Source organism: Pseudoclavibacter terrae (assembly GCF_008831075.1).
GTDB lineage: Bacteria > Actinomycetota > Actinomycetes > Actinomycetales > Microbacteriaceae > Pseudoclavibacter > Pseudoclavibacter terrae.
Genome location: NZ_WBJX01000003.1, coordinates 1 through 55,441 on the forward strand (window position 1 = coordinate 1; position 55,441 = coordinate 55,441).

The window sequence follows — 55,441 nt, forward strand, 5'->3', positions numbered from 1 at the left end:
TTCGGCGACAGCAAGGCCTACGGCCTCCAGGGCTTCCACTTCTACACCCGCGAGAAAGCCGTCACCAGCCGCTGGCTCGACCCCGCCAAGCACGGCGGCATCAACCTCGGCTTCCCCGAGAACGACTGAACAGCCCAGCACGACTGGGCCCCTCGCACGACGGGCCCGGACAGACCTCGGGGTTGTGCATCCGTTTCCAGCATTCCGGATGCGCAAGCCCGAGGTCTGCGACGCGGGCTCGCGCACCCCGGCCTGAGCCAAGGCGACTTCCGAGGCGGGCAGGCGAGGATGTGCCCGTGCGCATCCTCCTGAAACTCGAGCTCGACTGCCCAACCGAACTGCTCGCCGACGCACTTCAGCGCCCGGAAGCCTTCCGCGCAGTTGCGGGGCCCCTCGCCGAGGTGCGCTCGCTCGAACCTGGCGGCTTCCCCGAGCGCTGGTCACCCGACAGCCCGCACCGCGTCGAGATCCGCCTGCTCGGCGTGGTTCCGCTCGGCACGCAGGTCGTCGACGGCCAGTACCGTGATCTGGGAAGCGGGATGCACGAGCTCCGCGACCGCGGGCACCCGGAGTCGGGACTCATGGCCGTCATGACCACGTTCGAGCACCGGATGGTCGTCTCACCGCTGCCCGGCGGCCGCACCCTCTACCGCGATCAGCTGAAGATGGGCGCCGGCCTCCTGACCCCGTTCGTGTGGTTCGGGATGTGGGCCTTCTGGCAGAAGCGCGCCCTCAGCATGCGGCAGCTCGCGGCGAAGCTCCGCGACGAGCGCTGACGGCGCGCCACAGGCCGCCGGCCGAATCACGTCACAGCAGCCGCACCTCAGGCCTCGTCGAGGAGCCGCATCGCCGACCACACCTCGGCGCGCCCGGCGAAGGTCTGCAGGTCGATGCCGAGCAGCTGCTCTGCGGCCGTGACGCGGCTGCGCAGCGTGTGCCGGTGGATGCCAAGCGACTTCGCGACCGGGTCCCACGCACAGTTCCCCTCGGTCCACGCGGCGAGCGTGTCCAGGAGGAGACGGCCCTGCTCGCCGTGTTCGAGCAGGGGCTGCAGCACGCGGCGTGCCGTGACTCGGCCGTCGGCGGCCTCGAGCGCACCGAGCATGCCGGTTGTCGCGAGGTCCTCGAACCACACCGAGGGTCTGCTCGGGGTGCTGCGTTCCGCCGCCTTCCGCGCCTCCGCGAGCAGCCGGGGCAGCTCGGCCCAGTCGCCCGGCGCGGATGCTCCGGCCGAGAAGCCAGCGTCGGCGAGGGCCTCGACGAGGGTCGCCCCGCCGCCAGCGGGCACGATCGCGATGAGCTCCTGCTCCCTCGCCGCGAAGAACAGCGGTTCGCTGCCAGACCCGGCCAGTCGCTCGAGTCGGTCCAGCAGCGCCTGGCCGGGTTCCCCACCCCTCGCCTGCACGACGCGGACGGGAGCCGCAGGCAGCTCACCCCAGACCGTCTCCGCGGTGCGTCTCGCCACCTCCATCTCGCCGGCGAGCAGCAGCTCGAGCAGGCCGACGCGGAGGTGCCCGCGTGCCGCATCCAGTTCCCTGTTCTGCTCGAGCGCAATCGATGCGTGGCCTATGGCGCTCGCCACGAGATCGTTGCCGGCGAGGTCGAGCGGCGCTCGACCGCCGACGGCGAGCACCCCGCGCAGCTGGCCGTGCTGGCCGACCGTCTGCAGGGTCACGTCGCCGCCATCGCCGTGCAGACGCGCGCCCGAGCGACCGCCGCGAGCGAGGAGGCTCTGCACCATCCGCTCGACCTCAGGCGCCTCGCTCTCGGGCACGCGGATGCGCGTCGGCGCATCCACACGCAGCCCGGTCGAGTCGTAGAGCGCGACCCAGCTCTCGAGCTGCCGCTCGAGCTCGACAAGAATCGCGCCGAGCCCGCCCGGCCTGAGCGCCGCCCGCGCGAGCTTTCGCTGCGCCTGCAGGGACCACTCGAGACGAGCCCGCTGCTCCAGGGCTCGCTGGTCGGCGAGGTAGCGGATGATGCCGATGAACGGGGTCCGCTCGGTCACCTCAACCAGCGTCAGGCCGTGACGCCTGCACGCGGAGACGAGGTCGGCGGGCACCTCCGCGTGGATGACCTCCGTCGCGAAGCCGAGCGCAGCGACGTCGGCTGCCCGCAGCCTCGCCACGTAGGCATCGAAGACGCCCTCGCTCGCGAGCGACTGGAACCGCACGGTGGCAGTCGCCGACACGGGTGAACGCGAGACTGGTGAACGCGACCCCGCGGCGGGTGCATCCACCGCGGCGCCAGGCCCCGGGGCCTCGGCCATCTCGGGGGCTTCCGGCACGGCGAACTGCATTCCGTCGGTCAGGAGGAGCTGTCCAGCCTCGAGCCACGGAGTGGGGTCGACCAGGTCAGAGCTGTGCGCCCAGACGACCGCGCGCTCCAGGGCACTGTCGTCTGCAGCGTGCAGCACCCGCAGCTTGAACTCCGTCTCCTCGACGAGCTCACGCAGCGAGACACTCATGACAGCCCCCGCCCTGCCGGGCGAGTCTGACGGTTTTGTCGAGTCATGCCACCCATTCTCACCGATTTGTTCACCTGCTCGACGCATCCGCGGCCGCAGAGTTGACGCATGACCGCCCCAACCGTGAGCCGTGCCGCCAGCAACACCGACGTTCGTGACCGCGACCTCGCGTCCGTGTTCCACTCATGGTCGGCGCAGGGCAAGATCTCCCCGCTCCCCATCGCCCGGGGCGAGGGCGCCACGCTCTGGGATCACGACGGCAACGAATACCTCGACTTCTCGAGTCAGCTCGTGAACGTCACCATCGGCTACCAGCACCCGAAGGTCATCGCCGCCATCCAGGAGCAGGCCGCGCAGCTCATCACGATCGCCCCCGCGCACGCCAACGAGACCAGGGCAAGGGCCGCGGAGCTCATCCTGTCGCACGCCCCGGAAGGCTTCTCGAAGGTGTTCTTCACCAACGGTGGAGCGGATGCCATCGAGAACGCGATCCGCTTGGCCCGCCTCTCCACGGGACGCGACAAGGTCGTCTCCCTCTACCGCAGCTACCACGGCAACACGGGTGCGGCGATCGTCGCGACCGGCGACTGGCGACGCATCCCCAACGAGTATGCGACCGGGCACGTGCACGCCTTCGGGCCGTACCTGTACCGCTCGGAGTTCTGGGCTGAGACGCCCGAGCAGGAGAGCGAGCGCGCCCTCCACCACCTCGAACGCGTCATCCAGGCCGAGGGGCCCGCCTCGGTCGCCGCGATCCTGATCGAGAGCATCCCAGGCACTGCTGGCGTCCTCCTGCCGCCGCCCGGCTACCTGGCGGGTGTCCGCGAGATCGCCGACCGCTACGGCATGATGCTCATCCTCGACGAGGTCATGGCCGGCTTCGGCCGGACCGGCGAGTGGTTCGCATTCGACGCGTTCGATGTGCGCCCGGACCTCATCACCTTCGCGAAGGGCGTCAACTCCGGATACGTCCCCGTCGGCGGCGTCGTCATCTCCGAGGAGATCGCTGCGCGCTTCGACGATGACGTCTTCCCCGGCGGCCTCACCTACTCCGGGCACCCGCTCGCCGCCGCGTCGATCGTCGCGACGCTCGAGACCATGGCTGAGGAGGGCATCGTCGAGAATGCGGCCCGCCTCGGCCGGGACGTCATCGGCCCAGCGCTGCGCGAACTCGCCGCGCGCCACGACGTCGTCGGGGAAGTGCGCGGCAAGGGCGTCTTCTGGGCGATCGAGCTCGTGAGCGACCCAGTCACTCGCGCGCCGCTGGCCGCCGCCGACATGGCCACCATCAAGTCGCAGCTCGTCGCCCGCGGACTCCTGCCATTCATCGCAGACAACCGCATCCACGTCGTCCCACCCGCCGTCGTCGCCGACGCGGATGCACGCCGCGGCGTCGCGATCATCGACGAGGTGCTCGGCGGCTTCTAGGCAGCAACCGCGTGCGTTTCGGGTGCCTTCCGCGCACGCGGATGCGTTGCAAGCCATCTGCGTGCACGGAAGCCTTCCGGAAACTCGCGTCGGCAAGAGGTTCGCGCGCGTCGGCCGCGGGATCCGCGCTACTTGTCCTTGGGCGCTGGGATGAGCGCGAGGAGCGTCGTGATGCCGCCGATTGCAAGCCCGGTCTTGGTGTGCGCGGCAGTCACTCCTCGTTCGGCGCGGCGCTCGCCGAACTGGTAGATCCCACGCTCGGCGGCCGCGATTCCGGCGACGGTCGCGAGCGCACCGGCGACGCCGAGGGCGCTGAGGGCTGCCCGCCTGGCGGGCGTGAGAGAGAGCCAGAACGCGGAGAAGCTGTTCTCCTTCGAGCCGGTGCTGTCCTCATCACGAGATCCTTCGGCTGGGTGCGGCACGTCGTTCTCTTCGCGCGGACCACCGATGAGCTCACCGGGTGCCTGCGCTGCCGGCTGCACGAGCAGATCCGAGTCCGCGAGGGGTGTCTGCTTCGCGTCGCGGTACTCGAGAACCGCCAGCCCGGTCACGCCGAGCGTGATCGCGGTCTTCAGGACACCGCGGGCAGCCTTCGAGGGGATGAAGTCGGGGGTGGCGTAGTAGGCGGCGGTCAGCAGCCCCTGTCCGGTCGAGAGGATCGCGCGCTTGCCGAAGGCCTTGCTCTGGGAAGTCATGAGGAGCAGTCTCGCGAGTGCACCTGACCAGACCCTCCGCGCCGGCCGGTCGGCGCTGCATCCGCTGTGCATCCACTGACCGCGCAGGCGCCGATTCGGGATGGCGAAGTCACCTCGTTGCGGGAACTTTCCCGCAACGAGGTGACGTTGCCATCCCGAGTCGAGTGGGGCTAGCTTGCGCCGCCGCCGGCGGCCATACGCATGAGGTCGGAGTTGAGCTCGATGCCCAGCTCAGTTCCGCCCGCGCTGCCGAGCTCGTGCTGGTAGCCGCCCCAGTTGTCACCACGGATCGTCTGCTCGACGCCGGCTTCCATGAGGGCGAGCAGTTCGACGGATGCGCGCTCGATGCGGGACCCGAGGCCCGTGTCCTGCCAGTCCTCGGTGGAGGCGAACAGCGACGTCGGCACGGTCATGGTGCGCAGGTAGGCGAACATGGACCGCATCTGCTCGTCGACGACCAGCGCGTGGCGTGCGGTGCCCGCCGTGGCGGCGAGGACGACCGGCTTCGCGATGAGGAGGTCGTTGTCGAGCGTCTGGAAGAACGAGGTGAAGAGCCCACTGGGCCCGGCCTTGTAGACGGGGGCGGCGGCGATGATGCCGTCGGCGTCGCGGAGCGCGCTGATGGCGCGCTCGAACTGGGGGCCGAAGCTCTGCGAGCCGAGGGCGGCTGGGAGCTCGGGGAGGAGCATCCGCAGATCGATGTGCGTCGATGCGATGTCGCGCCCGCGGGTGGATGCGAGCTTCGCGACGCCGCGCTCGATGCGGTCGGCGAGGAGCTTCGTCGACGACGGGTCGCTGATACCCGCGTTGACGACGACGAGCCGGTAGGCGCCTTGTGCGTTGGTCATGAGAGTCCTTCCGAACGAGTTCGAGTCAAGTGGGTGCTGGGGCGGGCGGATGCGCGGGGCTGATGGGGCCGGCCCCGCGCATCCGCTCGACGGCAGCAGCTAGGCGACGAGTGCGGTGTCCTGGTAGGGCGAGGAGCCCGTGACGTTGTCGCCGCGGTTCTCGTTGGGGCGCGGCTGACGCGGGGCGGCGTCTCCGTACTTGGCGAGGACGAGCGACTCGTGGGTGGGGGCGTCCGGCACCTCGGCGGGGCGGAGCGCTTCGAGTTCGCGACGCAGCACGGGCACGACTTCGGCACCGAGCAGCTCGAGCTGGTCGAGCACCATGCCGAGGGGCAGGCCGGCGTGGTCCATGAGGAACAGCTGGCGCTGGTAGTCGCCGAAGTACTCGCGGAAGGTCAGGGTCTTGTCGATGACCTCCTGCGGGCTGCCGACGGAGAGCGGGGTCTGCTGCATGAAGTCCTCCATGCGCGGGCCGTGGCCGTAGACGGGGGCTTCGTTGAAGTAGGGGCGGAACTGGTCCTTCGCGTCCTGCGAGTTCTTGGCGATGAACGCCTGCCCGCCGAGGCCGACGATCGCCTGCGACGCCTTGCCGTGGCCGTAGTGCTCGTAGCGCTGGCGGTAGAAGTCGATGAGGCGCATGTAGTGCTCCTTCGGCCAGAAGATGTTGTTCGCGAAGAACCCGTCGCCGTAGAACGCGGCCTGCTCGGCGATCTCCGGTGTGCGGATGGAGCCGTGCCAGACGAAGGGCGCCACGTCGTCGAGGGGGCGGGGCGTCGAGGTGAACCCCTGCAGGGGTGTGCGGAACTTGCCTTCCCAGTCGACGACGTCTTCGCGCCAGAGGCGGTGGAGCAGGTTGTAGTTCTCGAGGGCCAGGGGCAGGCCGGAACGGATGTCCTTGCCGAACCACGGGTAGACGGGGGCGGTGTTGCCGCGGCCGAGCATGAGGTCCATGCGCCCCTTGGAGAGGTGCTGCAGCATCGCGTATTCCTCGGCGATGCGCACGGGGTCGTTGGTCGTGATGAGCGTCGTGGAGGTGGAGACGCGGAGCGTCTTCGTGAGGGCGGCGATGTGCGAGAGGAGCACGGCGGGTGATGAGGAGAAGAAGGGCGGGTTGTGGTGCTCGCCGATGGCGAAGACGTCGAGGCCGACTTCTTCGGTCTTCTGGGCGATCTTGACGATCGCGTCGATGCGCTCGGCCTCGCTCGGCGTCTCGCCGGTGACCGGGTTGCGTGTGATGTCGCTGACGGAGAAGATTCCGAACTGCATGATCAGCCCTTTCGTTGTGAATGCATGGTGCTGGTCGGTCCGGAAGGGGAAGGATCCTGAGTCCCAACTCCATGCATATGCATACAACGTAGCGCGGGCGGAACTATTCCCGCGTCTTCGAAACCGCCGGCAGCGCACCGTCAGCAGGCACCCCGACCACACTTCTCCCGCGCATCCCGGGCACGCGACCCTGGCTGGCGAGCACGCCGAGCACCACGATGAGCCCGCCGAGCGGCTGGTTCCAGTGCACCGATTCGCCGAGCACCACGACGCCGAGGACAACCCCGACAACCGGGGAGAGATAGGTCACGGTCGATGCGCGCGCCGGCCCCCAGTCGTGCAGGATGCGGTTGTACCAGATGTAGGCGACGCCGGTCCCGAGCACTCCGAGCCCGGCAACGGCCAGGAGGACCGGCACGTCGAGCGACACCTCGCCCCGTGCGGTGAACGGCGCGAGCAACCACACGATGATCGCGGCCAGGCCGATCTGCACGGTCGAGAGCGTGATCGTGTCGTAGCCCGAGTCGCTCAGGAAGCGGCGCAGGTAGAGGCCCGCGAAACCGTAGGAGGCGGTCGCCCCGAGGCAGGCGAGCTGGGCGGGCAGCAGTTCGGGAACCTGATCGACGCCGACGAGCCGCCAGGGAGCAGCAAGCACGACGACGCCGCCCAAGCCGACTCCGAGGCCGACGATCTGCGTGCGCGTGAGCCGCTGGCCGGCGAGCACGAGCGGCATGAGGAGCAGCGTCATGATGGGCGTCGTCGCGTTGTAGATGCTCGAGAGACTGCTCGGCAGGTACTGCCCGGCCCACGCGAAGAGCGAGTAGGGGATGACCGCGAGCGCGAGCGACACGACCAGCATGTGCATCCAGATCGCCCGCCCCCTCGGCCAGCGCCGGCGAGTGGCGACCATGATCGCGACGAGTGCCGCGGCCCCCAGCGTCAGACGCCCGAGCACGAGCTGGGCGGGGCTGAGCCCCTCGAGCCCCACCTTCATGAAGAGGAAGCTCGCACCCCACACGAGCGACAGGGCGACGAAGACGGCGACGGTGCCGCGGGTGTTGTCGGAAGGACTCATGGGGCTTATTGTTGGCCGGACCCCAGCATGAGGCAAATGCATTCGCTTCATCCCCACATGAGGAGTTCTCATGAGTGTCACCATCGCCCAGCTTCGGGCTCTTGTCACGGTCGTCGACCGTGCGTCCTTCACCGAGGCTGCTGTCGAACTCGGCGTCGGGCAGTCTGCGGTCTCACACTCGGTCACCGGCCTCGAGCGGGCCGTGGGCGGGCGCGTCCTCCGCCGTGACGGCGGGATCGCCCTCACGGCGCTCGGCAGCAGCGTCATCGAGCACGCACGCGCGGCGCTTGCCTCCGTCGCGGCTCTGGAGAGCGCCGTGCGCAGAGACGACACGCTGACCGGCACCGTCCGCCTCGGTGCCGTGGCGACCGTCTGCCAGGGGCTGGTGCCCGACCTGCTGGCCCTGTGGTCGGCGCGACTCCCCAACATCGCCGTGTCCATCTACGAGGGAGACGACGACGAGATGCCCGAGTGGCTCGAGGCGGGCCTTGTCGACGCCGCGGTGCTCGTCGAGCCGTCCGCCGCCCCGCCCGGTGCGCTGCTCGTCGCGACGGACGAGTTCGCGGCCCTCGTGCCCGCCGACCATCCGCTGGCGCAGCAGGAGTCCATCCCGCTCGACGAACTCGACGACGACGGGCTCATCGTCTCGACGGGAGGATGCGAGACCCACGTGAAGAGGATGCACGACGAGCTCGGGCTGCCCTATGTCTTCTCCCACCGCGTGCGGGAGATGAGCACGATGTTCCGCATGGTGCAGCAGGGCATGGGCGTGGCCGTCATCCCGTCGCTCGGTCGCGGCATGCTCCCGGACGATCTCGTGATGCGCCCGCTGACGGCCCGCCGGCCGCGGCGGCTGGTGCTGTCCGGGCCGAGCACGCGCCCCTGGCATCCGCTGGTGGACGCCCTCGTCGACGCGACGGGCGCCGACTTCGCGAGCACGGTGAAGGTCGAGCTCTAGCCGCCGACCGTCCCCGACGCGGTGGGTTCCGCACTCGCGAGGTAGTCGACGACCGCCTCCACGATCTCGGCCGGCGTGTCCGCGACGTCGACCACGACGCCCGCCTCCCAGGCGGCGAGCGGCTCGAGCACCTCGAACTGGCTGTCGAGGAGGGTCGTCGGCATGTACTCGTGCTGGCGGGTCGCGAGGCGGGAGGCCACGAGGTCTCGCTGGCCGGCGAGGTGGACGAACTGCAGCTCGGGCACGCTCGAGCGCAGCAGCTCCCGGTACCAGCGCTTGAGTGCCGAGCACGCGACGATCGTCGTGCGCCCCTCCGCCGCGTTGGCGGCGATGGTCGCACCGACGACCTTGAGCCACGGCACTCGGTCCTCGTCCTCGAGCGGGGTCCCGGCCGCCATCTTCGCCTTGTTGGCGATCGGGTGCAGGTCGTCGCTGTCGATGAAGGTCACGCCGAGCCGCTCCGCCAGCGCTGAGCCGATCGTCGTCTTGCCCGTGCCCTGCACGCCCATGACGATCATGGGCGGGTGGGTGAGGGCGGGATGCCCGGCTGCGGTCGCGCGCGCCCGCCGTTCGGCCTGGTCTGAGCTCACGAGGCGCCCCTTTCCTCTGGTGATCCATGGTCCTCGGGGTCGAAGGAGAGCAGCACCTTCGAAGATCGGGAGGCGTCGCCGGCGACGGCGAACGCGTCGAGTGCCTGCTCGACGGGGAACTCGTGGGTGAGCACGGCATCCACGACGAGCGATCGGTCGGCGAGCGCTTCGATGACGGCGTCGATCTCGTCGGCGAAGCGGAAGGAGCCGACCAGGGTCAGCTCTCGGGTGATCGCGAGGGAGAGGAGCGCCGGCACCTCGCCGCTGCGCTGCAGGCCGAGCATCACGACCCGCCCCCCGCGACCGGCGCCGCGGATGGCGCTCGCGAGTCCTGGCACGGTGCCGGACGATTCGATGACGACGTCGGCGTGCACTCCGGCGATCGCGTCGGGATCGCGCGCGTCGATGACGCGGCTGGCTCCGAGCTCGGTCGCGACGGCGAGCGGCAGCTCGTGGAGGTCGCTCGCGATGATCTCGCCCGCGCCGTGGTGCTTCAGCACGGCGACCACGAGCGCCCCGATGGGGCCGGCGCCGATGACCAGCACCCGTTTGCCGCGGACGTCGCCGGCCTGCCCGACGCCGTGCCACGCGACCGCGGCCGGCTCGGCGAGCGACGCCAGCTTGAGGTCGAGGCCCTCTGGCAGGACGCGCAGCATCCGCGACGGGAGGGCGACGCGGCGGGCGAAGGCCCCCTGCGTGTGCGGGATGCGCGCGGCCGAGCCGAGGTAGGTGCCGGCGGGCGAGAGGTTCGGTCGATCGTCCGGGAAGGGCGTCTCTCCGTCGTCGCCGGGCGTGGCCGGGTGGACCGCCACGCGCTGTCCGACGGAGGGGCCGCTGCCGTCGGCGGCGGCGAGGAGGACGGTGCCGACGATCTCGTGGCCGAGGACCAGCGGGTCGCGGAGGATGGACTCGCCGGCAGCCCCGTGCATCCAGTAGTGCAGGTCGGATCCGCAGACGCCGCCGTAGGCGATCGCGAGTACCGCCTCGTCAGCGGCCGGCGTGGGCTCGGGCAGCGCGTCGAGCCGCAGGTCGCCCTTGCCGTGGGCGACGACTGCGAGGTTCTCCTGGGTCACGAGCACCCTCCCTTGGTGTCGGGGCGCGCCTGGTTCACACGCACGGGGTGACGAGGGGCACGCCCGCGACGGTGATCTCGACGAGGTCGCCCGGCTCGGCGGGGAACGCCGACTTCGGGGCGCCCGTCATGATGATGTCGCCGGGGCCGAGTGGCACCCAGCTCGTGACGTAGGCGACGCACTCGGCAACACCGGCGGGCAGCTCGTGACTGCCGGTGAGCACCGTGCGCTCGCCGTTGATGCGGACCTCGAGCTCGGCGCCCGCAAGGTCGGCGCTCGTCTCGATCCACGGTCCGAGCGGCGTGTAGCCGACGCCGCCCTTGCCCTCGAAGTTGCGCGGGTCGACGCTGCCGCGCTCGGGGTTGGAGATGTCGTTGACCGCGGTGAGGCCGAGGATGACGGTGTGCGCGTCCTCGACGGGCACGTCGAGCGCGTCGCGCCCGATCACGACGCACACCTCCCCCTCGATGACGACCTTGCCGACGTTGCGGCGCAGCTCGACGGGGGTGCCGCTCGGCACGACCGTGCGGGGGCTCTTCAGCCAGGCCTGCACGGGTGAGGGATGCTCCGGCCCGTTCTGCGCGATGCCGACGACGATGCGCGGCTCAGCAGGTGCGAGCAGCGTCGCGTCGGCGATCGGCTCGCCCTGCCGCGTGGGCTCCTCCCCGTGCGCGAACGCCTCGTAGGGGTCACCGCACGGCACCCACGAGTCACCCTCGGCGAACGCGTGCGTGACCGTTCCGTCACTGGTCTGGATCCTGGAGATTCGCATCACACAACCGCCGTCATTCCGCCATCGACATAGATCGTCTGGCCGTTCACGAACGCCGAAGCGTCACTGGAGAGGAACACGAGCGTACCGACAAGCTCATCCACGTGACCCCAACGCCCGGCCGGGGTGCGCTGCGCGACCCAGGCCGAGAACTCGGCGTCGTCGACGAGGGCCTTGGTGAGCTCGGTGGCGAAGTAGCCCGGTGCGAGCGCGTTCACCGTGATCCCCGACGGGGCGAGGTCGGCGCAGAGCCCCTTCGTGAGCATCACGATGGCGCCCTTCGTCGCGCTGTACGGCGCTATGGAGGGGCGGGCGATCTGCGACTGCACGCTCCCGATGTTCACGATCTTGCCTGAGCCTCGAGCCTGCATGCCTCGAGCCACTCGCCGTGAGAGGAGGAACGCGCTTGTGAGGTTCGTGGCGAGCAGCTCGTGCCAGTCGGCGTCGGCGAACTCCGCGATCGGCGCGCGACGCTGGATGCCCGCGTTGTTGACGAGGATGTCGACCGTGCCGATGCTCGCCTCGAGTTCGCTGATGCCCGCATCCACCGCCGCCGCGTCGGTCACGTCGAAGGTCGAGACGATCGGCTCGGACGCCGTGCCCGCGAGGCCGAGGGTCTCGGCGATGGATGCGGCGGTGCGCTCGGCCTTCGCGCGGTCGCGTCCGTGCACCACCACCCGCGCGCCAGCCGCGGCGAGACCGCCCGCGAGCGCCCGGCCGATGCCCTGGCTCGACCCTGTGACGAGGGCCGTCCGCCCCGTGAGGTCGAAGCTCTTGAGCCCAACCGGCAGGCTCATCGCCCGCCCCCGGCCGCAACGGGCGCGGCCTCGTAGACATCCTGCAGATCGATCAAACCGGTGTCCTCTTCGTCGGTGGAGACGCGGATGGCGTCCTCCTTGCGGAGCAGGTCGCGCCCCTTCGTCTCTGGGACGAGGAACGTCGCTGCAGTGGTGATGGCGGCGAGCGTCGCGAGGTAGAGGCCCATGACCACCCAGTTGCCGCCGGTGAGCGTGAGCAGCCAGGTGCCGAGCACACCCGCGAGGCCGCCAGCGAGCACTGCAGAGATCTCTCGTGCCATCGCGACACCGAGGTAGCGGTGCTTGTTGCCGAACAGTTCGGGGAGCATGGCGCACTGCGGTCCGAGCATCGAGTTGACGGCGACGCCGATGCCGACTGCGATGACGGCGATCGTGAGCGGCCCGTTGCCGAGCGAGAGCATCCACCAGGCTGGGAAGGCGAAGAGCAGCATGAACACCGCTCCGAAGCGGTAGACGGCGCGGCGGCCGAACTTGTCGGAGAGGTGGCCGCTGAGCGGCACCGAGAAGATGCCGATGAGCGAGCCGATCGTGACACCCCACGTTGCGACGCCACGGTCGACGGGGTTCGCGATGAAGGTGCCTGCCACGAACGCGAGCGACACGTTCTGGAAGATGTACGAGCCGCCGTTCTCGGCCATGCGGAGGCCGATGCCGGTGATGACGCCTGGCATGCCGCGCGTGAAGATCTCGCGGATGGGGCGGTCGGAGACCTGGTCGCTCTTCTCGAGCTCGACGAACGTCGGCGTCTCGCGGAGGCGCATGCGGATGAAGAGCGCGACGAGGATGAGCAGGAATGACGCGAGGAACGGCACGCGCCAGCCCCACGCGAGGAAGGCCTCGTCCGGCATGAGGGTCAGGAGGCTGAAGACGACAGCGGCGAGGAGTGTGCCGGCCTGGATGCCCACGAAGGGCAGCGCGGAGAAGAAGCCGCGGCGCTTGACTGGAGCGTATTCAGCCATGAGCACGGTGGCGCCGGCCTGCTCGGCGCCGGCGCCGAAGCCCTGCGCCAGGCGAAGCAGCACGAGCAGCGCTGGAGCCCAGAGGCCGATGGTCTCGTAGGTGGGGAGGAGGCCGATGGCGGTTGAGGCGCCGCCCATGAGGAGGATCGTGATGACGAGCACGCCCTTGCGGCCGAGGCGGTCGCCCATGGTGCCGAAGAAGAGCCCTCCGAACGGGCGGGCGACGAAGCCGACGCCGTAGATCGCGAAGGCGCCGATGACGGCGACGGCCGGGTCGCTCTGGTCAAAGAACAGCTTGTTGAAGACGAGCGCTGTCATGAGCCCGTAGAGCGCGAAGTCGAAGTACTCGAGGGCGGAGCCGATGCTGGAGGCCAGCGTGGCTCGGCGCAGGTTGTCGGCGTACTCCGGGTCGTCGGACGGCACGGGGGGCCGGGGTGTCTCAGTCACGGAACATCTCCTTTGATGTGCGGTTGCCGCGGCGTGGGTGACCGAGGCGTCCGGTGGTGCATGCTTCTCACCCCAAGCTAACACTCCACTGGACGACGTTCAACACTTTGAACGCGACGGTTTCGCGAGACCTGGGGAACTACCTCCCGGCGAGCGGGTTCGTGAGCTCCTTGGCGGCCTCGATGAGCGCCTCGCCGACCCTCGCGACGTGCTCTTCACTCGCGAGCTCCGTCGGCAGCGCGGCCCCGAGCGCGAACGGAGGATCGCTCGGCGACCAGGACGCGAGCGGGACCGCGACCCCCGTCACCCCGCCGACGGAGCCGTTCGCGTCGATCGAGTAGCCGCGCTCACGCGCGACCGCGAGACAGTCGAGCAGCTCCCGCGTCGTGCCGATGCTCTGCGGCGTCAGCTTCGGGAAGGGTGCGGATGCGCCCACGAGGTCGACAACCTCCTCGTCGTCCAGGCGCATGAGCAATGCCCGGCCGGACGCGGTGAGAGCCGCTGGCAGGCGCGACCCGAGCGGCGTGCCCAGCTGATAGCGTCGCCGCCCCTCGTGCCGGGCGAGGTAGACCGTGTCAGGCCCGTCGAGCATGACCACCTGCACCAGCTCGCTGCGCAGCACAAGAGAAGCGTCGCACACCCCGAAGAACTCGCGGATCTGGTTGAACTGCTGCGCGTAGGCTCCGCCGAGCTCGGCCGTGCGCCTGCCGAGCTGGTACCCCTGCGGCACGCGCTGCAGCATCCGCCCCTCCTCGAGCACGGTCACGAGGTTCGCCGTCGAGGACTTCGCGATGCCGAGGGCTCTCGCGATATCGCTGAGCGTCATGGGCGCACCGTCCGCCTCGGCGAGCAGCGTCAGGATGCGCAGCGAGCGCGTGACCGCGGGCGCCAGGTCGCGCTCCGGTGCGTCCTGCGCGCCGGTCTTCGGTGATGCATCCGTTGCGTCTGGCACGGCGCCGCCCCTCGTGTCGAAACGTCCGGTGCTCGTCACGCTGCGACGAGCACCGGCCGTGGAATCAGTAGAACTCGACGATATCGACAACGTTCTTGAGCGGCTCGCCGTCGAGGAGCCTGCGCGCGTTCTCGGCGAAGAGCTTCGCGATGCGCGGCTCCTCGGCGCTCGAGAGAGCGGCCGTGTGCGGGCTGACGAGCACGTTCGGATGCGACCACAGCGGACTCTCGGCCGGCAACGGCTCGACCTCGAAGACGTCGAGCGCGGCGAAGCCGACTCTGCCGTCATCGAGCGCCTCGAGCAGCGCGGACTCGTCGATGACCGTGCCACGACCCACGTTCGAGACGATGACGCCTGGCTTCACGTTCGCGAGCACCTCCGCGCTGAGCAGACCGGTCGTGGCGTCGGTGCCGGGGAGGGTGACGACGATCGCGTCAGCTTCGGACACGGCGGAGGCCAGCTCATCGATGGGCACGAGCCGGTCGACGCCCTCGACGGCCTCGCCGCTGCGCGTCGTGCCGAGCACGGTTGCGCCGAGCGCCGAGAACTTCGCCGCGGCCGCCTTCCCGATGCCGCCGAGCCCGACGATGAGCACGGTCATCTCGTCGAGCTGGCGCATCTCCCAGCGGTCGGTCCACTGCTTGGCCGCCTGCTGCTGCTGGAGGCGGGGGAGGTCCTTCGCCCCGGCGAGGACGCCGAAGAGCGCGAACTCCGCGAGGGTTCCTCCGTGGACGCCGGCGCTCGTCGTGAAGACGATGCGCTCGAGTGCATCCTGGTCGAGACCGGCGGCCTTCACCTGCCCGCCGCCGCCGGCGGCAGTCGCGTGCACCCAGCGGAGTCGCGGGTTCGCGGCGACGGTGCGCGCAAGGGAGGCGGGGTCGATATCGGGAAGCCCGAACAGGACATCCGCCGAGTCGACGAGCTCATCGAATGCCGCCTGCTGCTCGGGGGTGCGCGTGACGCTCGGGTCGCCGGACCAGTCGGCGGGCCCGCGCATCGGGCGGTAGAAGGAGTGGTCGCGCACGACCTCGAGGCGGGGCTCGAGACGCTCGACGAGCTGGCACAGCTCTTCGCTCAGGTCGACGGCGACGACCGCGCGCAATGTCTGGGGGCTGTCAGTCATAGGATCCTCTTCGATTCGGTGGCGACAGGGAGAGCTTACGCTGATTCAACACTGTGAACACTGTCCTACACAATGTTCTCCGGGCTAGGGTGTGCTCATGACCACTGCTGCTCACTCCCCTCGCTTCGGCGTCGGCGTCGGCGTCCTCGGCCTCGGCGCCATGGGCCTGCCGATGGCGGGCCACCTGCTCTCTGCGCACGGCACGCTGCACCTGACCGGCCGACGCCCCGAGCGAGCGGCCGACCTCGTCTCCGCCGGGGCCACCTGGCACCAGACACCGCGCGAGCTGGCCGCCGCCAGCGACGCGGTCCTCGTCATGCTGCCCGACCTGCCAGAGCTCGAGGCCGTGCTCGGCGGCGAAGACGGGCTCCTCGCCGGTACCGGCGAGCTGCTCATCATGGTCGGATCGACCGTGTCGCCGACCGGGCTCCGCGAGCTGGCCGACCGCCTCGCCGCGGAGACCGACGGCCGCGTGCGCGTTATCGACTCCCCGGTTTCCGGCGGGGAGGACGGCGCGAAGGCCGGCACCCTCTCCATCATGCTCGGCGGCCCGGACGACGACGTCGCCACGGCCGCGAGCATCCTGCGCGCCTGCGGTCGCCCCGTGCACCTCGGCCCGCTCGGCGCGGGCGAGGTCGCGAAAGCCTGCAACCAGATGATCGTCTCGTCCACGATCCTGGCCCTCGGCGAGGCGAGCGTCCTCGCCGAACGTAGCGGCATCGACCTCGGCGTGCTCTGGGACCTGCTGGGCGGCGGCTACGCCGGCTCGAACCTGCTCGAGAGCAGGCGGGAGAAGCTCGTCTCTGGCGACGACTCCCCCTCCGGCGTCGCGAAGTACATGGTCAAGGACCTCACCTTCGCCGCCGACGTGGCGTCGGCCACCGGCACGAACCCCGTGCTTCTCCCAACCCTCCGGGCCGCCTTCGACGAGCTCGTGGATGCTGGCCTCGGCGACCGGGACATCGCCGTCACGAGGCGGTTCGTCGCCGACCGGTGAGGGCTCTCACGCCCGTCGAGCTCAGGCGAACGGCACCGCCGCGAGGACGGTCACGCGCTGCCGCCCCGCCGGGGGCGTGAAGGTCACGGTACTGCCGACGGTGTTGCCGACGAGCGCCCTGCCCAGAGGCGAGTCGGCTGAGTAGACATCGACCTCGACCGTGGGATCCAGCCCGGCGAGCGCTCGACTGCCGAGCAGGAACGTCGCCTCCCGACCGGTGCTCTCGAAGCGCACGCTCACCTGCATGCCCGGCTCGACTCGGCCGTCGTCGGGCTTCGACGCGACCTCGGCGTGCTCGACGAGTCCACGCAGCTCGCGGGCTCGCGCCGACGACTGGGCGCCTCCGCGCGTCAATTCGGCGAGCTCATCCTGAAGTCGCTGCAATGCCGTCGGCGTCATCCAGATCTTTTCCACGACGTCCTCCATGTGATGCCGCTTGGCGGCGCGGATAAAACCCCAAGCCTAGCCCAGAAAGCGTCGGCGCAAACGATTGGTGACGGCCCGAGATATCTTCCCGGAAATGGGCTATGGTCATCCGGATACCGCCAGCTGAAGAAAAGGGAAGCGAGTATTTCGATGGCAGAGAGAAAATCCAGGGAAAGCGCGAAGAAAGCACCGCAGCTCACCCTGAAGGAACGCCGGGCGCAGAAGCGCGAGAAGACCCAGGCCACCGACCCGTTCAAGCGGAAGAGCTAGCCTGCTGGGCGGACGCAGTCTCGGGACGACTGCGTCCGCACCACTCCGCGGTCGGCCGCGCCAGAGTTCGAGCCGAGGTGACGGCCAGAGCTCGCCGGAGTCGTCGAGCAATACATTGAGAAGCGCCACAGCTGGGGACAAGGAGTCACGCAATGACCTCGCCCGAGGCGACCGCGAATTCCGCGGCGATCCCACGCGAACCTCGCCGCCAGGAAATACGCCTCTTTCTCCTCGGCGACGCCCTGCCGTGCTTTTCCGCATTCTCGGCGACGTATTGCCCCGCCGGATACTCGGCACCGAGTTCCGTGCTTTTCGATAAGCATCCGGCCGCCGCGGTGATCGGCGTCGACGCATCCGCCGCGCAGACGCGACGTCAGCTCGCGTGGAGGCTGGACTCGGCGATCGAGACGGCGATCGAGCTGTCGTCGCGACTCCCGAAGCTCCACCACCTGATCGTCGTCTTGGACAACCATGCGCTTCCCTCCCGACTCGTCCTCCGATGCGCTGACCAGGCCGCTCACCGCATCCACGAGCAGGTTGCTCGCGAGCACGGCGACTACGTCGTCGTCACCTTCCTCGCCGTCACGGACGCCGTCGACCCCACGATGCTCGCCGAGCGCCTCCACGACCGGATCGTGCAGGCGCCCGCCTCTGACGTCGCGACGGCGCTGAGCTGGGACGAGGTCGAGCACGGTTCGATCGCGCAGGCCGCGATCAACGACTACCTGTGATCCCGTCTTCCTGCGGGGCCCGATCTGCGCTGCCGCCGGGGCCGACGGCCCGCGAGAGCCGTCGGTGCCAATCGCTGAGCCGGTCGACGAGCTCAGGCGGGCCCGCGACCTCGCAGGGAGCGTCGAGCCGCGCCAGCAGGTAGACGACGTAGTCGAGCTCGTCGGTGCGCATGCGCACTTCGCTCCAACCACCGTCGAGCTCGCTGACGTCTCCCCACTGCCCCACCTCAGCCCGGGCCCGATCCACCGGCACTTCCACCCGGACCACCGCCTCGTACCGGGATGGCCGGCTGCGGATGCTCGCCTGCACGAACGCGTCCGCGTCGCCTCCAGGAATGGGGCGCGACCCGAAGCTCCTCGGCCGCGAGTCCACACCCCGCATCCGGTCGAGCCGGAATGTGCGCCAGTCACCGGCGCCGCCGTCGAAGGCGACCAGGTACCAGCGCCTGGCGATCGGGACGAGCGCGTGCGGCTCGACGAGGCGAGTCGACGACGCGCCGTCGCGCTTCTCGTAGTCGAACGCCAGCATCGTGCGGTCCCTGCACGCCGTCGCCACGCTCGCGAGCACGGCCACCTCGACCTGCGGGGCACCTGCTTGAGCCTGGAGCGGGGCGATGCTCGATCCGATTCCCGCGGCGAGCTTGCGCACGTGCATCGGCAGCACCGGGACGATCTTCGCGAGCGCCCCCACGGCCGCATCCTGAACCCCCAGCACCCCGCTCGCGGTGACCGCCCTCAGGCCGAGCACGATCGCGAGCGCCTCCTCATCGCTGACCATGAGCGGCGGCAGGGAACCTCCCGCGCTGAGCCGGTACCCGCCGCCGACACCGCGCGTGGTCTCCACCGGGTAGCCCAGCTCGCGAAGCTGCTCAACGTCTCGGCGCAGGGTGCGCGGGCTCACTCCGAGCCTTGCCGCGAGGTCGTCCCCGGCCCAGAACCGGTGATTCTGAAGGAGGGTGAGGAACTGCAGCATCCGGGAGCCGGTGGACATGAATCCATCGTACGAACGTTGCGGCCAGGAACTGACCGCAATGCCTGCAAACCTCGGTCTTGCACCATCACCCGAACCGCTTCCGAATGTCGGCGGCCAGGTGAATGATGAGATCACCGATTCACGAGACCAGGAACACTCATGACTGAACAGTCGACCCCGCCCGCTCTCCCGCACCAGGACGTGCCGACGCTCGCGACGCTCCGCAGCTTCTATCAGGTGCTCGTCAACACGCTCATCGCCAACGTCACGACGAGCTACCTGTGGTTCGCGCTCACCTTCTGGGCCTACCTCGAGACCGGCTCCGTGCTCGCCACCTCCATCATCGGCGGCAGCTACATGCTGCTCGTCGCGGTCTTCGGCATGATCTTCGGCGCCATCGTCGATCACATGAAGAAGAAGGCCGTCATGCTCATCTCGAGTGCGGTCACCCTCATCACGTACCTGCTCGCGGGAGTCCTCTACCTGAGCTTCCCGGAGGAGACCCTCGTCGACTGGAATGGCATCTGGTTCTGGCTCTTCGCGGGCGTCATCCTCGTCGGCGGCGTGGTCGAGAACCTGCGCAACATCGCCCTCTCGACGACGGTCACGCTGCTCGTGCCAGCCGACCGCCGAGACAAGGCCAACGGGCTCGTCGGCACGGTGCAGGGCATCGCCTTCATGGTCACGAGCGTGTTCTCTGGACTCTCGGTCGGACTCCTGGGCATGGGACCGACCGTCTTCATCGCCATCGTCGCGACTGCCGTGGCGTTCGCGCACCTCCTCTTCGTGTCGATCCCCGAGCGCGGCATCGCGCACGACCCCGCGGCCGGCGCAGCGAAGGTCAACTTCCGCGGCGCCATCCCGGCCGTCATGCTCGTGCCAGGCCTGCTCGCCCTCATCCTGTTCACGACGCTCAACAACCTCGTCGGCGGCGTCTTCATGGCGCTCATGGACCCGTACGGCCTGACCCTCTTCTCCGTCGAGATGTGGGGCGTCTGGCTCGGCGTCACGAGCATCGGCTTCATCGTGGGCGGCGGCCTGGTCGCGAAGTTCGGTCTGGGCAAGAATCCGGTCCGCACCCTGCTGCTCGTGAACATCGGCGTGGCCCTTCTGGGCGCGGCCTTCACGATCCGCGAGTACGGCTGGCTGTTCATCGTCGGCATGTTCCTGTTCATGGCGATCATGCCCATCGCCGAGGCTGCCGAGCAGACCGTCATCCAGCGGGTGGTTCCGTTCGAGAAGCAGGGGCGCGTGTTCGGCTTCGCGGCGACCGTCGAGTCGGCATCGACGCCGATCAGCGCGTTCATGATCGGCCCGATCGCCGAGTTCTGGCTCATCCCGTACATGGAGACGCGCGAGGGTCAGGAGTCGCTCGGGTGGCTGCTCGGCGACGGCGATGCCCGTGGCATCGCCCTGGTCTTCCTGATCGCGAGCATCCTGCTGCTCGGCCTCGTCTTCGTCGCATTCGCGTCGCCGCAGTACCGGCTGCTCTCGAAGTCGTACGCGGAGACCCCGCCGCCCAACTCGGAGGCGGCAGGAGCGGATGCAGCGCCCCCGGCGACGGAAACGGAACCCGCACCGATTTCTCCCAAGACGCCCGAGATATCCGGAGGCGCATCTCGGGTCGATCGGGAAGACTCGCGGTCATGAGCGATCGAGTCTCCCCTCAGGAATTTCGCCAGGCTGCCGGTACGGCCGACTGGCGGGTCGTCGGCGACGGCGCCCGCGCGAACTTCGCGACCGGGAACTTCGCCAAGGGCGCCGCATTCGTCGCGGCGATCGCCGAGGCTGCCGACGACGCAGACCACCATCCCGACGTCGACCTCCGGTACGGGTCCGTGATGGTGCGCCTCATCAGTCACGACGTCGGCGACCTCAGCGAACGCGACATCGCCCTGGCGACCCATGTCTCAGAGATCGCGCGCGGGCTGGGCATCGAAGCCACCCCGGGCACGGTGCAGAGCATCCAGATCGCGATCGATGTGGTGGACCTCGACGCCGTGCTCCCCTTCTGGGAGGCGGTCCTCGCCTACGAACGGCGAGGTGGTGAAGACCTGGCCGACCCCATCGCCGTCGGCCCCAACGTCTGGCTCCAGCAGATCGACGCGCCCCGCACCGAGCGGAACACGATGCACGTCGACGTCTACGTTCCGCGCGACCACGTCGATGCGCGCCTGGAAGCGGCCCTCGCCGCCGGGGGGCGGGTCATCAACGACACCTCCACCCCCGAGTACTGGACGCTCGCCGATCCCGAAGGCAACGAGGTCGACCTCGCCCCCTGGCGAGACGACAGCGCCTGGAAACCCGAGTAGCCCACGCGTCCCAGTGGGTGCGCCACCACGTGCACCTCCGCTGACTGCAGAATTACTCCGCGATCGACCGGGCCGCGCATCCGCTGGGTGACTACCTCGTCGGCGCGGCGTTCGCCGGATCGGTCCAGGCCCTTGCTCCGCAGGGGCAGGCGAAGGTGTAGCGGGCCGACGTCGTCAGGGCGGTGGACGACGCGAGATGCTTTCGCTACTCCATCGGCTTCAAGGCAGCCGGTGCCAGGCGCTTGCACGCCTGGCGCCTCCCTGACGGGCGACTGGAACTCTGCCCGGTCGTCCCCCACGGCGACATGTCTCCGTGAGCCTGCCCCGGTGCCTGCTCAGGCGGCCACGGCCACGTCCAGCACCCAGGTCACGCCGAACCGGTCGCGCAGCATCCCGAAACCGGGTGACCAGGCGGATGCGGCCAGCGGTTCGATGACGGTGGCCCCGGCTGACAGCGCTTCCCAGTAGCCCGTGACCTCGTCGAGGCTCTCGCCGCTCGCCGCGAGGAAGAACGACGCGCTTGTGACAGTGCTGCCCTGCTCGCGCCGCGTCTCCCCCGCAGTGCCGGCGAGCCCCTGCCCTGGCTGGCCCGGGGTGTCGTAGGCGAGGACGCGGAAGCCGTTCGGCGCGTCCACTCGCCCGAACACGACGTTGGATGCGCCGGGCAGTTCGGCGGGCGTCCCGAACTGTGCGTAGGTGGCGATGGAGACCTCGCCGCCGAAGACCTCGGCGTAGAACTCGAGCGCGGCCCGGGCCGCGCCGGTGAAGTTGAGGTGGGTTGTCGTGGTGATGCTCATGGGGTTCCCGCTTCCTTGGTGTGCTGACCGCGGCACTTGCCGCTGCGGTGAGCCTTCCAGCAGTAGAGGACGCGTTCGGTCCGCTACTGCTGGAAGACTGGGCGCATGACCTCGGCTACCTCTTCGCGCATCCTGACGCTGCTGTCGCTGTTGCAGACTCGGCGCGACTGGTCTGGGCAGGAGCTCGCCGACCGCCTCGACGTGACGCCCCGCACGGTGCGCCGCGACATCGACCGGCTGCGGGAGCTCGACTACCGGATCGAGGCGTGGAAGGGGCCGGCCGGCGGGTACCGCCTGGCTGCGGGCTCTGAGCTGCCACCGCTGCGGTTCGATGACGAGCAGGCCGTTGCGATCGCCGTGGCCCTGCGAGGCGCACCAGCTCTGGGCGTCGACATCGACGAGGCGGCGGCGCGGGCCCTCCAGACGGTGCGGCAGGTCATGCCGTCGCGGTTGCGGCACCGGGTCGACGGCATCCAATTCACTGGGTCAACGGCTGCGATGGTCGAGAGGCGCGTGGACCCTGAGGTCCTCGAGATCGTGAGCACGGCGACCCGCGGTCGCCTCGTTCTCCGGTTCGACTACACCGCGGCGCCGGCCGAATCAGCTGCCCCGACCGCTGTCCCCACGCCGGTCGACCCTCGCCGGGTCGAGCCGCACGCCGTCATCGCCCGCGCCGGGCGCTGGTACCTGGTCGCGTGGGACCTTGACCGCGCCGAGTGGCGCGTCTACCGCCTCGACCGCATCACCCCCAAGGAGCCCCTCGGGGCGCCATTCGAGGAACGCAGCATGCCGACCGGCGATGCGCGCACGTTCCTCGAAGCCCGTTTCAAGGGCGCGAGTCACGCCAACGAGTGGCCGTGCACGGGCGACGTGCTGCTGCGCGTGCCCGCACTCGAAGCGGCAAGCTGGTTGCCGGATGCGACGGTCGCCGAAGTGGACGAGACATCCTGCCGCGTGCGTCTGGGCTCGTGGTCGTGGACCGGGCTGCTGGCGTCGATCGCGAGGTTCGACGCCGACTTCGAGGTGGTCGGGCCTCCGGAGCTGGCCGAGGCCGCCGCCGCTCTCGCCGCGCGCTTCGCCGCGGCCTCCGGCGGTGCTCCCTGAGCGTAGCTCCAAGGTCTCCCGCGCAGAATCTCCTGGTGCCTACTCTCATCGTCACCGCGCATCCCGACCTGGACTCCTTGACGCACACGGCCGCGCAGCAGCTGCGCGAACGCCTCGAAGCGGAGGGCGTCGAGGTCGACGTGGCCCACCTCGCGCAGGAGGGTTTCGACCCGCGCTTCTCGGCAAACGACCGGGCCGACTACAAGGGCGGTTCGATCACCGGGCCCGACGTGCTCGCGGAGCAGGCTCGCCTCGACCGTGCCACCGATGTGGTGCTCGTGTTCCCCGTCTTCTGGTGGTCGATGCCCGCGCTGCTGAAGGGGTGGATCGACCGCGTCTTCATCACCGGTTGGGCGTTCGAGCTCGGCGAGAACGGCCGGGTCGTGCCGAAGCTGGGAGATCTGACCGCGCACCTGCTGCCCGTGTCCGGCTTCTCGGAGGCGTCGTTCGCGCGGCACGGATATGAGGAGTCGTTCAGCACGCAGATCGAGCATGGGGTCTTCGACTACTGCGGCATGCCCCGCGGGGCGAAGGCGTTCATCCGCGAGTCGGAAGACCCGGATGCGGCGAAGGCTGGACTCGAGGCCGCCGTCGCACGGGTCGCGGCCGCCGTCACGACCCCTCGCGGCGACTGAGGCAACGCCGCTACGCTCGCCTCATGACTGACAAGCTCGTCTTCACCGGTGAAATCGTCAACCCCGAATGGATGCCGTCGTGGTCCGTCATCGAGGTGCCCGGTTCCAAGGACTTCTTCGGAACCGGCAAGTCGGTGAAAGCCGACACGACCGTCGACGGCGTCGTCGTGACGTCCGCGCTCATGCCGACGGGCCAGGGCGACCACTTCATCTCGGTCAGCGCGGCGCTGCGGAAGAAGCTCAAGAAGGACGTCGGTGACAGCGTCGACGTGGTGATCGGGCGCTTGGACGCCTGACGGCTGGGGTCCCGCGCGGACGCAGGTCAGCGTCGGCGCGCATCCAGCAGGAGATCGAGCTGCTGCTGCGCAGCTGACCGCACCCCGACGAGCACACACGCGACCATGAGCATGGCGAGTCCGACCAGGAACAGGACCGCGCCCACCATGGTGGGTGTCTCCGCGAGGTCGAAAGTGGCGCGGGTCGTCCCGGCGACCGTCAGGCCGCCGAAGAGCATCAGCAGCGGAGCGACGATGAAGAACGCCACGGCGAGCCAGTGGAGGCGCACGCGAGGGTGGTCGGGAGCGGCGGTGTTCGAGGATGCTGGGTTTGTCACGCAGCCACCCTACCGACGCGCACGCCTCGCTCGACCTCGGCTGAGACGGCGCACGCGGGATCGCTCTGCTGAGCCAACACCCGATGCACATTTCCACTCACGAGCTCGTCCAGCGCGAGCCTTCACGCATACGCTTGCACCGGGCAGTCGTTGTCGCTCGCTGCCAGCCACGCTCCGCTCGACAGATTCGGTCACCGACCGGTCAGCAGCGCAGCACGGGCCCGATTCACGTCGAGTGAGGAAATCCGCATGCACGAGATCACCTGCCCCCACTGCCACAAGGCGTTCACGATCGATGAGGCCGGTTACGCGGACATCCTGAAGCAGGTGCGGGACGGCGAGTTCGAGAAGGACCTCCACGAGCGGCTCGAACTGGCCGAGGCGGCCAAGCGGGCCGAGATCGAGCTGGCACAGGCGAAGGTCGCGCAGGAGTTCGAGGCGGCCGCGGCGAAGCGGAACATCGAGCTGCAGGAGCTGAAGGCGAAGCTCGAGGCCGGCGAGGTCACCCGGAAGCTTGCCGTCAGCGAGGCGCTGCAGTCGGTGGAGAAGGAGCGCGACACGCTCGCGAACGAGCTCGAGCAGGCCCGCCACGACAAGATCGCGGCGGAGGAACTCGCGGCGGCCAAGCGTGTGAGCGACCTGCAGAAGGCTGCAGCAGAGAGGGAAGCCGAGGTTCAGGCCCTCAAGTCGAAGCTCGACAGCCTCGAGATCACGCAGAAGCTCGCCGTCAACGAAGCCGTCGGGAAGATCGAGAAGGAGCGCGACGAGCTGAAGGGCACCCTCGAGCGCGCCGCCCTGGAACGGCAGCTCGTCGAGACGTCGCTGAAGGACAAGTACGAGACGCAGCTCCGTGACCGCGACGACGCCATCGAGCGCCTCAAGGACATGAAGGCTCGCCTCTCGACGAAGATGCTCGGTGAGACCCTCGAACAGCACTGCGAGACGGTCTTCAACCAGATCCGCGCCACCGCGTTCCCCACCGCCTACTTCGAGAAGGACAACGACGCGCGCACCGGCAGCAAGGGCGACTACATCTTCCGCGACTCCGACACGGGCGGCACCGAGATCACCTCGATCATGTTCGAGATGAAGAACGAAGCGGACACGACGGCCACCAAGAAGAAGAACGAGGACTTCCTCAAGGAGCTCGACAAGGACCGGCAGGAGAAGGGCTGCGAGTACGCCGTCCTCGTCACGCTCCTCGAGCCCGACAGCGAGCTCTACAACTCCGGCATCGTCGACGTCTCGCACCGCTTCCCGAAGATGTACGTCATCCGGCCGCAGTTCTTCATCCCCATGATCACGCTGCTCCGCAACGGGTCCATGAACGCGCTCAAGTACAAGACCGAGCTGGCGTCCGTGAAGGCGCAGAACGTCGACATCACCGACTTCGAAGAGCGCCTCGACGAGTTCCAGAACGCGTTCGGCCGCAACTACGAGCTCGCCTCTCGCCGCTTCGGGGAGGCCATCGACGAGATCGACAAGGCCATCGTGCGACTCCAGAAGGTGAAGGATGCGCTGCTCGGGTCCGAACGCAACCTTCGCCTCGCGAACGACAAGGCGCAGGACGTGACCATCAAGAAGCTCACCCGCGGCAACCCCACCATGGCGCGCAAGTTCGCCGAGTTGGCGAGCGGCGACGCCGAGCGCTCTCAGGACGACGACTCCGCGAGCGCATAGGCTCCGGCGCAGCGCATCCGCCAGCACCGGCGGATGGTCGAACACCCACAGGCAGGAGACGTGCCCATGGCAGCGACGAAGAGCAGAACCCGTGAGCAGCACATCGCGGTCTTCGGGGGCAGCGGAAGCGGGAAGACCGTGCTCGTCTCCTCGTTCTACGGCCCCACGCAGGAGCCGCAGTTCGCGAAGGACAACCTGTACGAGGTCGTCGCGGACGACACCGGGCAGAGCGACAAGCTCTACCAGAGCTACCTCGGCATGAAGAACGCCGCGAAGGTGCCCGCATCCACCCGCTTCACGCACACCGCCTACTCATTCCTGGTGAGGCCCAAGGCCTGGTCGGAGGAGCGCGCGAAGAACTCGAAGCCGTTCGACGCGCTCCGCCTCGTGTGGCACGACTACCCCGGTGAGTGGTTCGAGGAGTCCGCGGAGGGCGAGGAGGAGAGCCGCAGGCGCGTCGAGACGTTCACAGCGCTCCTGAGCTCCGACGTCGCGCTCCTGCTCGTCGATGGCCAGCTGCTCCGCGACAACGCGGGCTCCGAGGAGCTGTACCTGAAGTCGCTGCTGACGAACATCCGCTCCGAACTCCTCCGTCTGAAGCCGCAGCTCCTGAAGAACGGCAAGCCCCTCGCGCAGTTCCCGCGCATCTGGGTGCTCGCCCTCTCGAAGTCCGACCTCCTTCCCGAGATGGATGCGCACGGTTTCAAGGCGCTGCTCGTCGAGAAGGTCAGCGACGAGCTCGATCAGCTGCGTCAGGAGCTTCGCGGTTTCGTTCAGGTGCCGGAGGCGATGTCATTCGCTGAGGACTTCATCCTGCTGTCCTCCGCGAAGTTCGAGCCGGGCAAGATCGAGGTGACGGAGCGCGTCGGCGTCGACGCCGTCCTCCCGCTCGCCGCGATCCTCCCCTTCGAACGCCACGTCAGCTGGGCGAAGAAGCTGCACGATGGCGGGAAGGTCGCGGAGAAGATCTTCAGCAAGGCGGGCGGGATGGCCGGCCTCGCCGCGATGGGGGCGCTGTTCGTCGTCAAGAAAATCAAACTGCCCGGTCCCCTTGGACTCGTTGCCGGGTTCGCGGCGTCACTCGTCTCGAAGGACTCCATCGAGCGGGGAGCCGCACTCGCCGGCGAGAAGCTCAAGACCGTCAACGCGGAGGCGCTCGCCAAGCGCGACTACCTGACCGCGATGCTCACCCGCTTCAAACTCGACCTCGAAGAGGCAGAACGCAAGGGGATCCTCGTCAGGAGCAAGAAGTGAAGCTCATCTGGGCGACCCGGGGGCGCACCTGGGGGCACCGGTTCCTCCTCGATGGCGGTTTCGCAGACCCGCTCCCCGAATACGACAGGGCCTTCGCGCAGCTCGGCGACGACTCGGAGCTCTGGCACCTCGGCGATGACCGGGCGGCGCTGCGCTTCCCAGACCCGGAAGGACGCACAGATCGCGCCGGCAGGCCCATCACTCACGAGTTCGTGGTGTTCACGCCCGAGCTGCACGAGATCTCGTCCGTTGCCACCGGACTCTCCCTGATCTGGGCCCAACCGATCGTCTCGACCCGATTCGCCGACATCTGGGACCTGCCGAAGCCTCCGGCGCGTTCCTGAAGCGCGAGCCGACCGCCCCTCCCCAGTTGCACGAACGGACGAAAGAACCCCCATGACCCACCACGTTCTGGAACCAGAAGCCACAGGAACCGTCGGCGACGGCGCCGTATGGACGCAGGACGCATCCGGATCGAGGACCCAGGCGGACCCGCTTCGGTGCGAGTTCGCGGGCTGGCTCGGCGACGAGCTCGTCGGCGTCCATCCGGACTTCATCGTGGCCGGTTCACTCGCCGATGCACTGCGCGCTTCGGACCTCACGGGGTTCGAGTTGCGCGAGGCGGTCGTCACGACGTCGCCGGAGTTCGTCTCCTACGCTGGCGGTCTCCCTCAGCGCTGGGAGCGGCTCGACCCGACCGGCCGCGCAGACGGGAACGACGACTTCGCGCAGCGGGACGGGATGCTGCTGGTCAGCGAACGCGCCCTCGCACTCCTCAACGAGCACCGCATCGTCGAAGCATCCGTCACCGGTGCGGAAGACACCGACCAGACCGCCCGATTCATCCGGCAGCGCGACGCGGCACGCACGAAAGTGCAAGAACGCGCACGCGCCGAACGCGAAGCAGAAGCCGACGCAGGTGCACAAGAAGCGGCCCGAGTCACCGAGCTCCTCGCATCCCGCCGCGGCACGCTGACGGAACCACCGACGATGCGCGCCAACGCGGACCCCAAGCGTCGAATTTCGGGGGACGTGACCCTTGCGGCGGCCGCCCTGGGTGGCACCATCGACGACGACTCGACGCTCGCCGTGCTGAACCTCATCGACGGGTCCCTTGTCGTCAACGGCTTCGGCACGAAGTACTGCAGCTACGAAAGCGCCGACCGCTCCCTCCAGGTGCACCTCGACAGGGGCGTTGTGAAATACATCGAGTACGTCATCAAGCCGCACTACAACGCCCCCAAAGCCAACTACCGGCGCACTGGCCACATCATCGACGGCTTGGAAATGTTCACGCGGGAGGCCGTCCTCGAACGGCTCGGCGAACCCAAGGCGGTTCGCACCGGAAAACGAACCGCGAAGACCGCCGACGAGTACCGCCTCGGACGGAAGCTCGTGTTCTTCCTCTGGGACGGCGAAGAACATCGGGCCGCCACAGTCCGCGTGGGACGAAAGTGAGCGAAGGTGCGCGGGTCCTGCTGACCTGCTGACCTGCGGTCCTGCGGTCAGCGCACGGAGGCCCGGCACTCCCTCTGAGTCATCCACAGTCTGGATACTGCGCGCAGCGTGGCTTCCACCCCGTGCCCGTGCGGGTTTCTCGCGACGCTGATGGGTTTAGCGGATGCCCGTGCGGGGTTTCCGTGGACGGCGATGGGTAAAAACCCATCACGCGCACGAGAAGCCCGCAGGCCTCTACGAACGCAGATCCCGAGGTGAATATCTCTGGTTCGTGCTCGCCACTCAGCCACGCGACTTATCCCCAGGCAGACGGATGGTCCGATTTCCTGCAGCACGGAGGGACAGACTGGGGTCTCGCATGAGTCGCCGGCCGGGGATGCCGCGCGGAGAGCACAGGGAGATCGACATGTCAGTGGTGCACGTAGTTGCCAAGAGGTGGCGCGGCGGATGGGAGTTCCGCCTTGGGCCTGAGGACGTGACGCAAGGAGCGACGCTCGGTGACGTTGCGCGGCAGGTCTTCGACTACCTCGAGACACGCGAGCCCGGGCTTGACCACAGTGCGACCAGCCTCAGCGTCACCTTCGACCTCGGCACGGTCACAGAAGCGGTCGACACGGCGAAGAAAGCGATCGAGAGAGCGGAGCATGCGCACCTCGTGGCCGACACGCGCCTCAGAGCTGCCGTCGCCGCGATGCACCGCGAACGGTACGCGAGCCGCGACATCGCGTTGCTCCTCGAGATCGACCGCGATCGCGTGGACGAACTGCTCCGAAGCACAGACTCTCGCTGAGCACGTCTGCTGCGCGGGACTCAGCACATCGCGGACGTGGAAAGAACCGGACGTGCCGGTCGGGGCCTTCGGCCTCCTCCTCAAGGCGAACAATCACCCCGTCCGGACGAGAGCAATCGAAGAGCCCGCCACGCGTCCGATCAGACGGAGCCTGGTGTCTGACATAGTCGAGCCGCATGAATCATGGCCCTCCGCCGTCCGTGGCCCTGCTCAACGCCGCACGCACCTGCTCGACGAAACGCGTCGGCGTCGGCCACAGCTGCACGGTGGTCGCGCGGATGGCCAACCAGTCGATTTCCTGCAGACGGTTCACGCGCCCGATGTCCTTGCGCCATTGGCGCTTGTCGGTGCGGTGATGGTCCCCTTCGTACTCGATGGCGATCTTCTGAGCCCGATACGCGAGGTCGACACGCCCCACGAACTCCGACCCGTTCCAGACCTCGACGCCGACCTCCGGTTCCGGAAGCCCGCCAGCGACGATCACCAGCCGCGTCCAGGTCTCCATCGGTGATTCGACACCGGCCCGGATCCGTGTGACGGCAATCCTCAGGGCGGCTCCCCCACGTCGACTCCCCCAAGCATCCGCGATCTCAACAAGCTCCTCGAGCGTCGCAAGGGGCGGCGCAGTGCGCGCGCCCTCAATCGGAGGCTCGGGCCGGACCAACCCTTCGTAGTTCGTCGAGGTCGCGACGAGCGCGTCACCCATCACGACAAGCTCGGAGACTTCGAGCTCCTTCGCAGCAGTCGCCCACGTAAGGCTCGGCGAGGCGACCGGGACGCCATGCAGTTCGCGCGCCTCCCACAGTCGATCGTGGATGCTCCTCGACTGGATACCGCGCCCCACGGGGCGGTTCCGTCCTGTTGGAACAAGGACGTGCACCGTGGAGTCGCCGTCGAAGCGCCGCGGGACCGGCAGCCCCCAGACGCGGGCTGCCGTCACCCCACCGAGCACGGCGCGCCAGCCGAGGCGTGGGACGAACGCTCGCGCGATCTCGAGCGGAGTGGTCGCGGCTCCGCGCATCCGGACACCTCGATGTGGCCTCGTGAACTCCGCTGAGTTCAGCTGACCCGTCGTGAAGCCGGCTCGCAGCCCGTCACCCACGCTGAACGGCCTCTCCCCAGCGCCGTGCAGCAGGTCCTCAGGTCCAGACATGCGGCCAGAGTACGGACCAGGGCTGCCTCCTCCGCGTTATCCACAGTCGGGATGCCGCCGGTGTCACCTCGTCAGTCGTCACCCGTCGCCGCGGGGCCGCCGAGCCCAACGCCACAGCACCCCCACCGCCCCTGCCTCGCTACCGCGGTGCCGCGGTGCCGCGGTGCCGCGGTGCCGCGGTGCCCCGAAGCCACGAAGCCGCACTGCCGCGAAGCCACGAAGCCGCGGTCGCCCGATCCGGAACACGAAGGCCCGTGCGGGGTTTTCGCGACGCTGATGGGTTTCTCGGGTACGCGTGCGGGGTTTCGGTGGACAGTGATGGGTAACAACCCATCACGCTCACGAAAAGTCCGCACGGCCTCGTGGGTGCGATGGTCGCAGGTGGGAGAGCCATACCGCCAGGAGAGAGCCAGGACAGCGGGAGAGCCAGACCACCCGCTGAGGTAGACGGAGGCCTGGCAAGGCGCAGGCCTGTCCTGGACGCGCGGTGTCTAGCTCCCGCCCTCCACGACGTACAGCTTCCGCAGGGGTGCTCCGGTGACGGTCCACCGGGTGCGCATCCCTTCGCCGAGGCGCACGATGGAGCCAGGTTCGAGGTCGATCGATGGCAGTTCAGGCTCGAGGAACTCGACCGTCGCAGTGCCACTGATGACGAGGAACACCTCGTCGGCTTCGACGTCGAGCATCGACCCGGCCGACATCTCCCACAGCCCGAACTCCGTGCCGGCGAAGGCGCCGAGCTCGTGCGCGGCGGTCGTGGGCTCGCCGCTCACCTTCTGCCATCCCTCGACGGGTTCGTGCGGGAGGGATGCGGCCCGCGCGTGCACGACCGATCCTGGCTGCATCCCGGTCACACCGCCGGCACCCGTCAGGGCCTCATCCGCTCCGCCCGCAACGCTGGCGCTCACGAGTCGAACCCCAGGCCGACCGCGTCCATGGTCTTCAACCACAGTCCGCGCTTGCCCTCGTTGCGGTCGGCGCGCGCCATTTCGGCGAGCGACACCTTGGCACCGATCGACGCGAAGGGTTCCGGCGGGAACGGCAGCGGCTTCTTCTTCACGAAGTCCATGCGCGTGCGCTCCGTCTCCTCACCGCTGAGCAGGTCGAGGAGCACGTTCGCCGCGTACCTGGTCGCGCCGACGCCGAGCCCTGTGAAGCCGGCCGCGTGCGCGACCCTGCCGTCGAACTCCGTGTCGAAGAAGGAGAAGAAGCGTGTGCACGTGTCGATGACGCCGCCCCACTTGTGCGAGAAGCCGAGGCCCTCGAGCTGCGGGTAGGTGGCGATGAAGTGCGCCGCGAGCTTCTCGAACGTCTCAGGCCGCTGGTCGTACTCCTTCTTGATGCGCCCGCCGTAGTTGTAGACGGCGTCGTACCCGCCGTAGAGGATGCGGGTGCGGCCGTCGGCGTCCGTGACGAGCCGCGAGTAGTGGAAGCGGTTGTTGAGGTCCGTGATGCCCTGCCTCCGCTTCCAGCCGATCGATTCGAGCTGCTCGTCGCTCAACGGGTTCGTCATGAGCACGTAGTCGTAGACGGGCACCGTGTAGAAGCGGTCGCGTTTGATGAGCGCCGGGAAGGCGTTCGTGCCGAGTGCCACCCGCTGCGCGTAGATGCTGCCCTGGTCCGTCGTCACCGTGATGCCGCCGCTGTCAGCGTCGAGCGACCGGACCGGCGTGTTCTCGAAGATCGCGACCCCCATGCTGAGCACGACGCGGCGCAGCTCCCACACGAGCTTCGCGGGGTTCACGAGGGAGGTGCCCTCGCGTTCGTAGGCGCCTGCCAGGTACAGCGGCGAGGCCACCTCCGCCTGCACCTGCCGGCGGTCGAGGAACTCGACCCCGGAGTCGCTGATGGCGTCCTGCTCGAGCTCCGTGACCTGGTGCGGCTCGGTGGCGACCCGCAGCACTCCGGTTTCCTCGTAGTCGCAGTCCATGCTGTAGCGCTTGACGGTGTCGCCGATCTCCCGCAGGTTCTCGAGGCCGAGTGCGTGCAGTCTCGCGAATTCGTGAGGGAGGCGGTCCTTGCCGTTGGAGTCCCCGTGCGTGAGGCTTGCTTCGCAGAATCCACCGTTGCGACCGGATGCGGCCCAGCCGACGCGCTGCCCTTCGAGGAGCACGATCTTTCGCTTCGGGTCGCGCTCTTTCGCGATGAGGGCGGTCCACAGCCCCGTGTATCCGCCGCCGACGATGACGAGATCGGCGGTGTGCTTGGCGCGGAGCGGTGGGAGGGCCGGGGGGCGCCCTGGGTCGTCGAGCCAGTAGGTCGCCGCTTTTGCACCGGCGAGGCTCGCGGCGACGCGCTCTTCGCTGATCTCGGCTTCTGCTCGATCGAACGTGGTCATTGGTGTCCTCCGATTGGGGGTGATGGCCATCTGTCTGCTGGTGCCTAGTCGTGTCTACCCTGCGTACCTACCGTTTGGGTGGACGCTCCGTCGGGTGTTGGCGGAAGCGTTCGACGGTCCGTCCCCCGCTGCACGAAGACCCAGATGACGACGCCGAGCGCGAGCAGTCCGAGTGCGATGGCGAGCTCGAGGAAGCCTCCGTATCCGGTGACGGAGAAGCCCGTGGCACCGACCACGAGGATGATCGCGAGAATCACGGAGAGGACGATCGAGAGTGGGACGAAGAAACGGGGCAGCTTGATGGGCCGGTCGGCGTCGGGGCGGTCCTTGCGGAGCAGGAAGAAACCTGAGACTGCGAGCAGGTGCGTGAGTATGTAGCCGAGGTTGCCCGTGACGATGATCGCGAGCGGGTTCTGCAGCACGACGAGGATGACGACGTTCATGACGAGCATCACGTTGAGGGAGCGCAGCGGCACGCCGCGCTTGTTGAGCACACCCAGCCCCCGGACGGTCACGCCCTCCTTGCCCATGTTGAAGAGCACTCGCGAGGCGTCCGCGACAGAGGTCGTCATGATGAGCAGGAGCGACGCGATGAGGCACACGACCATGAAGTCGGATGCGCCGCCGACCAGGTTCGCGAAACTCGCGACGAAGAACGTGGCTGGGTCTTCGGCGATCGCGGCCTCGCCGGCGTACCCGCCGAGTGTGAGCGGAACGAGGAAGAAGACGCCGAGGCAGAACAGCACGGAGGCCTTGATGGCGCGCGTCGTGTCCTTCACGGAGTCTCGGTACTCGGGTGCGAAGGTCGCGCAGACCTCGATGCCGAACGTCGTCCAGGCCATGATGTAGAGCCAGACGATCGCCGTGTGGAGGCCCTCTATGCCGTGCAGGTTCCAGGTGAGCTCCATGGGGGCCCAGTCCGACTGGAACAGCGGGAAGACGATGAAGACGAAGAGCGGGATCATGAGGATGGCCGCGGTCACGTAGACGAACGTCATGGTGACGCGAACGCCGATGACGTTGATCAGGTACATGACGCCGATCACGATGAGGCCGATCATGACGGGGAACGTGATCGAGATGGGTCCGAGCTGCAGCACCCAGTCCTGGTCGGGGAACCATTGAGCCATGACGAGGGATCCGGTGACGGCGCCGTAGGTGGCGAGGTTCGTTCCCCACGGCAGCCAGTAGCCGACCCCGGCGAGCGGAGCGACCCACGGCGCCCGCTTCTTCCACGCTTCTGCCGCGTAGTGGGCGATGCCACCCGAGGACTCCGGGAACATGGTCGCCAGCTCCGTGTAGATCCAGTTGACGCCCATCGCGAGCAGCATGGAGATCGCCCAGAGCACAGCGGCGCCCCACCCGCCAAGTCCTGCGATGGATGCTCCGAGCGTGGCGATGAGTGCGGCCGGCATGGTCATCGCCATGGCGAAGCCGTCGAACCAGCGCATGCGCTTGGGGAGGTGCTCGGCTTGGGCGGCGGCAGTGATCTGTTCTGTCGACATGCGTGACTCCATAGGTTCGGGGGCGGCGATGCTCTCGCCGTCGCAGTGCGCCTAATCTGACCGTGACTTCTTCGTCAGCGCAAGATATTGACGCTCAACTTGCTGAAAACGTAACTGCTGCGAAACATAACTGCTTGTTCGTCAGAAAGCAACGTCGTATGGTGAAGGGGATCGTTCACCACACAAGGAGGTGCGGAGTGACAACTCTGCCTGCAGCAACCCGTACCCAGCTCTTCCTCGCTGGAGACTTCGTCGATGGCTCCACCGGGGAGCAGACCGACGTCGTGAGTCCCGTGACCGGCCAGATCATCGCGTCCATAGCGGTGCCGGGCCAGGCTGATCTCGACAAGGCCGTCGAGAAGGCACGGGTCGCGCAGAAGGCGTGGCGCAAGCTCGGCGTCTTCGAGCGCGCCAAGGTCTGCCACCGCATCGGCGACGCAATCGAGCGACGCGTCGACGAACTCGCACGACTCCAGACACTCGAGCAGGGCAAGCCGGTCGCCGAGTCGATCGCGGACATCAAGGAGGCGGCACAGCTCTTCCACCTGCACGCCGAGGACGCACTGCGCCTCTACGGCGAGACGCTCCCATCGAGCGACGTCGACAAGCGGATGTTCACCTACCGCGCCCCAGTCGGCACGTGGGGCATCATCACCCCCTGGAACTTCCCGCTCCTCATGTTCACGGAGTTCGTAGCCCCCGGCCTCGCGACCGGCAACGCCTGCATCGTCAAGCCACCGAGCAACACGCCCCTCGCCGTCCTGGCCGCTATGGACTGCCTCCTCGAAGCCGGGGTTCCAGACGGACTCGTGAGCGTGCTTCCCGGTGACGGCGCGTTCGGCTCGCAGCTGGTCTCGCATCCCGGCATCGACGCGATCGGCTTCATCGGCTCCTCGGCCACCGGCGCGAAGATCGTCCAGACCGCCGGCCTCAAGCGCTCGCTCATGGAGTGCTCCGGCAATGGGCCCATCGTCGTTCTCGAAGACGCGAACATCGAACGCGCCGCGAAAGCAGCCGTCGACTCGGCGTTCTACTGCGGTGGACAGGTGTGCTGCGCGACCGAGCGACTCATCGTGCACCACCGCGTGCACGACGCGTTCGTCGAATCGGCGCTCGCCTACGCGAGCTCGCACGTCGTGCTCGGCAACCCGTTCGACGCATCCGTCAACCTCGGCCCGCTCAACAACGAGGGTGTCGCCGCGAAGATGGACCGCCACCTCGACGAGGCTCGCCGCCTCGGCTTCGACGTGCTCCTCGGCGGAGGGCGATCCGCGGGTCACCCCACCGACCTCTACTACGACTTCACGATCGTCGACGGGGTCAGCGAAGCCAGCCTCCTCTCGCAGGAGGAGTCGTTCGGGCCGGTGCTGCCGATCCTCACCGCGCAGGACGACGACGACGCGCTCCGGATCGCGAACGCAGACCGCCTCGGCCTGCAGTCGGCAGTCTTCACGGAGAGCCTCAGCAAGGCGTACCGCTTCATCGAGGAGCTCGAGACGGGTCAGGTGATCGTCAACGATTCCAACGGCTGGTGGGACATCAACATGCCGTTCGGTGGCGCGGGCGGCAAGGGAACCGGATGGGGACGCATCGGCGGCATGTACACGCTCCACGACATGACCGACCTCCGCACCGGCGCCATCCACGTCGGCTCCTAGGCGGATCCCAGCGGTCGGGTCCTGCCGCGGCGTGCACGCTGCGACAGGACCCGCCCCGTCGTGCGAGCATGAAAGCAGGTCAGAACGTGATGAGACCGCAGCAAAGAAATCGAGGAGCGGCCGTGAACGAACTTGACGACATTGATCGGCAGCTCATCGCGATCCTCCAGAAGGATGGGCGGCGCTCGTTCAAGGACATCGCCGACGAGACAGGCCATCCCGCGTCGTCGGTCAGATACCGCGTTCAACGCCTCGAGGACTCGGGCATCCTGCAGATCGTGGGCATCGCGAATCCGCTCTCGATCGGCTTCGACCACCTCGCCATGGTGGGGATCCACTGTGAGCCCGGATATGCCCGCAGCGTCTGCGAAGCGCTCTCCGCGCTCCCCGAGACCAGCTACGTCGTGCTGACGAGCGGGGGCTTCGACGTCATGGTCGAGGTCATCTGCCGGGACATGGAGCACTACAAGGAGCTGCTCCTCGAACGCCTGCAGACCACCGAGGGGGTGCGGCGCACGGAGACCTTCTTCGTCCTCGAAGCCCACAAGCTCGCCTACGGGTGGGGTGTCGGATAGCCGCAACCTCGGCGACACTTGCGGTGGATGCACCACCCTCAGCGCTACCCTCGTGGTCACGCGGCCCCATGATCGGTGTCGCGTCATCGAACAAGGGGAGATCATGACCGACATCTCAGAACTGCTCAAGCTCATTCCCGTCGACGACATCGCCAGCCAGCTGGGTGTCGACAAGCAGACCGCCGAGCAGGGGATCCAGGCAGCGTTGCCGACCCTCATCGGTGGTCTCCGGGCGAACGCGGCCGACCCCGCTGGTGCCGCGTCGCTCGAGCACGCGCTCGAGAAGAAGGACACATCCCTCGTCGAGGGCCGCGTCTCCCTCGCAGACATCGACACGAACGACGGCGAGAAGATCGTCAAGAACGTCTTCGGCAACAACACCGACCAGGTCGCGGCGGCCCTCGGCTCAGCGCCGGGCGGACAGACCTCGGGGCTCGTGCAGAAGCTGCTCCCGATTCTTGCCCCGATCGTGCTCGCGTGGCTCGCGAAGAAGTTCCTCGGCGGCCAGCAGGGCGCATCCACGACCGCGGGCTCGGGTTCGGGCGGCGGGCTCGAGGACCTGCTCGGCGGGATCCTGGGCGGTGGGTCCGGGTCCTCGGCCGGGGCGACCAACGCCGGTGGTGGAGCGGGCGGCGGGCTCGGCGACATCCTCGGGCAGGTGCTCGGCGGCGCGAGCGGTTCCGGCAAGCCAGCAGGTGGAGGACTCGGCGGCGGCCTAGGAGACATTCTCGGCGGGCTGCTCGGCGGCGGCAAGCGCTGACCCGTCGGGCAGCGGATGCGCGCGGGAGGGAGTGCCGGCCGAGCAGTACCGGCCCGCCCCTCCCCCGCATCCCGAAACGCACCAGACGGCCGAGCACCCAGCGGACCTGACCGCCCCTACCGCCTCGTGAAATGAGTCCCGTATCTTCGACCCCGCCTCCGAGACCTTCGTGGCCGCCCTCGCTCTCGTGGCGTTCGCGCTCGTCACCGTCGGCGCGATCGCGCTCCTCCTCACGAGACTGCCGGTCTGGCCCAGCTCGCGACTGCTGCTCACGCCGCTCGCAGCGCAGCACCGCCTGACCCGCCTCGACGACGACAGCCGTGGCTGGGAGACGGCGCTCGCGGGCGAACTCGTGTGGCTCGCCCATCGCGGCGCTCTGCGCATCCACGAGACAGAGGACGCGGGCGCCGCGCAACGGATCACCGACGCCGGCTACCGCGCCCCGCGCTCGACCGGATGGGAGATCGAATGGCTCGGTGCGGACCCGCTGCTCCCCGCATGGTCCAGCGCCGTCATCGACGCCTGCTTCCCTGGCGGCAGGCGCGCCCGCGGCAACCGCGCACGAGTCGACCGCACTGGAGCAGACGACTCCGCCCGCCGCGCCGCCATGAAGTCCGCGGTGGTCGCCGAGCTCGACCGCGCCCGGGTCGACCGCACTGACCGCGACGGCTGGGTCTCGCGGCTGCTCGCCAGCCCCTACAGTCGCGCGTTCGCCGGACTCCTCATCGTGCCGATCGGGTTGCTCCTGCTCACCCCGTGGCTCCCCGCATGGGCGGTTCCGATCTTCCTCGTCGCACTCGCCGCGGTCGTCGTGCTCACGTTCATCCGCCCACCGTTGCAGCGACGCTGGACGAAGCTCTGGGAGCGGTACCGGACCGAGAGCCAGCACCTGCACGAGCTCCCCCTCGACGAGCGCGGCACCGGAGCCACCCGAATCGTCTACCTCGACGCGTTCGCCGAGAACCTCGGCTTCGCAGACCTCGTCGCCTACGGGTCCTCAGAGGACATGGCACGCGGCTACGCGCAGCAAGCCGATGCGATGGTGCGCGAGGGACTCCTCCACGACATCCGTCCCGAATGGCTGCTGCCGGCCCGCGAACGGCCGACCCAGAAACACCTCACCGACCTCATCGACGGGTTCCTCTTCACCGTGCGCTGAAGCCGACGCCGGGCATACGCGGATGCTCGCGGTGCGCGGACCCTCCTGCCCGCGCCGTGGGGCGGGCCCGCGCATCCACACCCCTAGCGGTGCGACGGGATGTGGAACGTCTTCACCTTGTCGCCCTCGACCGTGACGAATGCGCGCGACGTGCCATTGAAGCGGTTGCTGCGCCAGTCGAAGAACAGCTCAGTCGTGTCTCCCTCGGTGGTGGCATCCTTGATCACCATCTGAGCGCTCTGCCCGATGGCGTCGCTCTGCGACCAGCTGCTGACGCCCTCACGACCCTCGAGCACGCGACCCCAGTCGTCGACCGAGCCATCCTCCGCGAACGCGTCGACGAACGCCTGCTCGTCTCCGCTGTTGATCGCGTCGACAAGAGCCTGCACCGGCGCAGGCACTGTGAAATCAGTCATGGAACCCCCATCTCTCCGCGGGCGAAGGCCGCCCGAACGGCCACAATGTAGCAAGCCAGCCTCCGGATTCCCGGGCATGGCCGTAAGCTCGGAATCTCAGGATGCGCGGCAACCCGCCCTGCGCTTCCGACCTCCGCCTCTTTCCAAGGCAAGCCCGGCTCGTCAAAAACAGGCCACGTCAACAAGCAGAAGGTGAATTGAGCATGAGCGACTTCTCGCCCCTTGAAGTATTCGACCGTCGCGAGTCAGAAGTCCGCGGATACATCCGCTCGTTCCCCGTGGTCTTCGACCGCGCGTCCGGCTCCACCCTGGTGACCGCGGACGGCGACGAGTACCTGGACTTCTTCGCCGGCGCCGGCGTGCTCAACTACGGGCACAACAACCCGCTCTTCACGAAGGCCCTCGTCGAGTACATCGAGCACGGCGGCATCCTGCACGGGCTCGACATGGCGACGTCCGCGAAGCGCGCCTTCATCGAAGCGTTCGAGCAGTACGTGCTCGAGCCCCGCGGCTACGACTACAAGATCCAGTTCACCGGCCCGACCGGCGCGAACGCCGTCGAGGCCGCCCTCAAGGTCGCCCGCCAGGCGACCGGCCGCACCAATGTGGTCGCGTTCACGAACGGCTTCCACGGCCTCAGCCTCGGCGCCGTCGCCGTCACCGGCAACAAGAAGTACCGCGACGCCGCCGGCACCACCCTCGGCGATGTCACGCGCCTCCCCTTCGAGGGCTACCTGGGCGACAAGCTCGACACGCTCGACCTGTTCGAGAAGATGCTCGACGACACCGGCAGCGGACTCGACCTGCCCGCCGCTGTCATCGTCGAAGCCATCCAGGGCGAGGGCGGCATCAACGTCGCGAGCCCGGAGTGGCTGCGACGCCTCCGCACGATCACGGAGGAACGCGGTATCCTCCTCATCCTCGACGAGATCCAGGCCGGCATCGGCCGCAGCGGCTCCTTCTTCGCGTTCGAGGAGTCCGGCATCGTGCCCGACCTCGTCACCGTGTCGAAGTCGATCTCCGCGTCCGGCCTGCCCATGTCGCTGGTGCTGCTCCGCCCGGCCGTGGATGTGTGGAAGCCGGGCGCCCACACGGGCACCTTCCGCGGCAACAACCTCGCGTTCGTCACCGCACGCGTCGCCCTCGAGGAGTACTGGGCCGACGACGCCTTCATGACGCAGGTCGCCGAGCGCTCCGCTGAGCTCCGCGCGGGCCTCGACGCGATCGCCGCCGACTACCCGCAGCTCGACTTCACGGTCCGCGGCCGTGGCCTCATGTACGGCATCGTCAGCCTCCGTGACCGCGACCTCCCCTCGCGCGTCTCAGCCGAGGCGTTCCAGCGCGGGCTCGTCATCGAGACCGCAGGCGCCTTCGAGGAAGTCCTCAAATTCCTCCCCGCGCTCACGCTCACGAGCGAGGAGCTGCAGACGGGCCTCCGCATCGTGCGCGAAAGCCTCGACGCCGTCATCGCGGGTGACGACTCCGAGGCAGAGCACGCCGTCGAAGACCACGTCGCCTCGCACGCGTAGAGCCCCTGGCCGGGTGGCTGGGCCGCCAGGCGCATCCACCCCGCCTCGGTGTGGAACATCCACACGAGAGATGCCTGTTCCTGAGCAAGGGAACAGGCATTTCTCGTGTGGATGCGGATGTGGAAGCGAGCTGGTGCAGGCGCGGCCACGGGCGGGTCAATGCTTGCGGGTGCCGCCTCCGGAGAACGTCGAGCCGTAGGAGTGCGGCGCCGGCGCGTGTCCGAGATCGTGGTGTCGCGGCGTCGGCTCGGCTCCCCCGGCCGGTGTCGGATCGGTGCGCTCCGCCGGTGTCGGATCGGTGCGCTCCGCCGGTGACGGAGCCCGTTGCGCCTGCTCAGACGGTGCCGATTCGACGTGTCGTGGTGTCGGACGCGGAGCCGGATACGACGCCAGACTGGACTGCGACACAGGAGCAGGAGTTTGCGAGGCAGGCACGTACGCCGCAGGCGTTTGCGAGTCAGGCGAGTACGCCGCAGGCGCGGACGAGGCAGGCGCAGGCGAGTACGCCGCAGGCGCGGACGGGGCGGGCGCAGGCACGTATGGCGCAGGAGCGGGAGGTGCGTGTGGCACGGGCGAGTGGGACGCGGAAGCCTGCGATCCCGAGGCCTGCTGCACCGACGCGGGGAGCCACGACGCTGGCCGCTCGGTCCGTCGAGGCGCGGCGGCCCATGGCGAGGGAGCGCTGGGCGAGCTGGGAGCCGCATCCGGGATCGCCTGCTGCACCGACAGCCCGAGAAGCGAGATGCCGCCGCTGGTGTCGGTGTCTTCGTGCAGGCCTGCGACCCCCGCTTCTCCCGCCCTGCGGCGTTCGGCCTTGCGGAGCTCCGACGCGGCCTTGGCTTTCTTCGTTCGGCGACGCTGCACGAGGATCGCCACGAGCAGGCCGAGGCCGAGCACGAGTACGACAAGCAGTGCGAAGGCGACGATGGTGAAGATCTGATTGGTGCCGGCCATGACTGCGTCAGCTCATCGCATCGGTCGGATCTTGAGCTCGTCGACCGCCCCACCAGCCGGGGTGTCGACGGCCAGACGCACCGCTTGCGCGACCGCCTGCGGCGAGAGGTAGCGCTCGCGCTCGTAGCTGCCCTGCTCGAGCTGCCGCAGCTCGCGCTGCATGTCCGTGTCGACGCGGCCCGGGTGGATGCTGGACACGCGCACGCCGTGCTCGCGTTCTTCCTCGCGGAGCGCGTCCGTCAGCGCGCGCAGGGCGAACTTCGTGCCGCTGTACACGCTGGTGCCCGCGCCGCTCGCGTAGCCGGAACCCGAGTTGATCATGACGACCGTGCCCTCGCTCGTTCGAAGCAGCGGCAGCAGGAGGCGGGTGAGGTCGGCCACGGCGAACACGTTGAGCTCGAAGGCGCGACGGAATCGCTCACGGGAGCTCTCCGCGATGGCGTCGTGCCCGCCGAGCACGGCCGCCGAATGCACGAGCACGTCGAGGCGGCGGATGCTGCGGGCCGCCTCTGCGAGCTGGCGCTCGTCGGTGAGGTCTGCGACGAACGGCGTCGCGCCCGGGATGCGCGCGGCGGCCTCGGCGACTGCGCGCGGTTCGCGCCCACCGACCAGGACGTGGTGGGTGCGGCTCAGCTCGTGGGCGATGGCTTCGCCGATGCCGCGAGTCGCTCCCGTGACGAGTGCGACCGGCCGTCGGCGTTCGCCGTCGCGCTCATCGTCGACAGGTGAGGCGGCGTGGCCTGCTTCGGTCATGGATGTTCCCCCGGGATTCTGCGGTGCGTGACGGCGGACAGCCGCGGCTTCCACATTCTGCCACCGTCAGACCGCACACTGCCTCCGAACCCGTCCCCCTGTGGACGGTATCCGCCTCGCGTCCGACGGCTGGCCGTATGGCAGTCTGGTGCGGCCGACCCGCTCGAGAAAGTTCCCAGTGCTTCCCTTTCCTGCATCCGCTCACGCCGCCGCCACCAGACGATCAAGACGCCGCACGCTCGCAGCGGTCGCGGTCGCCGGTGTCGCGACCCTGCTGGTGGGGTGCACGCCCCTGGGCACGCAGTCCGCGCCGGCCGAGAGCGCCGCGTCGCCCGAGGCCAGCCAGCTGGTGGCGCTGACCGACGAGGTGGAGGCGGCTACCACGTACGGCGAGGCGTCGACCTCGTTCGCCGACGATGCGCTCGACGTGCTCGGCAAGCTCGACATCGCGCCGCGCGATGAGTGGGAGGAGTTCGACCGCGAGGGGTCGTTCGGCGAGGGCTGGCAGGACCCGGACGGCAACGGGTGCGATGCACGCAATGACGCCCTGGCCGCATCCATGACCGACGTCGACCTGAACCGCGACGGCTGCCGCGTCGACACGGGCGTCTTCGTCGACCCGTACTCGGGCGACGAGATCGACTTCGAGCGCGGCCCCGACACGAGTCCGCTCGTGCAGATCGACCATGTGGTGGCGCTCGCGAACGCGTGGAGGACGGGCGCGAAGGAGCTGACGTTCGTGGAGCGGGTCGAGCTGTCGAACGACCCAATGAACTTGCAGGCGACGGCCGGCTGGGTGAATGACGACAAGAAGAGCCAGGATGCGGCGAACTGGCTGCCCCCGCAGGAGTCGTACCACTGCACCTACGTGGCCCGGCAGATCGTGGTGAAGGCCACCTACGACCTGTGGGTCACGCAGGCTGAGCACGACGCGATGCGCGACGTGCTCGAGGGCTGCGCGTAACCGGTCCTCTCGCAGAGCGAGCGGGAGCAGTCACGTCGTCGGACGGCCACCGCCCCTCACAACGGGTGCCCACTGACCTACCGAGATCACACGACCAGCAGCGTCGCCACGAGGATCACGAGCACTGCGACGAGGCCGACCCAGCTGAGCCACGCCCACCTCTTGGGCTGGAACCGGAGAGTCGGGGAGCGCAGCACGCCGACCGCGACCGCCGCGAGCGCGGGAGCGAGGGCCAGCCCGAAGGCCCAGCCGCCGACGCTCGCCCAGGGGCCGGCGAACCAGAGGCTCACGAGCCCGGATGCTGCGAGCAGCAGCCAGTTCACGATCGGCAGGGCGGCCTTCGAGCGGAACGCGAACAGCAGCGCGAGAACGGACGCGATGAGGGCGAACCCGAACGTCACCCACAGGAGCAGCGCCCCCTGGGCGCCGAGGTCGGGAACGTCCGCCTCGGTCAGGAGCGAGACGGCGATGGGGTCGACGATCTGCTGCGTGTTGCCGAGCACCACGACCGCTTTGTCGGCCTCGCGGTCGAGCATGACGACGGACGCGAATCCACCGGTTCCGCCGCTGTGCCAGGTGAGACTCGGGTTCGACGTCGCCGTCGGGTTGGTGACCTGCGTCGTCTGCCAGATCCAGCCGATGTCGCTGCCTTCAGCGAACTGCGCCGTCGGTTCGAGTGATGCGACGCCGGGGGCTGTGCCATCGAGGTTCGCGGACGCCCAGGCGGCGAGGTCGGCGACCGTGGTGGTCGTCGAGCTGCCGGTGGGCGCGTACCCCTCGCCCCACCAGTCGTCGGTCGGGATGCCGTTCGTCAGGAATCCGGGCGTCGTGTCCGCAGGAACTTCGGCCTCGGCCGTCGCGATGCTCGTCGACTCCATGCCGACGGGCCGGAGCACCCGCTCCTCGAGGAGAACCGGGTAGCTGTCGGCGCCCGCCGCGTTCGTGAGCGCCGTGCCGAGCAGCGCGACGCCGAGGTTCGAGTAGATGGGCCCCTGCGCGGGGTCGACGGGCGCGGCCGCCGCATCCTGGACCATGACCTCGGTGGTCTGCGGCCCGTACGGGTTGCCGCCGGAGATCGACGCCGCGAGCGACTCGACGGCGAAGGTCGGCCCGAGGCGCGGGAGGCCCGAGCTGTGCTGCGCGAGGCTCGCGAGCGTGACCTCACCGGCCGGGGTTCCCTCGAGCTCCGGGATGTGCGCCGAGAGCGGGTCTTCCGCGGTCACTTCGCCGCGGTCGATGGCGTCCGCGAACAGCGACGCCGTGAAGGTCTTCGTGACGGAGCCGAGCTCGTACAGCGTCTCGTCCGTGGGCGCCGGGCCGTCTCGGCCCTCGCCTGCCTTGCCGACACCGGCCCAGGTCGTGCCCTCAGGCGTGACCTCGGCGACGACCACCGAGCGGAAGCCGCCATGGCCGCCCACCGCATCCACGACCCGCGCCGCGAGGGCCTCATCACCCGAGGTCTGCGTGCCGAGCGCCTGTCGCTGCGGGCCCACGAGCATCCCGAGCACGACCGCGGCGAGCCCCGCGACGAGTGCGGCGATGACGAGGATGCGCTTGGCCGGGCCGCGCGGAGTCTCGTCACCAACCGGGGCGGGTGCGCCGGTCGCCGCGCTCGTCGCGGGGGGAGGCGAAGCCGGCGACTGCGGATGCTGCGCCCCCGCCGGGTTCTGCGGCTGGCGTTCGTGTGTCATGCGCTTCCCCTTGCTCTCGACCTGCGCTCGCCGCGGTCTTTCGTTGTTCCCTCCAACGCTACGAGCGACCACCGACACCGGCCTCCACCGTGGGCGGGAGATGTCTCCCCCGCCCGCCGGAGATGCCGAACGGAGCGCGCATCCGTCGCACGGCGTCGTCCGGCGGCAAGGCCGGGCTCGGCGTGGGAAGATCGAGGGATGAAGATCCTGTCGATCCAGTCGTCGGTCGCCTTCGGGCACGTGGGCAACTCGGCTGCGGTGTTCCCGCTGCAGCGTCTCGGACACGAGGTGTGGCCGGTCTCGACCGTCGTGTTCTCGAACCACACGGGCTATGGCGCTTGGCGCGGCCCGCTCCTCCCGGCCTCCGACGTGCGCGACGTGATCCTCGGCGTGGAGGAGCGCGGTGCGCTCGCGCAGGTGGATGCGGTGCTGTCCGGCTACCTGGGCGGCGAGGAGATCGTCGACGTCGTCGTCGACGCGGTGAAGCGCACGAAGGAGCTCAACCCCGCCGCGACCTACACGTGCGACCCCGTCATGGGCAACGCGAAGTCCGGCTGCTTCGTCGCCCCCGCCATCCCGGAGCTCATCCGCGAGCGGGTCGTGCCGGTCGCCGACATCCTCACGCCGAACCAGTTCGAGCTCGGCTTCCTCACGCGCACGACGCCCGCGACGATCGACGAGACCCTCGATTCGGTTGACCTGGCCCGCGACCTCGGCCCGCGCACGGTGCTCGTCACGAGCGTCGAGCGCCCAGACCGCCCGGAAGGCACCATCGAGATGATGGCGGTGGACGACAGGGGCGCCTGGATCGTGCAGACCCCGTACCTGCCGTTCAAGGCGAACGGCTCCGGCGACGTCACCTCAGCGCTCTTCACGGCGCACTACCGCACGTCCGGTTCGGCGTCCGAGGCGCTCGCCGCGACTGTCTCCAGCGTCTTCGACCTGCTGCAGATCACGCTCGACTCGGGTGAGCGTGAGCTGCAGATCGTCGCGGCTCAGGACGCGTTCGCGAACCCCCGCATGCAGTTCCAGGTGCGCCAGATCCGCTAGCGACTGCACTGCGCAGCGCCGTCCCTTCGCCGTCGTGCCCAAGGTTGTGGCGAAGTGCTGTCCGATCACGCCCAGACAGCACTTCGCCACAACCCTGTCGGGGGCTGACCGGAGCAGGGGCGTTGAGCGCCAGCTCGCGACCGCACCGCCCCCGCACCCGCACCGCCCCCGCACCGTTAGACGAGCACCCCGCCCTGCATGACCCAGTCGAGGCGCGACTCGGCGAGCACGCTCACGTCGTCGAGCGGGTCGGCGGATGCGGCGATGAGGTCGGCGTGCGCGCCCGGCGCGATCACGCCAAGTTCCCCTTCGCGCTGCAGCAGGCGAGCCGCGGTGGTCGTGGCGCTGCGGACGATGTCGAGGACGGGCATGAACTCGGCGCGCACCTCGAACTCGCGGGCCTGGTGGCGCTGCATGCCGCCGAGCAGGTCGCTGCCGTAGCAGAGGTTCACGCCACCCTTGTGGGCTTTCTCGAGCGCGACCTTGCCACCCTCGAGCACGTCGGAGACCTTCTCCCAATTGTCCTGCGGCAGCCCGTGCTCGCGTCCCTCCTCCATGAGCGCCCAGTAGGTGACGAGGTTCATGGTGAGGAACGCGTCGTGCTCGAGGAACAGCTTGATCGACTCGTCGTCGAGCAGGTTGCCGTGCTCGATGCCGCGCACGCCTGCCCGCAGGGCGCGGTTGATGGCGCGGGCCGTGTACGCGTGCGCCGTGACGTAGCGGTTCGCGGCCGTCGCCTCCTCGACGACGGCCTCGATCTCCTCGACGGAGAACTGCGTGGAGTCGACGCGGTCGGTGGGCGAGGCGACGCCTCCGCCCGCCATGATCTTGATGTGGTGGGCGCCGCGGCGGATTTCGTCGCGGGCCGCGTGGCGGACGGCGGAGATGCCGTCGACGACCCGGCCGATGTGCGAGCACGTGTACTCGCCGTCGTGGCTGTCGCGTCCACGCGAGCGGGGATCGCCGTGCCCGCCGGTCTGCGAGAGCGCCTTCCCGCCGAAGAAGAGGCGCGGGCCGCGCACGAGTCCGTCGACCTGCGCGTCGTGCAGGCCGAAGTCGGCGCCGGCGACGTCGCGGACCGTCGTGAAGCCCCGGCTGAGCATGTCGCCCATGAGCTTCGCGGCCTGCAGCGCCACGTAGTTCGGCGACTCCTCGCCGATGGATGCCAGGTCGGCCGTGTGCGCGGTGACGTGCACGTGGCAGTCGATGAGGCCGGGCAGGAGGTAGCGACCGGATGCATCCAGTTCCTCGACCCCGTCGGCGGCGGCGACCTCGCCGCCGACCTGCTCGAAGCGACCGCCTCGGATCGACAGGTCGCCGGTGCGGTACTCCCCCGCGTCGACGTCGAGCCAGGTGGCGTTGCGGATGATGAGGTCTCCGGTCATGCGGATGCTCCCTGCTGCTTGGCGCTCTCCACGCCGGTGTCGATGATCTGAACGGCGCGCTCCTGCGCCGTCGGGGTGTAGGTGCCCTCTGGTGCGCACATGTTGACGGTCGCGAGCGGCACCCCGTCTGGCCCGGGGATGGGCACGTTGAGGATCGACCCGCAGCCGAGCGCCTTGATGGTGCTGGCGTCGTCGAAGATCCGGTCGAGGTCGGCCGGGGTCGACCCGAGGAACGGCTCACCGGAGTCGCGGCAGGCGGCGACCCAGTCGGGCGAGACCTGCGTGGCGACCTGCTTGGTCCCGCCGACGGGGTACTCGTCGGCGTGCGAGCTGTAGATGCGCTCCATCACCTCGCCGCCTTGGGTGAAGCGCAGCACCGTGAACAGCACGACCCCGACTTCCTCCTCGATGGTGTGGTGGATGCTCGCCCAGTCGACCGCATCCAGCGCCGTCTCACCGCCCTGCTCGCTCTGGCCCTGCTGTCCGCCTCGCACTCGTTCGCCGTTGGGGGTCATGCGTTGCTGCCTTCCTTGTCGATGGTCGTGGTGATGGCGCCCTTGCCGCTGTTGGTGATGTCCTCGAGGGAGCGTCCTGCTGTGCGCACCGCGAAGAGCAGCGTGCAGGCGACGCCGATGACCAGCACCGTCGTGGTCATGCCGAAGACGCCCACGAAGCCCCACTGGGCGGCGAAGGTGCCGATGATGATGGGCGCGGTGATCGATCCGATGCGGCCGAACGAGGAGCTCATGCCGACGCCCGTGGCGCGCAGCCAGGTCGGGAAGACCTCTGGCGTGTAGGCGTAGACGCCTGCGTAGGTGCCGTTGAGGAAGAAGGAGAGCACGATGCCGGCGATGGTGACCATGATGGGGTCGTTGGCCTGGCTCATCCACAGCGCGGCCCCGGCGGAGCCGATCAGGTAGAGCGCGATCGTGAACTTCCTGTCGAGCTTCTCGTTGAGGTAGGCGGCGCTGAAGTAGCCGGGGATCTGCGCGAGGTAGATGTAGAGCGAGTACGTGAAGCTCGTGGTGACGTCGATGCCTCGGTCGACGAGCAGCGTCGGGATCCAGGTGAAGAAGCCGTAGTACGAGAACGTGATGACGAACCAGATGAGCCAGGTGGTCGCCGTGATGCGCCACATCGTGCGGCCCCAGAGGAACTTCACGGCCTTGATGAAGCCGAACTTGACGGGCGCTTCCTCTTCCGGCGCGTTCGGGTCGACTGCGGGCAGGTCGTTGCCCGTGGATGCTCGCACCCGGTCTTCGAAGCTCGCCACGACGGCCTCGGCTTCCGCGTGCCTGCCGACGCTCGCGAGGTAGCGCGGCGACTCGGGGAGCGAGCGCCGCCACCACAGCAGCATGACGATGGGGAGGAAGGTGAGGACCTGCGCCCAGCGCCAGCCGTCGTCGGAGGCGGGGACGACGAAGCGGCCGATGAGGGCTGCGGCGACGAAGCCGAACGAGAAGAACCCGGCGAGGGTGCCGACGAACCAGCCGCGGCGGTGCTTCGGGACGAACTCGGAGAGGAAGGGCGCGATGATGGCGCTCTCGGCCCCGGCGCCCATGCCGGCGATGATGCGCATGAAGAGGAAGACCTCGAAGTTCCACGAGAGCGCCGCGACGAGGGAGGCGACCGCGTAGAGCACGAGCGACCACATCATGACCTTCTTGCGGCCGATCTTGTCGCCGAGGTAGCCCGCGAGGAGCGCGCCGAAGAGGAAGCCGAACGGTGCGGCCGAGCCGACGAGGCCCAGCTGCGCGGCCTCCAGGCCGAACACGTCGCGGACGCTCGGCATGAGGAAGGCGACGATCGCGCCGTCCATGCCGTCGAACGTGTAGCCGAGCCCGCCTATGAGGAGTAGCGCGTAGTGGGGTTTGCTGATCGGCAGGCGATCGAGCCGTGCGGTGAGTGACAACGGAGTCTCCTGGGGGATCGGGAACGTCGGTGTTCGAGAAAGCTTGATCCAGCAACCCCCATCATGCAATACAGATTGCAGAAATGTAACCCGCGCGAAATCTCTTGCAGAAACGCACTCGTCTCGTGCCCGTCACGAGCATCCACGAGCCGATCCGTGCTGAAATGAGAGCATGTCCGCCGCCGAGCAGCCCACCGCAGACGAGACGCGACTCTCCCCCGACGCCTGGCTGCGCGGGATGCTCGCGGCCCGGAATCTGGGCCCCACCAGCCAGAAGCTCGCGAACTACCTCGTGACGAACATCAACGCGGTCAGCTACGCGCAGGCGTCGGAGATCTCCGCGTCCGCCCAGGTGAGCGCATCCACGACCACGCGCCTCGCGCAGCAGCTCGGTTTCAAGGGGTGGCCGGACCTGCAGCAGGCGCTGCGCACCCGCTACCTCGCGCAGCTCTCCATGGTCGATATCGCCGAGATCCACGGTCTCACCGACACCCCGTTCCAGAACGCGCTCCGCAACGACTCCGAGCTGCTGGCCGCGACGATGCGCGACGTCGACGACGTGGCCATCGCCCGCGTCGCGGCGGCCGTGCAGTCAGCGAAGCGGGTGCACGTGACCGCGATGGGCAGCTTCGCCGCGGTCGGGCAGGCGCTCGTCCACAACCTGCAGATCGCCGGCTACCACGTGCACGCGCTCCTCGACCGCGACAGCGCGCTCTCCAACAGCGTCGCGCAGATGGGCGACGGCGATCTGCTCATCGTCTGCAGCTACTGGCGGCATTACCGCACCATCGTCGCGGCCGCCAACGCCGCGCACCGGCAGGGCGCGACGGTCGTGGCCCTCACCGACTACCTGCCGCCTCAGCTCGAGGGCGCAGTGGATGACCTCATCATGATCCCCGCGGAGGGCACGTCGTTCTTCCCGTCGCTCACCGTGCCCATGGCCGTGCAGCAGGGGCTCGTCGCGACGCTCGCCCAGCTCGACCCGGAGGCCACCAAGGTGCGCATCGACGCCGCCGAGCGGCTGTGGAACGAGCTCGACATCCTCATCGACCCGCGCGCGACGGAGTAGCCCCGACCCCTTCGTAGGTCGCACTCACACGGTCGCCGATCCGACCCGCTGCCCAGGCGCTTCCGCGTGTGTTTGTATGACGCGCATGACCAGCAATCCCGCGCCTCCCCCGGGCGCACACGTCGGCGAACCGCACAACGCCTCCATCCACAGCCGACTGAACTGGCTGCGCGCGGGGGTGCTCGGCGCAAACGACGGCATCGTGTCCGTCGCTGCGCTTGTCGTCGGCGTGGCCGGAGCGACGACCGCGACCCCGGTGATCCTCACGGCGGGCGCAGCGGGACTCGTCGGCGGCGCCATCTCGATGGCGCTCGGCGAGTACGTGTCCGTCAGCAGCCAGAGCGACAGTCAGCGGGCGCTCATCGCCAAGGAGTGGCGCGAGCTCGAAGAGGAGCCGGAAGAAGAGCTCGCCGAGCTTGCCGGGCTCTACGAGCAGAAGGGCCTGACACCAGAGACCGCCAGGCGCGTCGCCACCGAGCTCACCGCGCGCAACGCGCTCGCGGCTCACCTCGAGACAGAGCTCGGGCTCAGCGAGGAAGCCGTCGCGAGCCCGCTCGCCGCAGCGGGCGCATCCGCCCTCGCCTTCACGATGGGCGCACTGCTGCCGCTGCTCTCGATCCTGCTGATGCCCGCCGACTTCCGGGTTCCCGCCACCTTCGCCGTGGTGCTGCTCGCTCTCGCCGCGACCGGCTACGTGAGCGCACGGATCGGGCAGAGCCCGCCGCTGCGTCCAACGATCCGCGTCGTCGTCGGCGGTGCGCTCGCGCTCGCAGCGACGTTCCTGATCGGGTCGCTGCTCGGGACGTCCGGCGTGGTCTGAGTGGCGCACGTGGCCTGCGCGGCGCGAGCCTCAGAACATGGGGTGGTCGTGCACGCTTGTGTCCGGCACCGCCTGGAGCACGTCCCAGTGCTCGACGATGCGGCCGTCCTCGAAACGGTAGATGTCAGCGACCGCCGCATCGGCCGCACCCGGACGGGATGCACGCACGTGCACCATCGCGAGGTCCCCGTCCACGATGATCCGCTCCACGCTGAAGCTCGCATCCGGAGACCCGTCGAACTTCGGCATGAGGGCCTCGACGGCGGCGGCCGGCCCGTCCGCGATGTTCGGATTGTGCTGGCGATAGTCGGCTGCGACCAGAACGTCGAACGCCTCGGCCACGCGCTTGCGCGTGTAGAACAGCTCGACGAAGTGCTCGAACGCGGCACGGTTATCCGTCATCGATGGGTCTCGACTCTCACTCGGCAGGGCGCGCCGGTGCCGACGCTGACGTCTCCAGCTTGGCCGCGACCATCCCGAAGCACACATCACGAGTGCGGATGCGGGGTATCAGCCAAGGAGGCGAGGGCTGGCCCGTCTGCCGCTCACCACTTCGGATGAAAGGAGGCGCCGGACGCTCGCTTGAGGCGCTCCGCGCACGGAATCGCCCCTAGCTTGGGGAGCATGCTCCGACTGCGTGATCGCCTCCCATCCGCCGCCGCACTACGCTGGCTCCTCGAGCCGGCGGCTGGGGCGCTGTTCATCACCATGTGGTGCTTCGGCGAGGTCGGACGGTGGGGCAGCTACCTGCCCTTCTACGCCGCCCCTGTGCTCTACGGCGTCGCTATCGGCCTCTCGCGGCGCTTCCCGCGGACAGCGATCGGCGTCGGTCTCCTCGCCCCGGTCCTGCAACTGCTGTGGGCGATCCCAATGGTGTCGGCGAACGACTGGCCGGTTCATCTGGGAATGGCGCTCATCGTGTTCCTCGTTGCGCTCAACAGCCGCGGCGCGACTCGCTGGATCGCACTGGCGGGAGGCATTGTGCACGGCATCGGGATCGCGTTCCTCTTCGTCTACGCCGGACAGTGGCTCCTCTGGTCTGGGCCGCTCGGCGGTAGCACGATGGGGTATCTCTCCGGTGTCAACAACTACACCCCGAGCGGCGAGCTCGTCTACCAAGAGGGGTGGGACGGCCCGACGGACGGGAACAACGTCGTCCAGATCATGTTCGACGACCAGGGCAGCATGCAGTTCATGAGCGTCGGCGGCCCCATGTCCGAGCTCATGCTCCAGACGGCTGCGCAGCTGGCCTTCATCTTCGCGCTCGTGGCCGCAGCGGCCTGGGTTCTCGGTGTCGCCATCCAGTACGCGATCAAGCGGCGGCGCGACCAGGCGATTCGCGCCGCCCTCGCTGGCGAGCTCTCGGCGTCCTCCGCGGAAGTGCTCGTCCTCCAGGAGCGCTCCCGCATCGCCCGCGAGGTCCACGACGTGCTCGCCCACTCGCTGACCGTGACGATCTCGATGGCGGACGGCTCTCGACTGCTGCGAGAGTCACGCGGCGAACCTGCAGACGACCTGCAGAAGATCGCCGACAACGCCCGCAGCACGCTGCTCGAGCTGCAGGGCCTGCTCGAGGGCATAGGAGGCGAGGGGTCCGCACCGCAGCCGAAGCTCGACGAGCTGGACGCCCTCGTGGAGCAAGCATCAGAGACCGGATTGAACGTCGAGCTGCGCAACCTCGGAGAACGCAAGCGCCTCTCTCAGGTGCAGGAGCTGAGCGTGTTCCGCATCGTGCAGGAGAGCCTCACGAACGCGATGAAGCACGCCGGTTCCGAAGCATCGGCGACCGTCTCGCTCGACTGGCGCGGGGCCGGGCTGTCGCTCAACATCGTCAGCATGGGAGTGGGCGACGACGACTCCAAGGCCGAGCCCTCCGAGCGCTCTGGCCTCGGCGTGGCCGGGATGCGCGAGCGCGCTCGCCTCGCGGGCGGTTGGCTGACCGCCGGGGCAGAGCCTTCCGTGAACCAGACCAGCGGCCACCAGACGTTCGTGGTGACGGCGTTCATCCCGACGCAGGACATCATGCCGAAGGTAACCGGCACCGAGAACGCTCAGAGCGCGAGCCCAGTCACGGTTGAGACCGCATCCGATGAGGACAAGCAGTGATCGACGACACCGACACCCAGCCCATTGCAGTCGCGACGGCGCAGCCGGACCCGGCCCCGCGCATCCGCATCGCCCTCGTCGACGACCAGGAGCTGTTCGTCTACGGCATGCGGATGCTCGTCGAGTCGCAGCCGGACCTCGAGCTGATCGGCACCGCGGCGGACGGCGAGGAAGCCATCGAACTCGTCGTCGCCGAGCGCCCTGACGTGGTGCTCATGGACATCCGCATGCCCGGCCTCAACGGCATCGCCGCGACGAGGCGCATCCTGGAGGCCGCCCCGTACGCCGACGAGACCGGGCCTCGCCCGCGCATCGTCATGCTGACCACGTTCCGGCAGGATGAAGCGGTGCTGCAGGCCATGCACAACGGCGCGAGCGCCTATGTGACGAAGGATGCGACGCCCGAGATGCTGCTCGACACGATCCGCGCCGTGCACGCGGGCGACGCCCCGGCCATGCCGGTCGGGCGCATCGCGCGCGGTGCCGCCCCGGCCGTGGCGCCCGCCGAGATCGCCCCTCGCCCTGACCTCGCGATCGCCGCCCTCTCACCCCGTGAGCGCGAGATCTTCCTCCTCGCGGCGAAGGGGCTGCGCAACAGCGAGATCGCGGCGGCCGCGTTCGTGAGCGAGGCGACCGTGAAGACGCACGTGCGCAACGTGCTCGCGAAGCTGGAGCTGTCGAGTCGCGCGCAGATCGTCGTGTTCGCCTACGAGCACCGCCTCGTCACGGGCTGAGCCGCTTCCCGACGCACGCCCGCGGCGGCCCTCCCCGAGCGCAGAGTTGTGGCGAAGCGCTGGCGGCTATCTCGCTGGCAGCACTTCGCCACAACTCTGCAAGCTTGGGCTCGGCCCGGCGTCGCGCGAGGCCGAGCCCGCGGTGCTACTTCCCCCCCCCACCTCGACTTGACACCGCTGTCCTCACGGACAAAAGTACAACTGGTACAGACCAGTGAGTCATCTCGAGAAGCGGAGCCCGCAGAATGATCGTCAGCGCCGCGAACGTCATCACTCCGGAACGTCACCTCTCGCCCGGTTGGGTGGAGATCGACGGGGATTCCCTGCTCAGCGTTGCCGCGGGGCGCCCCCCGGCCGACCGGGGCGACGTCGTCGACCTCGGCGACGCGACGATCGCGCCCGGCTTCGTGGACGTGCACGTGCACGGCGGCGGCGGCGCTTCGTTCGATGGCGGCGATCGGGATTCCGCCGCGACGGCGGCCCGCACGCACCTCGAGCACGGCACGACCTCGATCGTCGCGAGCCTCGTCACGGACGCGGTCCCGGCGATGTGCGAGTCGATCTCCGGTCTGGCGACGCTCGTCGAAGAGGGGACGCTCGCGGGCATCCACCTCGAAGGGCCGTGGCTCAGCACCCTGCACCCGGGCGCCCACGCGCAGCAGCACCTCATCGCCCCGAACGGCGAGGATGTCGTCACCCTCCTGGAAGCCGGGCGTGGTCACGTGCGGATGGTCACGCTCGCGCCAGAGCTGCCAGGTGGCCTCGACGCCATCCGCGCGCTCACCGAGGCCGGAGTCGTCGCCGCGATCGGGCACACGGACGCGACGTACGACGTCGTCCGTGACGCGCTCGACAGCGGCGCCACCGTCGGCACGCACCTGTTCAACGCGATGCGGACGTTGCACCACCGCGAGCCCGGTCCGGTCGCGGCGCTCCTCGAGCATCCCGACGCGGTGATCGAGCTCATCGCGGATGGCACGCATCTGCATCCCGCGGCCCTCCGCCTCGCCGCGGTCGCGAAGCCGCACCAGTTCATGCTCGTCACCGATGCCATGTCGGCGGCGTGCATGCATGATGGCGACTACGTGCTCGGCTCGCTGGATGTCGAGGTGCGGGGCGGCGTCGCCCGCCTCACGGAGGGCGGCGCCATCGCCGGGTCGACGCTCACGATGGCCCAGGCCGTGCAGTACGCCGTCGGCGTTGCCGGCCTGCCACTGGTGGACGTCGTGCGCGCAGCGACCACGACGCCCGCCGCGACCCTCGGGCTCGAGAGAGTCGGTGCGCTGATCGCCGGGAACTCCGCCGACCTCGTCGTCCTGGATGCGTCGCTCGGCGTGCAGCGCGTCATGCGGCGCGGCGAGTGGGTGCGCTGAGCGCCACCCGCTCGGCCGCGGCCGCT

General features: G+C 68.9%; 55 protein-coding genes. 27 read left to right on the plus strand and 28 right to left on the minus strand.

Annotation, left to right across the window (positions count from 1 at the left end):
* The first annotated feature begins 296 nt into the window (after nt 1-296).
* Entirely contained in the window at nt 297-776 is a 480-nt protein-coding gene (locus tag F8O03_RS09430) for a hypothetical protein (RefSeq protein WP_151423659.1), read from the plus strand.
* A 47-nt stretch (nt 777-823) separates the two neighbouring features.
* On the opposite strand, the gene F8O03_RS09435 is transcribed toward F8O03_RS09430, so the two are convergent.
* A complete protein-coding gene (locus F8O03_RS09435; RefSeq protein WP_167516534.1) occupies nt 824-2,467 on the minus strand; it encodes a helix-turn-helix domain-containing protein in 1,644 nt (547 codons plus the stop codon).
* Nucleotides 2,468-2,575: 108 nt separating this feature from the next.
* On the opposite strand from F8O03_RS09435, the gene F8O03_RS09440 reads away from it, so the two are divergent.
* Nucleotides 2,576-3,895: an aspartate aminotransferase family protein gene (locus tag F8O03_RS09440; protein WP_151423661.1), complete on the plus strand. Its 1,320-nt coding sequence runs from the start codon at nt 2,576-2,578 to the stop codon at nt 3,893-3,895.
* 128 nt (nt 3,896-4,023) lie between these two features.
* Here F8O03_RS09440 and F8O03_RS09445 read toward each other — a convergent pair whose 3' ends face one another.
* The 4 genes from F8O03_RS09445 to F8O03_RS09460 all read right to left on the minus strand — a co-directional run bounded on the left by F8O03_RS09445 (nt 4,024) and on the right by F8O03_RS09460 (nt 7,779).
* Entirely contained in the window at nt 4,024-4,590 is a 567-nt protein-coding gene (locus F8O03_RS09445; protein WP_151423662.1) for a hypothetical protein, read from the minus strand.
* Between the two features lie 170 nt (nt 4,591-4,760).
* Nucleotides 4,761-5,438 carry a CE1759 family FMN reductase gene (locus F8O03_RS09450; RefSeq protein ID WP_151423663.1) on the minus strand — a complete coding sequence of 226 codons (678 nt, stop codon included), beginning with the start codon at nt 5,436-5,438 and terminating at the stop codon, nt 4,761-4,763.
* Nucleotides 5,439-5,537: 99 nt separating this feature from the next.
* Nucleotides 5,538-6,704, minus strand: a complete 1,167-nt coding sequence (locus F8O03_RS09455) for an LLM class flavin-dependent oxidoreductase (RefSeq protein ID WP_151423664.1) — start codon at nt 6,702-6,704, stop codon at nt 5,538-5,540.
* A gap of 103 nt (nt 6,705-6,807) precedes the next feature.
* Nucleotides 6,808-7,779 carry a DMT family transporter gene (locus F8O03_RS09460; RefSeq protein ID WP_151423665.1) on the minus strand — a complete coding sequence of 324 codons (972 nt, stop codon included), beginning with the start codon at nt 7,777-7,779 and terminating at the stop codon, nt 6,808-6,810.
* 70 nt (nt 7,780-7,849) lie between these two features.
* On the opposite strand from F8O03_RS09460, the gene F8O03_RS09465 reads away from it, so the two are divergent.
* Nucleotides 7,850-8,737 (plus strand): LysR family transcriptional regulator, encoded by an 888-nt coding sequence (locus tag F8O03_RS09465; protein ID WP_151423666.1) that lies wholly within the window; start codon nt 7,850-7,852, stop codon nt 8,735-8,737.
* On the opposite strand, the gene F8O03_RS09470 is transcribed toward F8O03_RS09465, so the two are convergent.
* The 7 genes from F8O03_RS09470 to F8O03_RS09500 form a co-directional block, all read right to left on the minus strand.
* A complete protein-coding gene (locus tag F8O03_RS09470; protein ID WP_244296142.1) occupies nt 8,734-9,327 on the minus strand; it encodes a gluconokinase in 594 nt (197 codons plus the stop codon). The genes F8O03_RS09465 and F8O03_RS09470 overlap by 4 nt on opposite strands.
* Nucleotides 9,324-10,400 carry an L-idonate 5-dehydrogenase gene (locus tag F8O03_RS09475; RefSeq protein ID WP_244296144.1) on the minus strand — a complete coding sequence of 359 codons (1,077 nt, stop codon included), beginning with the start codon at nt 10,398-10,400 and terminating at the stop codon, nt 9,324-9,326. The genes F8O03_RS09470 and F8O03_RS09475 overlap by 4 nt, the downstream gene beginning before the upstream one ends.
* Nucleotides 10,401-10,434: 34 nt before the next feature.
* Nucleotides 10,435-11,172 carry a fumarylacetoacetate hydrolase family protein gene (locus F8O03_RS09480; RefSeq protein WP_151423668.1) on the minus strand — a complete coding sequence of 246 codons (738 nt, stop codon included), beginning with the start codon at nt 11,170-11,172 and terminating at the stop codon, nt 10,435-10,437.
* A complete protein-coding gene (locus F8O03_RS09485) occupies nt 11,172-11,969 on the minus strand; it encodes an SDR family oxidoreductase (RefSeq protein ID WP_151423669.1) in 798 nt (265 codons plus the stop codon). The genes F8O03_RS09480 and F8O03_RS09485 overlap by 1 nt, the downstream gene beginning before the upstream one ends.
* Nucleotides 11,966-13,396 carry an MFS transporter gene (locus tag F8O03_RS09490; RefSeq protein WP_151423670.1) on the minus strand — a complete coding sequence of 477 codons (1,431 nt, stop codon included), beginning with the start codon at nt 13,394-13,396 and terminating at the stop codon, nt 11,966-11,968. Before F8O03_RS09490 ends, F8O03_RS09485 begins: the two co-directional genes overlap by 4 nt.
* A 139-nt stretch (nt 13,397-13,535) precedes the next feature.
* Nucleotides 13,536-14,348, minus strand: a complete 813-nt coding sequence (locus F8O03_RS09495; RefSeq protein ID WP_244296146.1) for an IclR family transcriptional regulator — start codon at nt 14,346-14,348, stop codon at nt 13,536-13,538.
* A 64-nt stretch (nt 14,349-14,412) separates the two neighbouring features.
* Nucleotides 14,413-15,471 carry a D-2-hydroxyacid dehydrogenase gene (locus F8O03_RS09500; protein ID WP_151423671.1) on the minus strand — a complete coding sequence of 353 codons (1,059 nt, stop codon included), beginning with the start codon at nt 15,469-15,471 and terminating at the stop codon, nt 14,413-14,415.
* Between the two features lie 97 nt (nt 15,472-15,568).
* Between F8O03_RS09500 and F8O03_RS09505 the strand changes: the two genes are divergently transcribed.
* Complete coding sequence (locus F8O03_RS09505; protein ID WP_151423672.1) at nt 15,569-16,468, plus strand: NAD(P)-dependent oxidoreductase; 900 nt, start codon at nt 15,569-15,571, stop codon at nt 16,466-16,468.
* Nucleotides 16,469-16,489: 21 nt separating this feature from the next.
* Here F8O03_RS09505 and F8O03_RS09510 read toward each other — a convergent pair whose 3' ends face one another.
* Complete coding sequence (locus F8O03_RS09510; RefSeq protein ID WP_244296148.1) at nt 16,490-16,882, minus strand: GreA/GreB family elongation factor; 393 nt, start codon at nt 16,880-16,882, stop codon at nt 16,490-16,492.
* 587 nt (nt 16,883-17,469) lie between these two features.
* Here F8O03_RS09510 and F8O03_RS09515 point away from each other — a divergent pair.
* Nucleotides 17,470-17,895 (plus strand): hypothetical protein, encoded by a 426-nt coding sequence (locus F8O03_RS09515; RefSeq protein WP_151423674.1) that lies wholly within the window; start codon nt 17,470-17,472, stop codon nt 17,893-17,895.
* Here F8O03_RS09515 and F8O03_RS09520 read toward each other — a convergent pair.
* Nucleotides 17,879-18,886 (minus strand): helix-turn-helix transcriptional regulator, encoded by a 1,008-nt coding sequence (locus F8O03_RS09520; RefSeq protein ID WP_151423675.1) that lies wholly within the window; start codon nt 18,884-18,886, stop codon nt 17,879-17,881. The genes F8O03_RS09515 and F8O03_RS09520 overlap by 17 nt on opposite strands.
* 141 nt (nt 18,887-19,027) lie before the next feature.
* Between F8O03_RS09520 and F8O03_RS09525 the strand changes: the two genes are divergently transcribed.
* Both F8O03_RS09525 and F8O03_RS09530 read left to right on the plus strand, forming a co-directional pair.
* A complete protein-coding gene (locus F8O03_RS09525; protein ID WP_151423676.1) occupies nt 19,028-20,518 on the plus strand; it encodes an MFS transporter in 1,491 nt (496 codons plus the stop codon).
* On the plus strand, nt 20,515-21,180 hold the full coding sequence (locus F8O03_RS09530; RefSeq protein WP_151423677.1) for a VOC family protein: 666 nt from the start codon (nt 20,515-20,517) through the stop codon (nt 21,178-21,180). The genes F8O03_RS09525 and F8O03_RS09530 overlap by 4 nt, the downstream gene beginning before the upstream one ends.
* A 335-nt stretch (nt 21,181-21,515) precedes the next feature.
* On the opposite strand, the gene F8O03_RS09535 is transcribed toward F8O03_RS09530, so the two are convergent.
* Complete coding sequence (locus F8O03_RS09535; protein WP_151423678.1) at nt 21,516-21,977, minus strand: VOC family protein; 462 nt, start codon at nt 21,975-21,977, stop codon at nt 21,516-21,518.
* A gap of 105 nt (nt 21,978-22,082) precedes the next feature.
* Here F8O03_RS09535 and F8O03_RS09540 point away from each other — a divergent pair, with 105 nt between their 5' ends.
* Genes F8O03_RS09540 through F8O03_RS09550 form a run of 3 tightly spaced genes read left to right on the plus strand, consistent with a single transcriptional unit; the run spans nt 22,083 to nt 24,012 of the window.
* Nucleotides 22,083-23,081: a helix-turn-helix transcriptional regulator gene (locus tag F8O03_RS09540; protein ID WP_151423679.1), complete on the plus strand. Its 999-nt coding sequence runs from the start codon at nt 22,083-22,085 to the stop codon at nt 23,079-23,081.
* Between the two features lie 35 nt (nt 23,082-23,116).
* Nucleotides 23,117-23,716 carry an NAD(P)H-dependent oxidoreductase gene (locus tag F8O03_RS09545; RefSeq protein WP_151423680.1) on the plus strand — a complete coding sequence of 200 codons (600 nt, stop codon included), beginning with the start codon at nt 23,117-23,119 and terminating at the stop codon, nt 23,714-23,716.
* A 23-nt stretch (nt 23,717-23,739) separates the two neighbouring features.
* On the plus strand, nt 23,740-24,012 hold the full coding sequence (locus F8O03_RS09550; protein WP_151423681.1) for a DUF1905 domain-containing protein: 273 nt from the start codon (nt 23,740-23,742) through the stop codon (nt 24,010-24,012).
* A 26-nt stretch (nt 24,013-24,038) separates the two neighbouring features.
* Here the strand turns inward: F8O03_RS09550 and F8O03_RS09555 are convergent, their stop codons facing one another.
* The gene (locus tag F8O03_RS09555; protein WP_151423682.1) at nt 24,039-24,329 is read right to left on the minus strand and encodes a hypothetical protein; all 291 of its coding nucleotides are present in this window, start codon (nt 24,327-24,329) and stop codon (nt 24,039-24,041) included.
* A 249-nt stretch (nt 24,330-24,578) separates the two neighbouring features.
* On the opposite strand from F8O03_RS09555, the gene F8O03_RS09560 reads away from it, so the two are divergent.
* The 5 genes from F8O03_RS09560 (at nt 24,579) to F8O03_RS09580 (ending at nt 29,511) form a co-directional block, all read left to right on the plus strand.
* Entirely contained in the window at nt 24,579-26,009 is a 1,431-nt protein-coding gene (locus F8O03_RS09560) for a DUF2130 domain-containing protein (RefSeq protein WP_151423683.1), read from the plus strand.
* A gap of 66 nt (nt 26,010-26,075) precedes the next feature.
* Nucleotides 26,076-27,263 (plus strand): ATP/GTP-binding protein, encoded by a 1,188-nt coding sequence (locus F8O03_RS09565; protein WP_151423684.1) that lies wholly within the window; start codon nt 26,076-26,078, stop codon nt 27,261-27,263.
* Nucleotides 27,260-27,607 carry a hypothetical protein gene (locus F8O03_RS09570; protein WP_151423685.1) on the plus strand — a complete coding sequence of 116 codons (348 nt, stop codon included), beginning with the start codon at nt 27,260-27,262 and terminating at the stop codon, nt 27,605-27,607. The genes F8O03_RS09565 and F8O03_RS09570 overlap by 4 nt, the downstream gene beginning before the upstream one ends.
* A 52-nt stretch (nt 27,608-27,659) precedes the next feature.
* Complete coding sequence (locus tag F8O03_RS09575; RefSeq protein WP_151423686.1) at nt 27,660-28,721, plus strand: hypothetical protein; 1,062 nt, start codon at nt 27,660-27,662, stop codon at nt 28,719-28,721.
* Between the two features lie 406 nt (nt 28,722-29,127).
* Nucleotides 29,128-29,511: a hypothetical protein gene (locus tag F8O03_RS09580; protein ID WP_151423687.1), complete on the plus strand. Its 384-nt coding sequence runs from the start codon at nt 29,128-29,130 to the stop codon at nt 29,509-29,511.
* Nucleotides 29,512-29,692: 181 nt separating this feature from the next.
* On the opposite strand, the gene F8O03_RS09585 is transcribed toward F8O03_RS09580, so the two are convergent.
* From F8O03_RS09585 to F8O03_RS09605, 4 genes are all read right to left on the minus strand, one after another.
* Complete coding sequence (locus F8O03_RS09585) at nt 29,693-30,664, minus strand: hypothetical protein (RefSeq protein WP_151423688.1); 972 nt, start codon at nt 30,662-30,664, stop codon at nt 29,693-29,695.
* Nucleotides 30,665-31,155: 491 nt separating this feature from the next.
* A complete protein-coding gene (locus F8O03_RS09595; RefSeq protein WP_244296150.1) occupies nt 31,156-31,572 on the minus strand; it encodes a cupin domain-containing protein in 417 nt (138 codons plus the stop codon).
* Complete coding sequence (locus F8O03_RS09600; protein WP_151423690.1) at nt 31,569-33,002, minus strand: NAD(P)/FAD-dependent oxidoreductase; 1,434 nt, start codon at nt 33,000-33,002, stop codon at nt 31,569-31,571. The genes F8O03_RS09595 and F8O03_RS09600 overlap by 4 nt, the downstream gene beginning before the upstream one ends.
* Nucleotides 33,003-33,046: 44 nt before the next feature.
* Nucleotides 33,047-34,507: an APC family permease gene (locus tag F8O03_RS09605; protein WP_244296153.1), complete on the minus strand. Its 1,461-nt coding sequence runs from the start codon at nt 34,505-34,507 to the stop codon at nt 33,047-33,049.
* Between the two features lie 197 nt (nt 34,508-34,704).
* Between F8O03_RS09605 and F8O03_RS09610 the strand changes: the two genes are divergently transcribed.
* The 4 genes from F8O03_RS09610 (at nt 34,705) to F8O03_RS09625 (ending at nt 38,659) form a co-directional block, all read left to right on the plus strand.
* Nucleotides 34,705-36,165 (plus strand): aldehyde dehydrogenase family protein, encoded by a 1,461-nt coding sequence (locus F8O03_RS09610; RefSeq protein WP_244296155.1) that lies wholly within the window; start codon nt 34,705-34,707, stop codon nt 36,163-36,165.
* Nucleotides 36,166-36,287: 122 nt separating this feature from the next.
* On the plus strand, nt 36,288-36,740 hold the full coding sequence (locus tag F8O03_RS09615; RefSeq protein ID WP_244296157.1) for an Lrp/AsnC family transcriptional regulator: 453 nt from the start codon (nt 36,288-36,290) through the stop codon (nt 36,738-36,740).
* Between the two features lie 103 nt (nt 36,741-36,843).
* A complete protein-coding gene (locus tag F8O03_RS18515) occupies nt 36,844-37,500 on the plus strand; it encodes a DUF937 domain-containing protein (RefSeq protein WP_151423693.1) in 657 nt (218 codons plus the stop codon).
* A 169-nt stretch (nt 37,501-37,669) separates the two neighbouring features.
* Nucleotides 37,670-38,659, plus strand: coding sequence for a hypothetical protein (locus tag F8O03_RS09625; protein ID WP_151423694.1), 990 nt, complete (start codon nt 37,670-37,672; stop codon nt 38,657-38,659).
* An 83-nt stretch (nt 38,660-38,742) separates the two neighbouring features.
* Here the strand turns inward: F8O03_RS09625 and F8O03_RS09630 are convergent, their stop codons facing one another.
* On the minus strand, nt 38,743-39,075 hold the full coding sequence (locus F8O03_RS09630; RefSeq protein ID WP_104254152.1) for a nuclear transport factor 2 family protein: 333 nt from the start codon (nt 39,073-39,075) through the stop codon (nt 38,743-38,745).
* A gap of 203 nt (nt 39,076-39,278) precedes the next feature.
* Between F8O03_RS09630 and ectB the strand changes: the two genes are divergently transcribed.
* Entirely contained in the window at nt 39,279-40,604 is a 1,326-nt protein-coding gene (gene ectB / locus F8O03_RS09635) for a diaminobutyrate--2-oxoglutarate transaminase (protein ID WP_151423695.1), read from the plus strand.
* Nucleotides 40,605-40,760: 156 nt separating this feature from the next.
* Here the strand turns inward: ectB and F8O03_RS18065 are convergent, their stop codons facing one another.
* Nucleotides 40,761-41,558 (minus strand): hypothetical protein, encoded by a 798-nt coding sequence (locus F8O03_RS18065; RefSeq protein WP_167516535.1) that lies wholly within the window; start codon nt 41,556-41,558, stop codon nt 40,761-40,763.
* Between the two features lie 12 nt (nt 41,559-41,570).
* Nucleotides 41,571-42,311, minus strand: a complete 741-nt coding sequence (locus F8O03_RS09645; protein WP_151423696.1) for an SDR family oxidoreductase — start codon at nt 42,309-42,311, stop codon at nt 41,571-41,573.
* Between the two features lie 178 nt (nt 42,312-42,489).
* Here F8O03_RS09645 and F8O03_RS09650 point away from each other — a divergent pair, with 178 nt between their 5' ends.
* Nucleotides 42,490-43,275, plus strand: a complete 786-nt coding sequence (locus F8O03_RS09650; protein WP_151423697.1) for an HNH endonuclease family protein — start codon at nt 42,490-42,492, stop codon at nt 43,273-43,275.
* 86 nt (nt 43,276-43,361) lie between these two features.
* Here F8O03_RS09650 and F8O03_RS09655 read toward each other — a convergent pair whose 3' ends face one another.
* Nucleotides 43,362-44,966, minus strand: a complete 1,605-nt coding sequence (locus tag F8O03_RS09655) for a serine hydrolase domain-containing protein (protein WP_151423698.1) — start codon at nt 44,964-44,966, stop codon at nt 43,362-43,364.
* A gap of 198 nt (nt 44,967-45,164) precedes the next feature.
* On the opposite strand from F8O03_RS09655, the gene pdxY reads away from it, so the two are divergent.
* On the plus strand, nt 45,165-46,016 hold the full coding sequence (gene pdxY / locus F8O03_RS09660; RefSeq protein ID WP_151423699.1) for a pyridoxal kinase PdxY: 852 nt from the start codon (nt 45,165-45,167) through the stop codon (nt 46,014-46,016).
* 176 nt (nt 46,017-46,192) lie between these two features.
* On the opposite strand, the gene F8O03_RS09665 is transcribed toward pdxY, so the two are convergent.
* Genes F8O03_RS09665 through F8O03_RS09675 form a run of 3 tightly spaced genes read right to left on the minus strand, consistent with a single transcriptional unit; the run spans nt 46,193 to nt 49,313 of the window.
* The gene (locus tag F8O03_RS09665; protein ID WP_151423700.1) at nt 46,193-47,401 is read right to left on the minus strand and encodes a metal-dependent hydrolase family protein; all 1,209 of its coding nucleotides are present in this window, start codon (nt 47,399-47,401) and stop codon (nt 46,193-46,195) included.
* A complete protein-coding gene (locus F8O03_RS09670; RefSeq protein ID WP_151423701.1) occupies nt 47,398-47,916 on the minus strand; it encodes a hypothetical protein in 519 nt (172 codons plus the stop codon). Before F8O03_RS09670 ends, F8O03_RS09665 begins: the two co-directional genes overlap by 4 nt.
* Complete coding sequence (locus F8O03_RS09675; protein WP_151423702.1) at nt 47,913-49,313, minus strand: MFS transporter; 1,401 nt, start codon at nt 49,311-49,313, stop codon at nt 47,913-47,915. Before F8O03_RS09675 ends, F8O03_RS09670 begins: the two co-directional genes overlap by 4 nt.
* A gap of 172 nt (nt 49,314-49,485) precedes the next feature.
* On the opposite strand from F8O03_RS09675, the gene F8O03_RS09680 reads away from it, so the two are divergent.
* Together F8O03_RS09680 and F8O03_RS09685 are read left to right on the plus strand one after the other, a co-directional pair.
* Nucleotides 49,486-50,382 carry a MurR/RpiR family transcriptional regulator gene (locus F8O03_RS09680; protein WP_151423703.1) on the plus strand — a complete coding sequence of 299 codons (897 nt, stop codon included), beginning with the start codon at nt 49,486-49,488 and terminating at the stop codon, nt 50,380-50,382.
* Between the two features lie 76 nt (nt 50,383-50,458).
* Complete coding sequence (locus F8O03_RS09685) at nt 50,459-51,202, plus strand: VIT1/CCC1 transporter family protein (RefSeq protein ID WP_425280952.1); 744 nt, start codon at nt 50,459-50,461, stop codon at nt 51,200-51,202.
* 30 nt (nt 51,203-51,232) lie between these two features.
* On the opposite strand, the gene F8O03_RS09690 is transcribed toward F8O03_RS09685, so the two are convergent.
* Nucleotides 51,233-51,604, minus strand: coding sequence for a nuclear transport factor 2 family protein (locus F8O03_RS09690; RefSeq protein WP_167516536.1), 372 nt, complete (start codon nt 51,602-51,604; stop codon nt 51,233-51,235).
* A gap of 222 nt (nt 51,605-51,826) precedes the next feature.
* Between F8O03_RS09690 and F8O03_RS09695 the strand changes: the two genes are divergently transcribed.
* The 3 genes from F8O03_RS09695 (at nt 51,827) to nagA (ending at nt 55,415) form a co-directional block, all read left to right on the plus strand.
* Complete coding sequence (locus F8O03_RS09695; protein WP_151423706.1) at nt 51,827-53,308, plus strand: sensor histidine kinase; 1,482 nt, start codon at nt 51,827-51,829, stop codon at nt 53,306-53,308.
* Nucleotides 53,308-54,042 (plus strand): response regulator, encoded by a 735-nt coding sequence (locus tag F8O03_RS09700; RefSeq protein ID WP_271985570.1) that lies wholly within the window; start codon nt 53,308-53,310, stop codon nt 54,040-54,042. The genes F8O03_RS09695 and F8O03_RS09700 overlap by 1 nt, the downstream gene beginning before the upstream one ends.
* Nucleotides 54,043-54,287: 245 nt before the next feature.
* The gene (gene nagA, locus F8O03_RS09705; protein WP_151423707.1) at nt 54,288-55,415 is read left to right on the plus strand and encodes an N-acetylglucosamine-6-phosphate deacetylase; all 1,128 of its coding nucleotides are present in this window, start codon (nt 54,288-54,290) and stop codon (nt 55,413-55,415) included.
* Nucleotides 55,416-55,441: the final 26 nt, after the last annotated feature.

Bases quoted from the DNA above. Each gene is read 5' to 3' on its own strand.
- F8O03_RS09435 (WP_167516534.1), bottom strand. From the start codon at position 2,467: ATGAGTGTCTCGCTGCGTGAGCTCGTCGAGGAGACGGAGTTCAAGCTG.
- F8O03_RS09440 (WP_151423661.1), top strand. From the start codon at position 2,576: ATGACCGCCCCAACCGTGAGCCGTGCCGCCAGCAACACCGACGTTCGT.
- F8O03_RS09445 (WP_151423662.1), bottom strand. From the start codon at position 4,590: ATGACTTCCCAGAGCAAGGCCTTCGGCAAGCGCGCGATCCTCTCGACC.
- F8O03_RS09450 (WP_151423663.1), bottom strand. From the start codon at position 5,438: ATGACCAACGCACAAGGCGCCTACCGGCTCGTCGTCGTCAACGCGGGT.
- F8O03_RS09455 (WP_151423664.1), bottom strand. From the start codon at position 6,704: ATGCAGTTCGGAATCTTCTCCGTCAGCGACATCACACGCAACCCGGTC.
- F8O03_RS09460 (WP_151423665.1), bottom strand. From the start codon at position 7,779: ATGAGTCCTTCCGACAACACCCGCGGCACCGTCGCCGTCTTCGTCGCC.
- F8O03_RS09465 (WP_151423666.1), top strand. From the start codon at position 7,850: ATGAGTGTCACCATCGCCCAGCTTCGGGCTCTTGTCACGGTCGTCGAC.
- F8O03_RS09480 (WP_151423668.1), bottom strand. From the start codon at position 11,172: ATGCGAATCTCCAGGATCCAGACCAGTGACGGAACGGTCACGCACGCG.
- F8O03_RS09485 (WP_151423669.1), bottom strand. From the start codon at position 11,969: ATGAGCCTGCCGGTTGGGCTCAAGAGCTTCGACCTCACGGGGCGGACG.
- F8O03_RS09500 (WP_151423671.1), bottom strand. From the start codon at position 15,471: ATGACTGACAGCCCCCAGACATTGCGCGCGGTCGTCGCCGTCGACCTG.
- F8O03_RS09505 (WP_151423672.1), top strand. From the start codon at position 15,569: ATGACCACTGCTGCTCACTCCCCTCGCTTCGGCGTCGGCGTCGGCGTC.
- F8O03_RS09520 (WP_151423675.1), bottom strand. From the start codon at position 18,886: ATGTCCACCGGCTCCCGGATGCTGCAGTTCCTCACCCTCCTTCAGAAT.
- F8O03_RS09525 (WP_151423676.1), top strand. From the start codon at position 19,028: ATGACTGAACAGTCGACCCCGCCCGCTCTCCCGCACCAGGACGTGCCG.
- F8O03_RS09530 (WP_151423677.1), top strand. From the start codon at position 20,515: ATGAGCGATCGAGTCTCCCCTCAGGAATTTCGCCAGGCTGCCGGTACG.
- F8O03_RS09535 (WP_151423678.1), bottom strand. From the start codon at position 21,977: ATGAGCATCACCACGACAACCCACCTCAACTTCACCGGCGCGGCCCGG.
- F8O03_RS09540 (WP_151423679.1), top strand. From the start codon at position 22,083: ATGACCTCGGCTACCTCTTCGCGCATCCTGACGCTGCTGTCGCTGTTG.
- F8O03_RS09550 (WP_151423681.1), top strand. From the start codon at position 23,740: ATGACTGACAAGCTCGTCTTCACCGGTGAAATCGTCAACCCCGAATGG.
- F8O03_RS09560 (WP_151423683.1), top strand. From the start codon at position 24,579: ATGCACGAGATCACCTGCCCCCACTGCCACAAGGCGTTCACGATCGAT.
- F8O03_RS09565 (WP_151423684.1), top strand. From the start codon at position 26,076: ATGGCAGCGACGAAGAGCAGAACCCGTGAGCAGCACATCGCGGTCTTC.
- F8O03_RS09575 (WP_151423686.1), top strand. From the start codon at position 27,660: ATGACCCACCACGTTCTGGAACCAGAAGCCACAGGAACCGTCGGCGAC.
- F8O03_RS09580 (WP_151423687.1), top strand. From the start codon at position 29,128: ATGTCAGTGGTGCACGTAGTTGCCAAGAGGTGGCGCGGCGGATGGGAG.
- F8O03_RS09585 (WP_151423688.1), bottom strand. From the start codon at position 30,664: ATGTCTGGACCTGAGGACCTGCTGCACGGCGCTGGGGAGAGGCCGTTC.
- F8O03_RS09600 (WP_151423690.1), bottom strand. From the start codon at position 33,002: ATGACCACGTTCGATCGAGCAGAAGCCGAGATCAGCGAAGAGCGCGTC.
- F8O03_RS09605 (WP_244296153.1), bottom strand. From the start codon at position 34,507: ATGTCGACAGAACAGATCACTGCCGCCGCCCAAGCCGAGCACCTCCCC.
- F8O03_RS18515 (WP_151423693.1), top strand. From the start codon at position 36,844: ATGACCGACATCTCAGAACTGCTCAAGCTCATTCCCGTCGACGACATC.
- F8O03_RS09630 (WP_104254152.1), bottom strand. From the start codon at position 39,075: ATGACTGATTTCACAGTGCCTGCGCCGGTGCAGGCTCTTGTCGACGCG.
- ectB (WP_151423695.1), top strand. From the start codon at position 39,279: ATGAGCGACTTCTCGCCCCTTGAAGTATTCGACCGTCGCGAGTCAGAA.
- F8O03_RS18065 (WP_167516535.1), bottom strand. From the start codon at position 41,558: ATGGCCGGCACCAATCAGATCTTCACCATCGTCGCCTTCGCACTGCTT.
- F8O03_RS09645 (WP_151423696.1), bottom strand. From the start codon at position 42,311: ATGACCGAAGCAGGCCACGCCGCCTCACCTGTCGACGATGAGCGCGAC.
- F8O03_RS09655 (WP_151423698.1), bottom strand. From the start codon at position 44,966: ATGACACACGAACGCCAGCCGCAGAACCCGGCGGGGGCGCAGCATCCG.
- pdxY (WP_151423699.1), top strand. From the start codon at position 45,165: ATGAAGATCCTGTCGATCCAGTCGTCGGTCGCCTTCGGGCACGTGGGC.
- F8O03_RS09665 (WP_151423700.1), bottom strand. From the start codon at position 47,401: ATGACCGGAGACCTCATCATCCGCAACGCCACCTGGCTCGACGTCGAC.
- F8O03_RS09670 (WP_151423701.1), bottom strand. From the start codon at position 47,916: ATGACCCCCAACGGCGAACGAGTGCGAGGCGGACAGCAGGGCCAGAGC.
- F8O03_RS09680 (WP_151423703.1), top strand. From the start codon at position 49,486: ATGTCCGCCGCCGAGCAGCCCACCGCAGACGAGACGCGACTCTCCCCC.
- F8O03_RS09685 (WP_425280952.1), top strand. From the start codon at position 50,459: ATGACGCGCATGACCAGCAATCCCGCGCCTCCCCCGGGCGCACACGTC.
- F8O03_RS09690 (WP_167516536.1), bottom strand. From the start codon at position 51,604: ATGACGGATAACCGTGCCGCGTTCGAGCACTTCGTCGAGCTGTTCTAC.
- F8O03_RS09695 (WP_151423706.1), top strand. From the start codon at position 51,827: ATGCTCCGACTGCGTGATCGCCTCCCATCCGCCGCCGCACTACGCTGG.
- nagA (WP_151423707.1), top strand. From the start codon at position 54,288: ATGATCGTCAGCGCCGCGAACGTCATCACTCCGGAACGTCACCTCTCG.